The sequence below is a fragment of the Psychrobacter luti genome (assembly GCF_014192115.1).
GTDB classification, from domain to species: Bacteria; Pseudomonadota; Gammaproteobacteria; order Pseudomonadales; family Moraxellaceae; genus Psychrobacter; species Psychrobacter luti.
Genome location: NZ_JACHXL010000005.1, coordinates 115344 through 173014 on the forward strand (window position 1 = coordinate 115344; position 57671 = coordinate 173014).

43 protein-coding genes are annotated in these 57671 nt (G+C 42.9%); 19 read left to right on the plus strand and 24 right to left on the minus strand.

Translation table 11 applies throughout. From position 1 onward, the window contains the following. The first annotated feature begins 222 nt into the window (after window positions 1–222). The gene (locus FHS24_RS10305) at window positions 223–876 is read left to right on the plus strand and encodes a LysE family translocator (protein WP_183621053.1); all 654 of its coding nucleotides are present in this window, start codon (window positions 223–225) and stop codon (window positions 874–876) included. Between the two features lie 87 nt (window positions 877–963). On the opposite strand, the gene acnA is transcribed toward FHS24_RS10305, so the two are convergent. Both acnA and FHS24_RS10315 read right to left on the minus strand, forming a co-directional pair. Beyond that, a complete protein-coding gene (acnA, locus tag FHS24_RS10310; RefSeq protein WP_183621054.1) occupies window positions 964–3771 on the minus strand; it encodes an aconitate hydratase AcnA in 2808 nt (935 codons plus the stop codon). A gap of 409 nt (window positions 3772–4180) precedes the next feature. Continuing rightward, complete coding sequence (locus FHS24_RS10315) at window positions 4181–5230, minus strand: DUF3025 domain-containing protein (protein ID WP_183621055.1); 1050 nt, start codon at window positions 5228–5230, stop codon at window positions 4181–4183. A 113-nt stretch (window positions 5231–5343) separates the two neighbouring features. On the opposite strand from FHS24_RS10315, the gene FHS24_RS10320 reads away from it, so the two are divergent. Together FHS24_RS10320 and FHS24_RS10325 are read left to right on the plus strand one after the other, a co-directional pair. Beyond that, a complete protein-coding gene (locus FHS24_RS10320) occupies window positions 5344–6060 on the plus strand; it encodes a metal-dependent hydrolase (RefSeq protein WP_183621056.1) in 717 nt (238 codons plus the stop codon). A gap of 44 nt (window positions 6061–6104) precedes the next feature. Beyond that, window positions 6105–6656 carry a YchJ family protein gene (locus FHS24_RS10325; protein WP_183621057.1) on the plus strand — a complete coding sequence of 184 codons (552 nt, stop codon included), beginning with the start codon at window positions 6105–6107 and terminating at the stop codon, window positions 6654–6656. 34 nt (window positions 6657–6690) lie between these two features. Here FHS24_RS10325 and FHS24_RS10330 read toward each other — a convergent pair whose 3' ends face one another. From FHS24_RS10330 to FHS24_RS10340, 3 genes are read right to left on the minus strand one after another with little or no spacing between them, the layout of a single operon-like run. Next, a complete protein-coding gene (locus FHS24_RS10330) occupies window positions 6691–7587 on the minus strand; it encodes a class II glutamine amidotransferase (protein ID WP_183621058.1) in 897 nt (298 codons plus the stop codon). Then, a complete protein-coding gene (locus tag FHS24_RS10335; RefSeq protein ID WP_227671796.1) occupies window positions 7588–7899 on the minus strand; it encodes a hypothetical protein in 312 nt (103 codons plus the stop codon). Between the two features lie 48 nt (window positions 7900–7947). Continuing rightward, entirely contained in the window at window positions 7948–9114 is a 1167-nt protein-coding gene (locus FHS24_RS10340; protein WP_183621059.1) for a homoserine kinase, read from the minus strand. A gap of 181 nt (window positions 9115–9295) precedes the next feature. On the opposite strand from FHS24_RS10340, the gene hisF reads away from it, so the two are divergent. The 10 genes from hisF (at window position 9296) to FHS24_RS10390 (ending at window position 21402) form a co-directional block, all read left to right on the plus strand. Then, window positions 9296–10078 (plus strand): imidazole glycerol phosphate synthase subunit HisF, encoded by a 783-nt coding sequence (gene hisF / locus FHS24_RS10345; RefSeq protein WP_183621060.1) that lies wholly within the window; start codon window positions 9296–9298, stop codon window positions 10076–10078. A 193-nt stretch (window positions 10079–10271) separates the two neighbouring features. Beyond that, window positions 10272–10802 (plus strand): 6,7-dimethyl-8-ribityllumazine synthase, encoded by a 531-nt coding sequence (gene ribH, locus FHS24_RS10350; protein WP_183621061.1) that lies wholly within the window; start codon window positions 10272–10274, stop codon window positions 10800–10802. 347 nt (window positions 10803–11149) lie between these two features. Next, a complete protein-coding gene (nusB, locus tag FHS24_RS10355; RefSeq protein WP_183621062.1) occupies window positions 11150–12310 on the plus strand; it encodes a transcription antitermination factor NusB in 1161 nt (386 codons plus the stop codon). Between the two features lie 2 nt (window positions 12311–12312). Next, entirely contained in the window at window positions 12313–13338 is a 1026-nt protein-coding gene (gene thiL, locus FHS24_RS10360; protein WP_183621063.1) for a thiamine-phosphate kinase, read from the plus strand. 3 nt (window positions 13339–13341) lie between these two features. Continuing rightward, complete coding sequence (locus tag FHS24_RS10365) at window positions 13342–13932, plus strand: phosphatidylglycerophosphatase A family protein (protein WP_183621064.1); 591 nt, start codon at window positions 13342–13344, stop codon at window positions 13930–13932. 239 nt (window positions 13933–14171) lie between these two features. Beyond that, on the plus strand, window positions 14172–15554 hold the full coding sequence (gene glmU, locus FHS24_RS10370) for a bifunctional UDP-N-acetylglucosamine diphosphorylase/glucosamine-1-phosphate N-acetyltransferase GlmU (protein ID WP_183621065.1): 1383 nt from the start codon (window positions 14172–14174) through the stop codon (window positions 15552–15554). 224 nt (window positions 15555–15778) lie between these two features. Then, window positions 15779–17623 (plus strand): glutamine--fructose-6-phosphate transaminase (isomerizing), encoded by a 1845-nt coding sequence (gene glmS, locus FHS24_RS10375; RefSeq protein WP_183621066.1) that lies wholly within the window; start codon window positions 15779–15781, stop codon window positions 17621–17623. Between the two features lie 564 nt (window positions 17624–18187). Next, the gene (locus tag FHS24_RS10380) at window positions 18188–18775 is read left to right on the plus strand and encodes a hypothetical protein (RefSeq protein ID WP_183621067.1); all 588 of its coding nucleotides are present in this window, start codon (window positions 18188–18190) and stop codon (window positions 18773–18775) included. A 248-nt stretch (window positions 18776–19023) separates the two neighbouring features. After that, window positions 19024–19752 (plus strand): sulfite exporter TauE/SafE family protein, encoded by a 729-nt coding sequence (locus tag FHS24_RS10385; RefSeq protein WP_183621068.1) that lies wholly within the window; start codon window positions 19024–19026, stop codon window positions 19750–19752. 165 nt (window positions 19753–19917) lie between these two features. Beyond that, window positions 19918–21402 carry a PepSY-associated TM helix domain-containing protein gene (locus FHS24_RS10390; RefSeq protein ID WP_183621069.1) on the plus strand — a complete coding sequence of 495 codons (1485 nt, stop codon included), beginning with the start codon at window positions 19918–19920 and terminating at the stop codon, window positions 21400–21402. Between the two features lie 138 nt (window positions 21403–21540). Here FHS24_RS10390 and FHS24_RS10395 read toward each other — a convergent pair whose 3' ends face one another. The 5 genes from FHS24_RS10395 to FHS24_RS10415 all read right to left on the minus strand — a co-directional run bounded on the left by FHS24_RS10395 (window position 21541) and on the right by FHS24_RS10415 (window position 27653). Beyond that, complete coding sequence (locus FHS24_RS10395; RefSeq protein ID WP_183621070.1) at window positions 21541–22980, minus strand: hypothetical protein; 1440 nt, start codon at window positions 22978–22980, stop codon at window positions 21541–21543. Window positions 22981–23060: 80 nt separating this feature from the next. Further along, entirely contained in the window at window positions 23061–25403 is a 2343-nt protein-coding gene (locus FHS24_RS10400; RefSeq protein WP_183621071.1) for a TonB-dependent receptor, read from the minus strand. 254 nt (window positions 25404–25657) lie between these two features. Beyond that, a complete protein-coding gene (locus FHS24_RS10405) occupies window positions 25658–26074 on the minus strand; it encodes an ExbD/TolR family protein (protein WP_183621072.1) in 417 nt (138 codons plus the stop codon). Then, window positions 26064–26696, minus strand: a complete 633-nt coding sequence (locus tag FHS24_RS10410; protein WP_183621073.1) for a MotA/TolQ/ExbB proton channel family protein — start codon at window positions 26694–26696, stop codon at window positions 26064–26066. The genes FHS24_RS10405 and FHS24_RS10410 overlap by 11 nt, the downstream gene beginning before the upstream one ends. Window positions 26697–26819: 123 nt before the next feature. Beyond that, entirely contained in the window at window positions 26820–27653 is an 834-nt protein-coding gene (locus tag FHS24_RS10415) for an energy transducer TonB (RefSeq protein WP_183621074.1), read from the minus strand. Between the two features lie 626 nt (window positions 27654–28279). Between FHS24_RS10415 and FHS24_RS10420 the strand changes: the two genes are divergently transcribed. Then, complete coding sequence (locus FHS24_RS10420; protein ID WP_227671797.1) at window positions 28280–30955, plus strand: TonB-dependent receptor domain-containing protein; 2676 nt, start codon at window positions 28280–28282, stop codon at window positions 30953–30955. 158 nt (window positions 30956–31113) lie between these two features. Here FHS24_RS10420 and FHS24_RS10425 read toward each other — a convergent pair whose 3' ends face one another. From FHS24_RS10425 to FHS24_RS10460, 8 genes are all read right to left on the minus strand, one after another. After that, window positions 31114–31947, minus strand: a complete 834-nt coding sequence (locus FHS24_RS10425) for a sulfite exporter TauE/SafE family protein (protein WP_183621076.1) — start codon at window positions 31945–31947, stop codon at window positions 31114–31116. 259 nt (window positions 31948–32206) lie between these two features. Further along, window positions 32207–32710 carry a flavin reductase gene (locus FHS24_RS10430; RefSeq protein ID WP_183621101.1) on the minus strand — a complete coding sequence of 168 codons (504 nt, stop codon included), beginning with the start codon at window positions 32708–32710 and terminating at the stop codon, window positions 32207–32209. A 148-nt stretch (window positions 32711–32858) separates the two neighbouring features. Then, window positions 32859–33887, minus strand: coding sequence for a methionine synthase (locus FHS24_RS10435; protein WP_183621077.1), 1029 nt, complete (start codon window positions 33885–33887; stop codon window positions 32859–32861). Between the two features lie 55 nt (window positions 33888–33942). Further along, window positions 33943–34965, minus strand: coding sequence for a DUF1852 domain-containing protein (locus FHS24_RS10440; RefSeq protein ID WP_183621078.1), 1023 nt, complete (start codon window positions 34963–34965; stop codon window positions 33943–33945). A gap of 386 nt (window positions 34966–35351) precedes the next feature. Continuing rightward, window positions 35352–36242, minus strand: a complete 891-nt coding sequence (locus FHS24_RS10445; protein WP_183621079.1) for a DMT family transporter — start codon at window positions 36240–36242, stop codon at window positions 35352–35354. A 90-nt stretch (window positions 36243–36332) separates the two neighbouring features. Then, window positions 36333–37088, minus strand: a complete 756-nt coding sequence (locus FHS24_RS10450) for a helix-turn-helix transcriptional regulator (protein ID WP_183621080.1) — start codon at window positions 37086–37088, stop codon at window positions 36333–36335. Window positions 37089–37424: 336 nt separating this feature from the next. Continuing rightward, window positions 37425–40526, minus strand: a complete 3102-nt coding sequence (locus tag FHS24_RS10455; RefSeq protein WP_183621081.1) for an efflux RND transporter permease subunit — start codon at window positions 40524–40526, stop codon at window positions 37425–37427. Beyond that, a complete protein-coding gene (locus tag FHS24_RS10460; RefSeq protein WP_183621082.1) occupies window positions 40523–41881 on the minus strand; it encodes an efflux RND transporter periplasmic adaptor subunit in 1359 nt (452 codons plus the stop codon). Before FHS24_RS10460 ends, FHS24_RS10455 begins: the two co-directional genes overlap by 4 nt. 631 nt (window positions 41882–42512) lie before the next feature. On the opposite strand from FHS24_RS10460, the gene FHS24_RS10465 reads away from it, so the two are divergent. Next, entirely contained in the window at window positions 42513–42677 is a 165-nt protein-coding gene (locus FHS24_RS10465; protein WP_183621083.1) for a hypothetical protein, read from the plus strand. Between the two features lie 93 nt (window positions 42678–42770). Here the strand turns inward: FHS24_RS10465 and recG are convergent, their stop codons facing one another. Further along, complete coding sequence (gene recG / locus FHS24_RS10470; protein WP_183621084.1) at window positions 42771–45092, minus strand: ATP-dependent DNA helicase RecG; 2322 nt, start codon at window positions 45090–45092, stop codon at window positions 42771–42773. 268 nt (window positions 45093–45360) lie between these two features. On the opposite strand from recG, the gene FHS24_RS10475 reads away from it, so the two are divergent. Next, window positions 45361–46374 (plus strand): patatin-like phospholipase family protein, encoded by a 1014-nt coding sequence (locus FHS24_RS10475; protein WP_183621085.1) that lies wholly within the window; start codon window positions 45361–45363, stop codon window positions 46372–46374. 138 nt (window positions 46375–46512) lie between these two features. On the opposite strand, the gene FHS24_RS10480 is transcribed toward FHS24_RS10475, so the two are convergent. Further along, on the minus strand, window positions 46513–47100 hold the full coding sequence (locus FHS24_RS10480; RefSeq protein WP_183621086.1) for a hypothetical protein: 588 nt from the start codon (window positions 47098–47100) through the stop codon (window positions 46513–46515). 470 nt (window positions 47101–47570) lie between these two features. Here FHS24_RS10480 and argA point away from each other — a divergent pair, with 470 nt between their 5' ends. Further along, window positions 47571–48893: an amino-acid N-acetyltransferase gene (gene argA, locus FHS24_RS10485; RefSeq protein ID WP_183621087.1), complete on the plus strand. Its 1323-nt coding sequence runs from the start codon at window positions 47571–47573 to the stop codon at window positions 48891–48893. Window positions 48894–49049: 156 nt separating this feature from the next. Here the strand turns inward: argA and FHS24_RS10490 are convergent, their stop codons facing one another. After that, window positions 49050–49781 (minus strand): FKBP-type peptidyl-prolyl cis-trans isomerase, encoded by a 732-nt coding sequence (locus FHS24_RS10490; RefSeq protein WP_183621088.1) that lies wholly within the window; start codon window positions 49779–49781, stop codon window positions 49050–49052. 421 nt (window positions 49782–50202) lie between these two features. Here FHS24_RS10490 and FHS24_RS10495 point away from each other — a divergent pair, with 421 nt between their 5' ends. After that, window positions 50203–51975, plus strand: a complete 1773-nt coding sequence (locus tag FHS24_RS10495) for a mechanosensitive ion channel (RefSeq protein ID WP_183621089.1) — start codon at window positions 50203–50205, stop codon at window positions 51973–51975. A gap of 252 nt (window positions 51976–52227) precedes the next feature. Here the strand turns inward: FHS24_RS10495 and FHS24_RS10500 are convergent, their stop codons facing one another. Next, window positions 52228–53595 carry a hypothetical protein gene (locus FHS24_RS10500; RefSeq protein WP_183621090.1) on the minus strand — a complete coding sequence of 456 codons (1368 nt, stop codon included), beginning with the start codon at window positions 53593–53595 and terminating at the stop codon, window positions 52228–52230. A 261-nt stretch (window positions 53596–53856) separates the two neighbouring features. Here FHS24_RS10500 and budC point away from each other — a divergent pair, with 261 nt between their 5' ends. Further along, window positions 53857–54639, plus strand: a complete 783-nt coding sequence (budC, locus tag FHS24_RS10505; RefSeq protein ID WP_183621091.1) for a meso-2,3-butanediol dehydrogenase — start codon at window positions 53857–53859, stop codon at window positions 54637–54639. A 118-nt stretch (window positions 54640–54757) separates the two neighbouring features. Here the strand turns inward: budC and FHS24_RS10510 are convergent, their stop codons facing one another. Both FHS24_RS10510 and parE read right to left on the minus strand, forming a co-directional pair. After that, the gene (locus tag FHS24_RS10510) at window positions 54758–55453 is read right to left on the minus strand and encodes a lysophospholipid acyltransferase family protein (RefSeq protein ID WP_227671799.1); all 696 of its coding nucleotides are present in this window, start codon (window positions 55451–55453) and stop codon (window positions 54758–54760) included. A gap of 169 nt (window positions 55454–55622) precedes the next feature. Further along, window positions 55623–57509: a DNA topoisomerase IV subunit B gene (gene parE / locus FHS24_RS10515; protein WP_183621093.1), complete on the minus strand. Its 1887-nt coding sequence runs from the start codon at window positions 57507–57509 to the stop codon at window positions 55623–55625. Window positions 57510–57671 lie beyond the last annotated feature (162 nt).

Genomic DNA, 57671 nt, shown 5'->3' on the forward strand with positions numbered 1-57671 from the left:
TATTCGGCGTCACTTATTAGCACTTTTGCTTTGCATCAGATTAGACTAATAAGCGAACAATAGAAAGGCCCAGTCATCATACGGTGACTGGGCCTTTCTATGTCTGTTGTTTCTGCAAACAGCTATCAAAGCTGTATAATTTCTTAGTAATATTGAAGAATGCAATGTAATGGCACTCTATAAATTATAGATATTTTAAGCTATCACAAGGATGTATTGGCTATGTTCGGTATTGAGAATTATCTAGGGTTTGTCATGGCTGCTATTTTTTTAAACCTAACCCCTGGCACCGATAGCATGTACATCATCACTCGCAGCATGTCCCAAGGACAAACTGCAGGATTTTATTCGGTACTTGGTATCATCTCAGGCATTTTAGTTCATACTTTATTGGCTGCATTTGGATTGTCCGTACTATTAGCCAGTTCGCCACTTGCCTTTACGCTAGTGAAATATATTGGTGCGAGCTATTTATGCTATCTAGGTTCTAAGATGCTGACTAGTAAACAGACACCTTTACTTGCCAGTAATTTACCTAATGAGGAAAAAATAGCGTCTGCTCGGCCATTAGATAGATGGCAGATATATAAGCAAGGGGTTATCACTAATACCTTTAATCCAAAAGTTGCTCTATTTTTTCTCGCATTCTTCCCTCAGTTTATCGACCCCAGTTATGCCAATAGTATGCTGTCGCTTTTATTTCTTGGTCTGACCTTTGCTACAACGGGTTTTATATGGTGCACGTGTTTAGCTTTATTAGCCTCAAAATTCAGTGAAAACCTGCGTAAAAATCCTACTATAGAAGTGATTTTAAATAGAATAAGTGGTGTGATATTTATTGGCATGGGGGTCAAGCTTTTGACTGAGAAGGCTTAAGCCTTAAAACGATAAAAGCATGAGAAGCTCCCATAAAAAAGCCCAGTCATCACGACTGGGCTTTTTTATTTTAAATCTAATCAATTATTAAGCAGCGTTTTTACTTTCAGCTGCCAATTGACGTAGTACATAGTGCAATACACCGCCGTGACGCACGTATTCGCGCTCTTTTGGCGTTTGTAGCATAACATTGACATCAAAGCTCTCAGACGAACCATCTGCACGTGTAGCCGTAACCTTGGCGGTTTTGCTTTCGCCATTATCTAGACCCGTGATGCTAAGCACCTCAGAACCGTCTAGGTTATAAGTCGCAGCATTTTCACCATCTTTAAAGGTCAATGGCAAGACACCCATACCGACTAGGTTTGAGCGGTGAATCCGCTCAAATGAGCTGGTCAATACCGCTTTTACCCCGAGCAAAATCGTACCCTTCGCTGCCCAGTCACGGCTAGAGCCAGAGCCATATTCTGCACCGCCAAGGACTACTAGCGGACGCTTGTCTTCTTTATACTTCATCGCCGCATCATAGATAGCCATTTCTTTGCCATCTTGTAGCGTGGCGCTATCACCGTTAAAGTAATAGGTATAACCGCCCTCTTTGCCGCCCATCATAGTATTTTTAATACGGATATTGGCAAAGGTACCGCGAGTCATGACCGCATCATTACCACGGCGTGAACCATAGCTATTGAAGTCGGCTTCCATCACACCGCGCTCTTGCAGGTACTTACCTGCAGGAGAGTCTGCATCGATATTACCAGCAGGCGAGATATGGTCAGTGGTGATTGAATCACCGAACAGGCCTAGAATACGTGCGCCTTCGATATCAGGGATACCTTCTGGCTCCATGGTCATACCATCAAAGAACGGTGGGTTCTTAATGTAAGTAGACTCTTCGCTCCATGGATACAGCTGACTATCAGCTGAGCTAATGGCGTTCCATGCTGCACTACCATCAAACACTTCACCGTAGTTTTTGCGGAACATATCAGCGTCGATATTATTGGCAATCAGCTCATTAATCTCATCTGACGTCGGCCAGATATCTTTTAGGAATACATTATTACCGTCTAGGTCTTGTCCTAAAGGGTGGGTAGTCAAGTCAATATCAACCGTACCTGCCAGCGCATAAGCAACCACTAATGGCGGTGATGCCAAGTAACTGGCTTTTACATGTGAGTGAATTCGACCTTCAAAGTTACGGTTACCTGACAGTACGGCAGCGGCAACTAGATCGCCTTCTTCGATAGCCTCTTCAATCGCTCCTAATAGCGGACCTGAGTTACCGATACAAGTAGTACAGCCATAACCTACTAAATAGAAACCGATTTTCTCTAGCTCATCCATTAACTGAGATTTTTCAAGATAATCAGTCACTACTTTTGAACCTGGAGCAAGGGAGGTCTTGACCCATGGTTTAGCTGTCAGGCCTTTTGCCGCTGCTTTTTTCGCAACCAGACCTGCGCCAATCATGACTGCTGGGTTTGAGGTATTGGTACAAGAAGTAATCGCCGCGATAACGACAGAACCATCACGCAATCTATACTCTTCGTCTTCAATTTTTACCGTGCAATAAGTACTGCCTTCCGCGCAAAAAGGATTAGGTTTTGCCGCTAATGCTTTTGCTTGCTCTTGCTTACCGCCTTCTTCATCAAAGCGAACTTTGGCTTCAACTTCTTTCTTACGGTCTTTGGTCATCGCCGTCAAGGTTTCACCAAATTTTTCATGCATATCAGATAGGTTGATACGCTGCTGTGGCAAGTTAGGGCCGGCAAGTGCTGGCTGTACTGATGACAAATCCAACTCTAGCTTACTTGAGTAAGTCGCAGCTGGCGTGTCGGCATCGTGCCATAAGCCTTGCGCCTTGGCATACTTTTCAACCAATTCAATTTGCGCTTCCTCACGTCCAGATAGACGCAGATAATCAATCGCCATTTGGTCAATTGGGAAAATACCGCAAGTCGCACCATACTCTGGTGACATGTTGGCAATCGTTGCACGGTCAGCCAGTGGCATGCTGTGCAAGCCTTCGCCATAGAATTCGACGAATTTACCAACCACGCCATGCGCTCGTAGCATCTCAACCACACGCAATACCAAATCCGTTGCAGTAACGCCTTCGGTCAATTTACCCTTTAGCTCAAAGCCAACGACTTGTGGAATCAGCATCGATGATGGTTGACCAAGCATTGCTGCTTCTGCCTCAATACCGCCAACACCCCAACCAAGGACACCAATACCATTAATCATGGTAGTGTGACTGTCTGTACCAAACACCGTATCAGGATAAGCAGTCAACTCACCGTCGACATCAGCAGCCATTACCACACGGGCTAGATATTCAAGGTTAACCTGATGCACGATACCGGTTGCTGGTGGCACGACGACAAAGTTTTTAAAGGCATTTTTACCCCAATGCAAAAACTCATAACGTTCATTATTACGTTTAAATTCAATTTTTTCGTTTAAATCTAGCGCGTCTTCACGACCATAAGCATCGACCTGTACAGAATGGTCAACGACCAATTCACTTGGGATAAACGGGTTAATTTGCTCAGCATTACCACCAAGCTCAACCACTGCATCACGCATCGCTGCCAAATCTACTACTGATGGTACACCGGTGAAATCTTGTAGCACCACTCGTGCTGGCATAAAAGCAATTTCTTTTGACGCTTCTGCGCCTGCATCCCAATTGGCAACCGCTTCGATGTGATTTTTGCCGACAGATTGGCCATCATCTTCGTTACGTAATAGGTTTTCTAAGACGATTTTCATACAAAATGGCAGTTTGCTGATGTTCTCGTAAGTGTTGGTCAGCTTTGGCAGGCTGTAATAGGTATGTTCCTTACCCGCGACAGAAATGGTGTCTTTTACATTAAAAATATCACTCATGGTAGCTTCCTTATCGTTGTTATGGATCCTGAACATAAATGACTTTTGAACTAATATTACTATCAATCAATAAGTATCTATGCTGATAACTGGTGGCTAAATAGATGGTGTTTTAGTTGTTCTTAAATTAAATGGATTTGTTAAATTGAATGGCTATATTTAATTACTAACAATAGGAAAATGTTGAACAATAGCCAACTGTGCTGTTACTCTAACCAATTGCGTGTTAATGACGATTTTATTAATAAAGCGACATTAACAAAAGTTATAAGCATCTCTTTAGCGTTTAACAGTAACGTCCTTTTACCATAACAAATAACCCGTGCTTTGTTAACGTCTAGATGGTGTTGAATCGTGGCACAATCGTAAACGTAACAATGCTTTAGACGTTTAACAACAATGATTGCATTTATGCTTTATGACGACGACCGCTACGAAAGACTTGGCTGTCATCATAAAAGCTCGAATGGGCATTTTCTGACCAAAAGTGTGGCACACCCAAAATAGGCAATGGAGACAGTTTGCGCGGTGTTACATCCGGCTGTGATAATAGAGCGTCCATATAGTCAGTTACTTTCTGATCCAAGTGACCGATGCGCTCAGATAACGATAAGGCAAAAAAGTCTTGCATGACATTTATCACAATACTATGGGCACATAATGCTTTGCGCGGCTGAAGTAGCTTCTCTAACAGCGCATGACCAAAAATATAAACTGCAGCTTGCGAGTCGCTACTTAGCGCTTTCGGTTTATCCCACTTGTCACGTGGTGCAACTAAACTTCCTTGCCAATCAAAATCAATCAACGCCTCACCGATACTAGGCTCTGCTGTCACCAATATTGCGCCATTTTCATCAAACACCGTAATGGTATCGCGAACGCGTCCTCGACTGCTCCCAATACCTTGCTGCTCAATTTCAAGCATATGATAATAATTCAGCAAGGCTTTAGTCTTTGGAAAGGTCAGCCAAATACTACCGTTAAATAAGTCATGCAGATTATCACGCGTCGGAATATTACCGGTCGTACCGATAAAACTCTCGTACGCCTCGCCTGCTGGCAGCGCATCTTGTGAGACAAATTGTAAGGTTTTAGCTTGGTTGTCTAGTGCCGGTTTGGTTTGCGGCAGTGCCTGTTGTAAGGTGTCAGCCTGCTTCTGTAACCCTTTACTTAAAACCTTGGCGATAATATCAGGCGTATTCTCAATTATATCTGTCTGAGCAAGCTCATTTTTTAAGCCACTTAGCTTTGTGATGGCTTTACTTATATAGCCTAACTGATTTAAGTGACAGAGCCATGGCGCTTGCCAGTCAATAGCCGCAAAGCTGTCATCAAGCGTGCTAACACATGCAGGCCGGTTATTAATAGAAGATTCAACAGGTACATTAACAAGCACATCGAAAGAAGCGTCAGAAGAAGCAGTTGGATAAGGCTTGGCAGGTAAATCAGTGGCGGTCATATTGGTTATCTCTATTAGACGACTGGCTTGGCTATGGTATCATGGAGCGCTTTTTTACGGCTAGACAAGCGGCTCGAAATGATATTTCGCGCGCTACTTATTGATGAGTTTTTATGGCAAATTTTAAAACCCACTTAAATGTCGCGTTCATGGTCAGTGGTACGATGAGTCTAATGGTTTATAAAGCCGGATTGATTGATGATTCAGGGTTCTTAATGTGCGTGGCGCTCGGTACCATCGGGGGACTGTTGCCTGATTTGGATTCTGATAATTCAACGCCGATTAAGCTTGGGTTTAATATTACCTCGTTTATTTTTGCCTTTGGTTTGGTGATGCATTGGCGTAGTGAGCTGAGTTTACTGGCGCTGATAGCGTTATGGTTGGCCGGCTACGGCTTGATGCGTTATGTGGTGTTTTCGATTTTTACTAATATGACCGTGCATCGCGGTGTCATTCATTCGGTGCCCTATATGGCGATAATGGGGCTTGGAATGACCTATGTCAGCTACGATATTTTACACTTACCTTTGACGGCTAGCTGGTTTTACGGCTTGTTTTTATTTGGCGGCGCGATGGTACATTTGGCATTGGATGAGCTATATAGTGTGAATTTGTCCAATATGAAAATGAAGCGCTCATCGGGTACAGCGATGAAGTTCTATCAGCATAAAGACAAATGGTGGTATCTGTTACTGTACGTTATCCTTGCACTCTTGGTGTATTTTGCGCCGCCGTTTGATGAGTTTTGGCAACAGCTACGGGACCCCGCACCTTGGGCAAAGCTTAAACTCGGTCTATGGCCAGAATTGATAAAGAACTGGCTCAATTGAAACTTATAAATCGCTAATAATATAAATAACAACTTGAGTAAATAATGTCAATTTCCCTGCCAATCTGCCCTTGCCAAATCAATCCATCATCGGATGACATCAGCGCGCCGCTACTTTATCAAGATTGCTGTCAACCTTATCATGACGGGCTTTTAAATAACGAAGCTGATAAAATTGATGGTGCAAAGCCAGACTCTGCTGAACGATTGATGCGCACGCGTTATAGTGCCTTTGTCTTGGTCGTTCCAGAATATATCATCAAAACCACGTTACCCTCGCAGCAAAACTTACTAGATATTCAGGCAATTGAGAGTTGGGCAAAAGAGACGGATTGGGCAGGATTGGAAATCGTCGCGCACACGACGAAGCTGGGTAAGCACCATGCGCAAGTTGAATTTAAGGCTTACTTCAAGACGCCTGAAGGATTACAGGCGCATCATGAATTATCTGCTTTTGTAAAAACAAAAAACAAAGCTGATAATGATGCGAGTTGGTACTTTTTGGATCCGACCGTTTCTATGTCTGTCACACAGAAACAGCCGTGTATTTGTGGTTCGGGTGAGAAGTTTAAGCGCTGTTGTGGTGCTTATATCTAACTGATATTTAAACAATATTAACTATTTTCCAACTCTAAACACTCGCCCCAACAGCGCGTGCCACTGCAATACCTTCTTCAATCGTCAAAAACTTACGCTGACTTGGGCTGTCTTTATAAATGACATCCCCATCTTGGAATATTAAGCATTCATTGACCGCCAACTGCTGCCATTTTTCATTTTCAGTCAATGGCACAGTAACTAGAATCGTCACTTTATCCGTGTCGGTAGTCACATCGCTAAAGTTAATGGCTAAATCATCATCAGCCAGTTTTGCTTCACCAAATGGCGCTTGGCGCGTGAGATAAAACAATAAGCTGCCAGCATAAGCCAGCTGCCATTGACCATTCGATATCAGGCAATTAAACAAACCATTAGCAGATAAATAACGACATTGGGTGGTCAAAAAGTTAAACAGCGTCTGATCATCTGGGCGAGTTTTAAAGCTACTTTTTAGGCGATTAACGAGATAACAAAACGCCATTTCAGAATCAGTATTGCCGACTGGCTGGCAATGTGAGGCATTACCATTATCTTGCAAGCGTTGACAGCGTTTAATAAACTCGCTATTCATCTGCCCATTATGTGCAAATACCCACTGCTCGCCCCATACTTCACGGACGAATGGGTGGGTATTCGCCAAGCAGTTCTGCCCTTGGGTCGCCTTACGGATATGAGCGATAACATTCATGGCTTTAATCGGATAATTATTAACCAAATCGGCAACAGGCGATAAATGGCTTGGTTTATTATCATGGAACAGACGCAGGCCAGTCGAAGCATTACCCGAATCGCATTCGCTACGCTCAAAGAACGCAATACCAAAGCCATCTTCATGGCTATCAGTCATGCCGCCGCGACGACGAAAGCCTGCAAAGCTAAAACCGATATCGGTTGGGGTATTACAGTTCATCCCTAAGAGTTGACACATTTATACTTCACCGCCGTTGTTGTCGTCTTTTGCAGAATTTAAAGTAGAGATTGAGCCAGTTTCTGACACTTCATCAAACATCTCATAAGGCGTTGCCCCATCGGTGTCAATATTCGCCAAGATACGCTGCGCATGCGCCAAATCAGTATCCTGTATCCACAGCACAATCCCAGAATTCATACCGGGCATGGCACTCAGCGGTTGCAGAGACACCGTAATACCGTTATTACGCAGCAGATTGGCATGCAGCTCGCCTTGCATATTGGTATCGTAGCGTGCCAGTTTGTGCCAGTTATCAACTTGATCGGTCATGGGATTCGCCTTTATGGTTTTGATACAGGAATGGTCAAAAAAAACAATCTATGCCAATTGGTCGAGCGTATATTCTTTGATTACAAACTCAATGCTATTACTTAAACTATCACGTGCTTGTTCAGCTTGGCTAATATTGCTAAAAATACCAGCTATTGGCTTTTCGGTTTTATTATCAATAGCTAACAGCACAAGTACCGTATTTTGTGATTTTTCAACGTGTGACCAATGGTAAGCGGCTAGACGCTTCATCAAGTCAGGATTTTTGACCATGATGTTATCGCCAGTGCGACCTTCAGTACGGTTATAATGAATAACGTTTAAACGTAATAGCCAAAAAATCACCGCCGCTTTTGCGAGCATCACTGGTAAGGCGCGTTTTTCATCTTCGCCAAGTGAGCGTTTTGACTCATAGCCTTGCAAAAAAGCGGCCATTTTATTGCGGTCAAAATTCACCGACTCACCCTGCTCAGCATCGCCCCATGTGGTGCAAAAATCATTAATGGTAATGGCAATATCCATCACATAGTGTTCGACGCTGACTTCGGTAAAATCCAACAACCCTGTCAGACGCTCTTCGCCTTTCTGTAGATTCCATAAGGTATTATCAGCAAACATATCTAAATGACATAAGCCTTTTGGCAAAGTTGCAAGCGGTAAATCTGAGTAAGCGCGCCAAATGTCGCTCATCAATTTGGCTTCGTCACCGGGCATAAACTGCCTTTCACGGTCGCGTACTTCCGCCCATGGATATAAAGGTACGCCATATTCTTCCGCAGGCTGTAATGCTTGCAAAGTCTCATGTAGCATCGCTAAAGCGGCGCCAATCTCATGACACATTGCTTGCGTGGTTTGTTGTGGGTGCGACCCTGCTAGGCATGGCACTAACGTAATTGCTTTATTGTCGTAGTGAATGACATAGCATTTTTCTGCGCTATCAGCGCCTAAATCAAGCAATGCTAACGGCGCCGCTACCGGCAATTTACCATCCAATTGATTTAAGATGACCGCCATTTTTTCGATGTCTTCTGGTGGACGCTCTTCAAATAGAGTAAATACATAAGAGTGCGAGCCATCTACATCGTCAGTCGTCTGAATAAACCAGTTAGAGTTTTTGATACCTTGGGTAATCGGAATGGCACGCGCGAATGACACGCCAAAACTCTGGCAAAAGGTGGCAAACTGGTCATCGGTTAACTGGGTATAGACAGACATGACATCTCACTTATGGCAATGGAATAATAAGGTAAATAGGTACGGTAATGACAGTGATTGTACCGCGCATGAGCAAACTTTGGTTAAAAGCATAATAATCTTGTGAAAATCTGCCTGATATGGCGGTGATTTTGCTAGACTAGCGCTTAAAGAATGAATTGATTATAAGGTGAAAGACCCTATGTTAGCAAAGCGTATCATCCCTTGTTTGGATGTTGATAATGGACGCGTGGTCAAAGGCGTACAATTTGTCGATATCAAAGATGCCGGCGACCCTGTTGAAGTCGCTAAGCGCTATAACGAACAAGGCGCTGATGAGATTACTTTTTTAGACATTACGGCGACCAATGATGAGCGCGATACCACTTATCATACCGTTGAGCGTATGGCAGAAACTGTGTTTGTACCATTAACGGTTGGTGGCGGTGTGCGTAAGATTGCTGATATTCGTAACCTGCTCAATGCCGGTGCCGATAAAGTGGCGATTAACTCTGCGGCGGTATTTACCCCTGAGTTCGTCGGTGAAGCGGCGCAGAAATTTGGCAATCAATGTATCGTCGTTGCTATCGATGCCAAACGCGTTGCGGACATTGAAGTTGATGGCATCATCATGCCACGCTGGGAAATATTTACCCATGGCGGTCGTAAGCCAACAGGCATTGATGCGGTCGCTTGGGCGAGCAAAATGGCTGAGCTTGGCGCTGGTGAATTATTGGTAACTTCTATGGATGGTGATGGCACCAAAAAAGGCTATGATTTGGCCTTAATGAAGCAAATTACCAGCCGTGTGAATGTGCCCGTTATTGCTTCAGGTGGCGTTGGCAATCTGCAGCATTTAGCCGAAGGCGTATTAGAAGGCGGCGTCGATGCCGTGCTCGCTGCCAGTATTTTTCACTTTGGCGAATATACGGTGCAAGAAGCGAAAGAATATATGGCAGCACAAGGCATAGCAATGCGCTTATAACGCCTTTGTAAAATACAAATGCAACGGTAAAAAATGTTATCATAGCGCTAACTACTTATTATCATTTGATTTTCGTTCATTTAACGCCTTATTTAACGGATAATTAACCGGTTAGACAAACTATTTGAACCCAGCGTTATATATAGATTTCTATATTTTTATATTAAAAGCCCATTCAGCAAAGGATAATTTTATGTCGAATTTACAACAGCAGCGCAATGATGTGACCCATATCGATGGTAATTTACATCAAAATGAAGATGCGCGTATCGGTATCGTCGTTGGTCGTTTTAACGGTTTTGTCGTTGAGTCATTGGTAGATGGCGCAATTGATGCCCTACTACGTCATGGCGTTTTGGGTAGCAACATTACCGTGATTCGTGTACCGGGTGCATTTGAGTTGCCATTGGTTGCCCAGCGCGCTGCTGAGTCTGACCGCTTTGATGCTATCATTGCTTTAGGCGCGATTATCCGTGGTAGTACGCCGCATTTTGACTTTGTCGCCAGCGAATCAGCTAAAGGCTTAAGCAGTGTTGCTATCGACTATAATATTCCGGTAGCAAACGGTGTATTGACCACTGACAGCATCGAGCAAGCGATTGAGCGCTCTGGTACGAAAGCCGGTAATAAAGGCTCAGAAGCTGCGATGGTCGTGTTAGAGATGATTGCGGTACTATCACAGTTAGATATTGATGATGATTATGATAGTAGCGACAATGCTTAGATAATAGTGACAATGCTGAATAATGATGCTTAACAATGACGCTAATTAAACCGTCATTTTATAGATCATTTTTGATTATTTAATCAGCTTAATAGGCACTGTGGTTCTTTATAAGCTATGGTTTGTTATAAATAGCCATAGTGCCATTGCTACAAAGAACAATGCTCCACAGAACAATTTCACATAGAATGTTGCTAGAAAGAACATGGTAAATGGCGCTAGCAAGCGTCGATGTAACACTCGACTGTCATAGCTGTCAGCCGATTACTATTTAAAATATTCTATGCTATTGCTTATTCCATAATTGCTTATCACATATTTGTTTAAAACCTAGGTACAAACCCCTTATGACTGACCAACTCAAGCGCGCTATTAGCGCGGCGCAAACCGCACAACTCACTGATGGACAGGCTGAAGCGACACGTATCGCAAGCAGTAGTGCGGGCGATCAAACCTTCGATATGAGTGAAACAACTTATAAGACCAGCCACACCGCTGTGCGTAAGGCACGTCGCTTTGCGATGCAAGGTCTATACGAATGGCTCGTCACTGACCGCCGTTTTGATATCGATGGCAAGCTTGGCTGGAAAGCCAATGCCCCACACGATATCGCTGCTCGTACTCGTGCAACCAATGCCATGCATACCGTACATATCGGCTACTATCATGAAATGATGCGTGACATTCCAGAGCAGATTGACGCCCTTGATGCGCTAATCAGTCAACATCTTGATCGTGAAATCGATAAGCTTGATACCGTCGAGCACGCTATTTTATTAATTGGCGCGTATGAGCTACAAAACCGCTTAGAGATTCCGTATAAAGTGGTGCTTGATGAGGCAATGAAGTTGAATAATCATTTTGGCGCTACTGATGCGCATAAATTGATTAATGCTGTCCTTGATAAAATGGCGGTTGAATTGCGTGTGCTTGAAGTAGAAGCAGATAGCAAAGCCAATCTACGCACGTCACAAAAAGCGACTACTCAATCTAAGACTAAGCAGGCTGAAGCTCAATCTACTAATGTTGAAGAAGCTAATGAAACCACTGCTGAATCTGATCTCGACAGCACGTCAACTGCTTCAAACAAACCACGTATCAGCGCCAATAATGCCAGTGTTAAACGCAATAGCGCCAGTAAAGCATTAGCAAATATCATTGATTATAAGATAGGTAAGCAAAACGAAGCGGCAAAAGATGTCGTTGCTACCGACCCTATCGTTAATGAACAGCTTGGCGCTAAAAGCAATGCGGCTGATAATGTTACTAACGAAGACAGCAGCTTAGATAGTAGCGCAGATAGCGATGAAGACAGTAACGAGAACAATAGCACCGCCGATATTGCGCTACATGATTCTAATGTTGTTAGCACTGACTCAGAAGATGCTGCCGCAGATAGCAGCTCGTTAGATAATACTGAGCTAGACGATACTGAGCTAGATAATACTACGTCAGACAACTTAGATAACACTGTATCAGATGATACTGATGCAAAAAGTAAAGACTAATTATGAACGAGTTTGAGCTGATTGAGCGCATATTTTCGCAAATGCAAGCTGCGCCGTCATTGTCTAGCAATGTCGAAAAAGGCATTGGTGATGATGCCGCGGTAATGAGCTTGCCTGCAGGCGCGCGCTTGGTCAGCTGTATTGATACACTCGTTCAAGGTCGTCACTTTAGCGCTGATTGGGAGCAAGTAAATACACTGGCATTTGCCATCGGTTATAAAGCCGTCGCAGTAAATGTCTCAGATATTGCCGCCATGGGTGCGACCCCGCATAGTATTTTATTGGCATTAGCCTTACCTGAGCGTTTGGCAAATGAGCCATGGCTGACCGAATTTGCCAAAGGTTTATTTCATGCCTGCCAGCTATTCGGGGTTACACTTATTGGTGGTGATACCACGCGCAGTGATAGCTTGATACTCAGTGTCAGCGCGCAAGGATTGCTTGATACCAACACGCCAGCTGTATATCGCTCAGGCGCGCAAGTTGGTGATAAAATCTATGTCTCAGGGTCGCTTGGCGATGCCGCTTATGCGCTACAGCATCCTGATAATGCTGTCGGTATTGAGCTTGCACATCGGCTGCATATGCCAACCCCACGTATTGCCTTAGGTGCAGCACTCGCTAAACTTGGTGCAACTTCAATGATAGATATCTCTGATGGTCTGTATCAAGACCTTGGTCATATCTGCCAGCAAAGTAACGTTGGTATGCGCATTCATCTTGAGCAGCTGCCTACCAGTAAAGCATTGGGAAGCACTGAGTTAACTGGACGCTTATTATGTCAACTGGCGGGCGGTGATGATTATGAGCTGGCTTTTACCTTGCCTGCCCATATCGAGCCACCGATTGAGAATAGTAGCAATACGCCTGTAACCTGTATCGGTGAAGTAATAGCTGTAAACCACACAGATGTTGCTACAAATTTACGACTAGAGCTTTTTTATCAAGGACAGCCAGTCACAGCGGCCCATCCTGCCCCCTTTTCTACTTGGCCCAATCTGACGGGTTATCAACATTTTGCAGGTTAACCCATGATTGATCACAACCTATCTAAGCCTGATATCCGTAAAGCCAATGATTGCCCGCCTCTACCAGCCAATGCGAGTCTGCCTGACCGTTTTATTTATTGGCTTGGTATCGGCTTAGGCAGTGGTTTGCCTCGCCGTGCACCCGGCACTTGGGGCACGGTTGGAAGTCTAATCGTTGCAATGCCATTATTAAGCTTAGGTTTTGTACCATTTTTGGTTATTACCATTTTAGCTTGTTTGCTTGGTAATGCGATATGCGGTCGTACCTCAGAGCTGATGGGTGGCCATGATAACCCGCATATTGTTTGGGATGAATGGGCCGGTATGTGGCTTACCCTACTGCCGCTATCGTATATGGGTATTGCTGACGGTAGTTTTTGGCAAAATATCGCCCAACCCTCTTCTATTTTAGCGATTATTATTGCCTTTATATTATTCCGCTTTTTTGACATTATTAAGCCGCCACCGATTGGCTGGGCAGATAAAAAAGTCGCGGGCGGTCTAGGCATTATGCTCGATGACATTATCGCCGGTATCATGGCAGCAGCCGTTTGGGTCCTTATTTATACCACTCTTCTTCAATTAGCCCATTAGCCACGTTGTTATATCTTATAGCCTATTATCTTTGATAATCCATTATCTTTTATAGCCCATGGTCGTTTTTGACGTGCCCACTTTTTAGTGCTGCATTTTTGACGCTAGCCAACTGCTAAGGACTTTATAACCTAATTACAAGCAATAGAGGTTACAAAGATGTCACGACATAGCATTTTGGTTAAATGACGATTTACGTTATAATTCAGACTTATATTTTGTTACATTTGTAGGCTATTATGACATCTCCTCTTTCGGTAATTATCCTCGCTGCGGGCAAAGGCACGCGTATGCAATCGGCCAAGCCAAAAGTGCTGCAGACACTGGCTGGCAAGTCGTTACTGGGTCATGTCCTTGATACTTGTCATCAATTAACCGTTGATGACACCATCATCGTTCATGGTTTTGGTGGCGAGCAGGTCCAAGCAGATATTAGTGAGCAATATGCGCACCTGCCTATCACTTGGGTTGCCCAGACTGAGCAGTTAGGGACAGGACATGCGGTAAAAGTGACGCTGTCTGACTTACCCAAAGAAGGGCAAAGTCTGATTCTCTATGGTGATGTGCCATTGGTCAGCTGCCAGACGTTAACGGCATTAAAATCTGCCAATACTAACGGTATGTCGATGTTGACCTTGACGGTTGAAAACCCTTTTGGTCTCGGTCGTATCAAACGTGATGAAGACGGCAATATCGCAGCTATCGTCGAGCAAAAAGATGCCAGCGCCGATGAGCAAAAAATCCAAGAGATTAATAGCGGTATTTACTGCGTTGATAATGCGTTATTGCATAAATATCTGCCAAAACTGTCTAATGACAATGCGCAGCAAGAATACTATCTGACTGATATTGTTAAAATGGCGGTTGCTGAAGGCATTAATATCGTTGCGATTGAGCCTGAGCATACCTTTGAGATTGAAGGCGTCAATAACCGCCAACAACTTGCCAGCTTAGAGCGCACGTGGCAAGGCAAATTGGTTGCAGACCTGCAAGAAGCCGGTGTCCAGTTCGCCGACCCAAGTCGCGTCGACATTCGTGGTACTTTAACTCCCGGTCAAGATGTGTTCGTTGATGTTGGCGTGGTGTTCGAGGGCGATTGCGTCTTAGGTGATAACGTTTATATCGAAGCGGGCTGTGTGATCAAAAACGCCCGTATTGGTAATGCCTGTCATATCAAACCTTATTGCGTGATTGATCGTGCTGAGATTGGTGCAGGTGTTGATGTTGGTCCTTTTGCCCATCTGCGTCCTGAAACCGTATTATCTGACAATAGCAAGGTTGGTAATTTTGTTGAAATTAAAAAATCGATTATCGGTTATGGCAGCAAGGTTAATCACTTAAGCTACGTCGGCGATGCGACGGTCGGTACCGACGTCAATATCGGCGCGGGTGTTATTACCTGTAATTACGACGGCGTAAATAAATCGCAAACCATTATCGAAGATAACGCGTTTATTGGCTCTAATGCCAGTTTGGTCGCGCCAGTAACCATTGGTGATACCGCAACGGTTGCTGCAGGTTCAGTGATTACCAAAAACGTTGATAGTAAAGCATTAGCCTTTGGGCGCGCACGCCAAACCCAGAAAAATGACTTCCAGCGTCCGACTAAAAAAGAAAAATAGTGACAGTCAGTCAAATACGTTTTTAATAATATTAATTTAGATAATACTAAGCAGCATGACAATCTTTGTGATGCTGCTTCCTTATATTTATAGCGTCAGGATGTTAGCGCAAAAGCCTCGCACTGACCTAATATAAATTTCTATTATTTGATAACTGAACATAATCGCAAAACATCTAAGCATTGAACAATCAAAACATGAAACATCGAATTTAAGGAATAGTTATGTGTGGAATCGTTGGAGCAGTGGCTGAGCGTAATATCGCCAATATCTTACTTGAGGGTCTCAAACGCCTAGAATACCGTGGTTATGATTCCGCTGGTTTGGTTGTCATTCGTAATGGTGAGTTACATCGCGAGCGTCAAGTGGGTAAAGTGCAAGCGCTGGTCGATGCCGTCGCAGTCAATCCTGAATTTTTCGATGGTCATATTGGTATTGCCCACACACGTTGGGCGACTCATGGCGAACCTGCTCAGCGTAACGCTCATCCACACGTGTCAGGTAAAATCGCTGTCGTCCACAACGGTATCGTTGAAAACTATGCTGAGTTAAAAGAAGAGCTGATTGCTAAAGGCTATGAGTTTACCTCGCAAACCGATACCGAAGTCGTTGCCCACTTAATCAATGACATCTACAAAACAACGCCTGATTTACTAGAAGCGGTACGCGCCGTTACTCCTTTATTACATGGCGCTTTTGCCCTTGGTATTGTACATATCGACTGCCCAGAAGAGCTGATTACCGTCCGTTTAGGTTCGCCTCTAGTAATTGGCGTCGGTATCGGTGAGAACTTTATTGCCTCTGACCAATTGGCTCTATTACCGGTCACCAATCGCTTTATGTACCTAGAGGAAGGCGATATCGCCAAATTGACGCGCAGTCGCATTCAGGTTTATGCCGATGGTGTTGAAGTAAAACGTCAGATACATGAAATTGACGCCGCCCAGCATAATGCCGATAAAGGCGAGTTTAAGCATTATATGCTCAAAGAAATATATGAGCAGCCAGATGCTGTCAGAAGAACCGTTGAGATGGCAGTCGATAACGGTACAACCTCTAAATTACGCGACGACTTTTTACAGCGTCATGAAGCGCAATTAAAAGGTATTAAGCATGTTCAAGTTATCGCTTGTGGTACCAGTTATCACTCAGGTTTGGTGGCAAAATATTGGTTTGAGAGCCTGATTCGTGTGCCTTGTTCGGTCGAGGTTGCTAGTGAATTCCGCTATCGCAATCCGGTTGTCGTCGATAACACGTTAGTTATTTGTATTTCTCAATCTGGTGAAACGGCAGACACATTATCGGCGCTACGTGATATTCAAAAGCACACGCCAAAAGGTCTAGTCAGCTTAGCCTTATGTAATGTCCCGACATCGTCTTTGGTACGTGAGACGGATATCTTTTTACCAACGCTTGCAGGCCCCGAGATCGGCGTTGCTTCTACCAAAGCATTTACCACTCAGCTAGCCGCTTTGATGCTATTGGTCTTAAAAGTAGGTGTCGTGCAAGAGCGTATGACTGGCGACAACTTGACTACTCTGCTTGGTCAACTGCAACAATTACCCGGTCAACTCCATGCCAGCTTAAACCTTGATGTACCTATCAAAGTCATGAGTGAGCATTTTGAATATAAGAAAAGCTGCTTGTTTTTAGGTCGTGGTTTACAGTTCCCTATTGCCTTAGAAGGCGCTCTAAAGCTAAAAGAAATCTCTTATATTCATGCTGAAGGCTATGCAGCAGGCGAGCTAAAGCACGGACCATTGGCATTGGTCGATAAAGACATGCCTATCGTGGTGCTAGCGCCTAAAGATAGTATGTTTGATAAGCTGAAAGCCAACATGCAAGAGGTACATGCGCGTCATGGTGAGTTGTTTGTATTTGCCAGTGAAGAAAGCAAGATGGTTGCAGAAGATAGAATGCACGTGGTCTATGTGCCTGATGTGTGTGAAACGCTTGCCCCTATCGTCTACAGTGTACCGGTGCAGCTGTTGTCATATCATGTAGCGGTGATGCGTGGTACGGATGTAGACCAGCCGCGTAACCTCGCAAAATCAGTAACAGTCGAATAATATTTACTTTTTCGCTGACATTTTTGTAAGCGAGTAATAAAGATTCATACTGGATAATTAGCTATCATACTATTGACTTAACTATTAACCCTTGCTGTTGTTTAATACCACAGCAAGGATTTTTTATGCTCTCAAGAAAAACAAGAAAAATGGCTTAAAGAAGGTGGAGTTCGAGGTGAGTTCGCCGATTATAAGCCTTGGATAAAAATCTCTGACATCTCTTCATCAGGTCGCTCTCATAGAGTTTTCGGTCCTACTGGCATGCTTTCCCTTGCAGTCAAATCCATAGAAAAAAACTTGATAAACTAAGTTTATTAATAGGCGTTTATCATCATTAAGAATCGTAAAAGCTACAGTGCAACTTTTAAAGCAGAAGCTATTAAAAAGGTAGCAGATAATAATGATTATGCAACGCTTGTAAAGCCCTCAATCATTGTCATAGAATGTCACTCTTAATGATTCTATATATTTTGTTAGGTGTTTTTTCTATAATGTATCGATTATAAAGTCTTTATACATAAATATTACCCGCGTAAAAATGGCTGGTAATATGACGACCGTATCATGCTTACTAAGCGTCGCAAGCTTGTTCTAAGATACTCATCACCAGTGACTTTATGGTTCGGCATGCTGTTGTCATGTTTTGCTTGGATCATGCATGCCACCGTATTATTGACCCCTTTATGGAATGACAACGCTCATTTGGGTCAAGGCATCTGTGTAAAACTTGCACCAATTGTCTCGCTAGCTAGGCAGTATGAGCGGATACAGACTGATGTTGCTCAAACAGAACATAGCCTACCTGATGATAGTGCGGCTTATCATATACACCATCATAGCGCACCCAACTTTTTAAAATCCCCTGCAACCGCTAAGTCAGCAATCATTGCTGATGTAAAAGCCTCATCAAAACAATCGCTTAGCGATGCTAACATTGACAGTTCTGATCCAGATTCTATAAAACATATTAGCTGTGATCTTTGTATTTCTATGTCTGCGCTGCTTGTGCCAGAAGTTTTTGCACATACTGACTCAGCCTTGATTGAACTGCCAGCGGTATTAGAGCCTTTTTTATATCACTCAATAACCTACTATCCTAGTAATTTTCTACGACCCCTCGCACGCGCACCTCCACAAGCCATAGCCACATAACTACCTATAGTTCAATATTTTATAGAGCATTAATGACATGCTATCAATCACCGAGCTTATTTTATGCTCTGCTTGATATGCCAGTTCATGCGCGCTTATCTAAAATATCGTGCTCAAAGTACTCTCAATTTATGTCAGAAAATATTCAGTAAATACCTAATCTGGGCAGATAAATTGCTCGGACTGCACTGTGGTATATAAAACTGAAAGTCTGATCTTATTTACGCTATGTTTTAGGAGTCATTTTTATGACTATGGCATTGTTAATTGCAGCATTATTAATGGGTTTTTTCGGTTCACCGCATTGTTTGGGTATGTGTGGTGGTATTGTCGCAGCGTTTGGACTGTCTATGAAAGACATCAGCCCAGCGAAAAAGCGTGGTCTTATTGCCACCTATCATCTAGGACGATTACTCAGTTATGCGCTATTAGGATTAATTGCAGGTTTGATCGGCACCACCGTGTTAACACCGTTAATGGTAGGTAATAGCACACCTCGTATTCTACTTGGGTTAGTGTTGGTTTTTGTGGGATTGACGATGCTCGGTCTGCCTTTTTTAAACAAGCTTGAGCGATTTGGTATGCGATTCTGGCAAACCTTGGCACCGCTACGCACAAAAGTATTTCCTTTAAATACCATTCCCAAAGCATTAGCAGCGGGTTTGCTATGGGGCTTTTTACCCTGTGGTCTGGTATACGGTGCGTTACTGATTGCCGTTGTCGGTCATGATCCACTAACAGGTGCTGTTTTAATGTTCGCTTTTGGGCTTGGCACTGTACCCATGCTGGTTGCTACTCATGAGACCGTTAATTGGGTACGGCATCACATTGGGCGTTTGCACTTACGCCAATTAAATGGCGCAATTATGATGGTATCTGGACTGGCCGTTATCGCTGTGCCTATGGTCATGTCCAATATGCATGGACATATGAATCATGAACAAATGAATCATGAACAAATGAACCACGAGCAATAAAGGACACCTCTTAGATAGGTAGTTTGCAAAGAATTCAAAGCTTCTGTTCCTAATATAACTTCAACAGCGTGGCAGGTTGCAAAACGCAGTATTTTTAGTACGCCCGATGATGACCGTCGATTTGAGAACAGAGCTGTATGATTAATAACTATAGAGGATTTATTGATGAGTGGAAGTAACCAAAAGCCAAATACCAATCAGCATTATTTTACCGTATGGCGTTGGCATTTTTATTCAGGTATTTTTATAGCGCCTTTTTTGATTATTCTTGCTTGTAGCGCACTTGGCATGTTGCTTATGTCTAATACAACGGGCCGCGATAATGATCGTTTGACAGTCACACCGCAATCTACGGTACAGATTCCTGTCTCTACCCAAGCTAAAGTAGCGCTGAAAACGCTTCCTGATAGCACGCTAGTTAAATATATTGCGCCTCGTGAGTCAGATACAGTCGCTGTATTCCAAGTGAGATCAGAAAATCAAGACAACATGGTAGCGGTTAACCCATACACCGCTGATATCGTAAAAAATATACCGACCAGCGGTAATTTATATCATACGTTTGATGAGATTCATGGTGATTTACTACTAGGGACAGTGGGTGACTATATTCAAGAAACTACTGCGTCTCTAACCATTTTGATGATTTTGACAGGTTGGTATTTATGGTGGCACAAACGCAAATCTGTTAAAGCGATGTTAGTGCCTGACGATAGTACAAGCCTAAGACGAAAACGTTCATTTTTTCGTACTATTCACGCAACATTAGGGAGCTGGATATCTATTCTGCTATTATTTTTCTGTATATCAGGAATGGCATGGGCAGGTATTTGGGGCGAGAAAGTGGTGCAGTCGTGGAGTCAGTTTCCTGCGGGCAAATGGGGGGTGGCTCCTGTGCCTATTTCCGTTGATCCCAAGCAACCCCACTCTTCTATGGATATGAACGAGGCTAAACCCCATGTTCATGGTGCTCATAGTGAACCAACCCATGGCAGTGTATTGAATAGTGGTAAAACCAAAGAAGTGCCTTGGGTACTTGAGCTAACACCCATGCCTATATCAGGCACGACTAGAGGCAAAGAAGGCATCTCATCTACTATACCTATCAATGTAGATACGGTGAATCAGTATGCCCGTGAGATAGGGTTTGCAGGCCGTTATCATATGAATGTCCCGCAAGACGACGCAGGCGTTTGGACGCTCAGTCAAGACTCCATGAGCTATGATATGAATAGTCCAACGGCTGACCGAACGGTACATATTGACCGCTACTCTGGTAAGGTTTTGGTAGATATTCGCTTTGATGACTACAATGCTTTTGGCAAATTTATGGCAGCTGGTATCGCCATACATATGGGCACGCTTGGTTTATGGAGTGTCCTTGCCAATATTCTTTTTTGCCTAGCCGTTATTGGTATTTGTATTAGCGGTTATCTAATGTGGTGGCAACGTCGACCTAGTACTCAAGAAGTCGCCGGTCTCAATCCACCAGCGCGCGGCATTAAGAGGTCTATACCAGTCTGGTTTATGATGGTATTGCTGGTGGTTGCCATCATTTTTCCAACAGCAATCATCGCCATAGTCAGCATATTTCTATTAGATTTTTTGATTATTTCACGGTTTTCTATTTTGCAGAAGCTGTTGAAATAAGCCTTTATTGAAACTAAAAACCACGACAAGTGCTATTAGTTCGAATATAGCGTTTGTTCTGCTAAAAAATAAACCCTATGAGTTAATTGTAGCTCATAGGGTTCATTTTAAAAGATTTAGGTCTTTAAAAAGCACAAGTTATGAGTCGTGATGATGCTCATCGTCGTGTGCAGTTTTCACACCGAACCAAGCTAGCTGCGATGGTGCAAAGGTCAATTTCAGCTTCGATTCGATTTTTTTAGTATCTGGATTAATTTTGACAATTTGTTTATTCTCGCTGTCCAGCACATAAACCATCTCGGTATTTGGATTAACGATCAAAGATGGCCCACCATGACTATAATTTTTGATCCCATTTGGAATAATATCCAATGCAGCTACTTGTTTATAGTTCTGTGTCACATCTAGCAGATGCAATGTCCCTGCATCGTCAAGTAGCATTAAATGTTCGCCATGTGCATCAAAATCATAGCTGACAACTCGGCGATTATTATTGGTCGTCCAAACAATAGGATCAATATTTTTGCTAATAGGATCAATACGGTACGGTTGACCACAGGCAGTGCCAACTAAATAGTTATGATGATAGTTGGTGACAAACGATCCAATTCGAGTAGGGCTATTGCTACCGTCTTCATTTTTACATTGGCTATTGGTCAAGCTGACAGGATAAGTAATTTTCTCAGCGCTGAACACATCACCAGCTTGCTTCACGCTCAAAATGCCGTCACTACAAGCGAAAACACTATAGTCGGTGACACTTCCACTTCCATGAAGACCCTGACATTTAGTATCGAACGTCTGGTTTAAATGATAATGGTCATTGTGCTGCTCAAAGACACTAATTGTATCAGCGAGTGGACTACCCACAGTATCATAGCGTCCCGTGCTAATAATATAATTCCCGCGAGGTTCTGCAGTACCATGCATGTTGGTATTTAATTTTTGATAAAGAAGTTTACCATTTGTAATGTCTGTATCTGTCACTAGTGCAAATCCAGCCGCCTGTGTGGGATTCTCTATTAGATTACCTGTCGCACCCAAACCATCAAAAAACAATCCTGCTTGCTCACCATACGTTTGATAATGTACCGGACGAGCATAGTTTAACTGTAGTGGCATTTTCGTGACATCCCGAGCATAAGGATGATCATGATCACCATGATTTTCAATTTCTAGCCCACTATGATAGAAATTCACCCCTTGATTGATACGGTCGAATACTAGTACGTAATTACCATTTGGACTGGTTCGTAGGGCATCAGCTTGACCTGTTAAGTCGAAATTTTGAATCACTTTGTTTTGAGCAAGACTATATACATAAGCTTTATTAGTCTCTTTTTCAGTAATCAGTATCCGTCCTTGACTCAGCTCAGCGCTTACATCTGACTCTTCGTCATGTTCATGTTCATGTTCATGTTCATGTTCATGTTCATGTTCATGATCGTGTTCGTGTTCTGGTTGCGTTGTTGGTGTTTTGCGATCATCATCTGCGCCACAACCACTAAGCGCTACAACTGTCAACAAAGTAGATAAAGCTAGCGCAATAGATTTACTTAGTGGGTGAACTTGAATCATAAAGGTACTCCATTCATGGGTATTATTTTCACTACTTACTGCTAAAAAGTTGGAAAAGCCAACACTTAAATAACTGATGGTTAAAAACGATAGGTTATCCCAGCATTTAATGAACGCTCTGGCCTAGGTACATGTTCAACTAGATAAGAGGCATGGTTGTATGCCAACTCGTTTAGCAGGTTATTAACTTCTAGGAAAGCGGTATAGTCATAAGCGTTAGGGCTATGATAAACAAGCTTCGCGTCAATCATGTTATAACTGGGCGTGTTGGTTTCAAAATCAGCAATGTGGTCTTGCTCAAAGCGATGGTATCCGGAAAGTACCAAATCGAACTGACCAAATTGAGTCGTGATATCACCACCAATTCGAGGTGCCACTAACCTTGGGGCATATTTACTTGTGAGATTATTACTATCTAGCGTTATCAATGCGATATCAGCAAAGCTGCCGATACTGATGCTATTATTGAGGTGGTAGCGAGATTGAATTTCACCACCATAATGTTTCGCGTCGTTTTGAACGTAATCAACCAATCTAAAACCTGCGGACTCTCCTTCTGTAACGAGATCTTGTGTTTTAGCGTAGATATAATTTTTGCTGTCATTATAAAAAGCAGACACACTGGTCTCAAAGCTATCGCCATTGTCAAAGCGTAATGTAAGTTCTACACCATTGGTGGCCTCTTTATTTAATTGGTCATTACCGCGCTCCCAAGTATTGGTTGCGAGATGGGCGCCATTAGAGAACAACTCTTGTGAGGAAGGTAGTCTTTCAGAGTGACTGACTCTTGCAGACAGTTGTGTATTAGGCGTAAGGTATTTACCCCCTTCTAAGCTGACAGAAGTACCAGTATGTGCTTTGTCGATGTTGTTTTCGGTATCGGTCAGGTTTTGAAAATCTTGACGACCTCCAAATTCGATGTACCAAGGACTTTTACCTTGTTTGCTTACGATGGCGTTAGTGCTAGTACTCTTATCAGTAAAGTCCTCACTATCACCGTGATTGTGCCCCGCATGTTTATCAGATGATGAAAACGTACTGTCGGCAAACTTATCTACATTTTTTATTTTTGCACCAAAATAGTTCGGTGTGAGTCGCTCAATAAAAAATATACCTACTTGAGTACGATCCGTTTTCGGAAGATAACCTTCTAGTCCCACCGCTGAAAACTCACTATTGGTGTAATCTAATCCAACCACCCCTTTCATAAAACCTAAATTGCCCGTTTTATAAGTCGCATGGGTTGCTTGGGTACGGGCATTAATGGCACTGTTTTTGAAAGTAGTGCCAGCCACACCTTCATCTATCTCATCATGGCGATAATCCGTATAACTAACCTTCGCATTGATGCTATCAACCCCTGTCATAGGTATTTGCCGCTCAGCATAGAGCTGATAGACGTTTGAAGTTAAATCAACATAAGGCGCTTCGCCATGATCGTGGTCATGGTCGTGCCCACCTGCGCAGCTGAGTTTATTAGGATTGTTATTGTCAGGCGAGCACTCGCTATGGACATGGAATGGCAGACCATATTCTGAGGACTGACGTTGATACGAACCGCCGATATACCCTAAATCAGTCACATAAGACAACCCGATACTGCCATTATCTTGGGTATACCAACTGTTACTAATCTCATCCGTGTCCCAATGTGGTACTTGAATATTGCCTTTGTCCGTTTTTTGATAACGCCCACTCCAAAGCCAGTTATCACCAATATTGCCATTAAGTTCCGCATAACCAAGATACCCATCGGTGGCTTGTTGACCGATTAAAGAAACTTTACCGTTCAGGTTTTTCTTTGACGATTGGTTTGGAATGGTGTCATCGACGATATTGACCACTCCGCCTATAGCACCGCCACCGTATATCAATGCTGAAGTGCCTTTAATAACCTCAATTTGTCTCGCACCCAATACGGGTACTGATATTTGATGGTCTGGGGAAATCTGTGAGGCATCCTGAACAGTCAGACCATTTTGCATGACTTGAACACGGGGTGCGCTCTGTCCTCGAATAATCGGGCGACTTGCGCCTTGTCCAAAACTGTCAGTAGAAACACCTATCTCATTTTCTAATGCATCACCAAGGGTGCTATTCACTTGAGAATCTAGAGTATCGCCAGTAATAATACTGGTTGCTGTTGCCATCTCATTTGTCTGAGGTAGTAAAGGATTGGAGGTGACAACAATAGTATCTAAAGTGGTTGAAGGTATCGCCATATCGGATACCCCATTATCAGTAGAGGTAGTAAGCTCAATGTCTGCTGACTGAGTTTCTTCTGCCATGACTGGTAAGCTTGCCATGCCTAGAGCAGCAGTCACTGAGAATATAACCGTTGCCTGTTTAATATTGATATTAAAGGAAGATATAGGAGCGTAATAAGGCTCTTTTAACTTATTGATATTAAAAGCTTGAGACATGAGAGTACCAAAATTAAAGGTTATGAGTGTAAATCAGTATCGGAATTTTCATTATGTTATAACATAACATTACGTAAGTACATATATAAATACATATTTTGGAAGTAATCTTTATACTTTAATAAGATAAAAACTCTTTGATGCCTTCAACTTAATATTAGGATTAATCGTAATCAGCTATGCTGAAGAAACCGTAAAGAGATATTTGGTAAATCAAATAATCTATAAGAATATTTATATCACGAACATAACAATCAATCCGTTACAAAAGCAATATTCGCTAGTTTTGCCTCACTTGCGGCCGCTAACACTTGAGCCACAGTATCGTACCTGCTTTCTTTATCTACTCGCAAACGAACAGTAGGGGCTGGAGTATCAGGCATAGCTAATACGTGACTTACCTCATGAAATCTTTTTTCTAACTCTGCCATACTAATTGGTTGGTCATCCCAGAAAATTCCTGCATCTTTATCAATACTGACTTGAATAACTTTAGGAGGTACTTCGCTCATTTTTGCTGAAGTTTTGGGTAATTGTAGAGGGATGGCAGGATTTAGCACGGTTGCTGTCACTAAAAATATAATCATCAATACCAACATAATATCAATCAGCGGAATGAGGTTCATCTCATTCATGCTCACCATGTCATCATCACCTAACTTAAATGCCATAGCTGCCTTCCTTAATCTTTGGGCTCGCTGAATTTGTATTGCCCTCTTTATTTTTATTTTGCGGGCTTATTCTAGCTGTTGCCTGAGCTTGAGAATCTGCCTGCTCCTTAATATTTGCTAGCACGCCGTAAGCAGTATCATTGGCTAGGTACATCACATTGCGATTAATGCGAGTGGCAATGTTGTAAAAGATAACAGCAGGTATTGCCACCGCCAAACCTAGCCCTGTCATGATTAAAGCCTCGCCCACTGGTCCTGCCACTTGCGCTAGCCCTGCCTGCCCAGCTTGAGCAATACCATGCAAAGCATGAAAGATGCCCCACACTGTACCAAACAAGCCAATAAATGGGGCGATAGAAGCCGTTGTACCCATGATGGTAAGCCCCTTTTCGCTACGGTGTCGGATACGTCCGATGTTTTGTAGCAAACGTTGTTCAACCGACTCCCTATCCATTAGCGTTATATTGTTTTTGACCAAGTCATGCGCTTGCGTTTTTAGATGCAGGCTATCAATGAAGCGTAAAATCCCTGCTATCCAAGTAACAATAGATAAGCCTAATAAAATAAAAAACAGTGTTTTAGAAATGGTATCGGTATATTGCCAGTATTCAAAAAAATCCATAAATAGCCCTTAAGACAAGGTGTTGGTAATGATTAAATCTATGATGAGTGAAGTAGCATTGATAAAAGCTGCTAGGTAAAAAATGTTTAGTAAAAACGGTTGATGTTTTTATTACAAACCCATCTAACGCGGTGCGACATAAGTTATTGGTAAGGTAACCATACCTACCACTGCCACGTCGTTTTGTTTAAAAGGATGGAATCTGCCTTGTTTGGCTTGTCGTATCGCGGCTTGATCGATAGCAGCATTGCCAGAAGACAAGGCAATGCTCACACTATCAATATCCCCTTGTCTGTTTACTTGAAGGCGCAACTGTACGGTAAACGTCTCACCTGAATGCGCTCGGCGTGCCGCTCTTTCGGGAAAATTAAACGTTGGCATGCTTTCCCAGCTTGCTTGACTTGCCGAAAAATTAACCGGCTGATTGCTGGCAGCTTCTCTGGCCTGACGCTCCACATCCTCTCTGGCTTTGCTCTGTACTTTAGCCTGACGTTCTGCATCCTCTTTCGCTTTGCGCTGTGCTTCAGCTTGACGCTCGGTTTGTTTTTTCGCTGCGAGTTGCTCGCTTTCCCATTGTTGTCGATCAGTCTCTTCAGAACTAATAACAGGCTCAGACTTAACAACAGGTTCAGACTTAACAACAGGTTCAGAACTAATAACAGGCTCAGACTTAACAACAGGTTCAGACTTAACAACAGGTTCAGACTTAACAACAGGTTCAGACTTAACAACAGGTTCAGACTTAACAACAGGTTCAGACTTAATAACTGGCTCAGAAAGTGTTTCCACAATCTTAATCTCAATAGGTGGCGTGTCTTTTGGTTGTTTAACCACAGATTTGGGCATCTCAGAATGAACAACACTCCAGCCAGTAGCAGCATGAAATGCTAGTACGACCACTAAGGTAGCGACATTAAGTGGCTTAAGCATTTTTTTATTATTATCGCTGTTTCTCATAACAACCTATTATTTATAAAAAATATTGAATGGAATTTAAGCGCTGTCTCTTGTCTAACTTACGATTACTTATGCTTTGCCATAGCATTTTACCTTAATGTTATAATATAACATATCAATATATAAAATAGTCGCTAAAAGATGGTTGCTAGAAAAAGTGATCTAGCTCGAGAGCATCGGCCTAAAAGTCAAATTAGGTAAACAACCCCTACTGTCATTTACGATATGGGACATGAAAATCACTAGCGGCAAAGAAGCAAATACAACGTCTGATAAATTTCTCTTGTAATTTAAATGATATGTTATATTATAACATTCCGAAGTAAATTGAAATCATATCTTTAATTTACAACTAGCTTTATGAATAACTGATTTGACGTATCTAGCGCTTAAGCCCCGAGGCATAAGCGGTCGAAGTTACTTATTGAATCTTTATGAAGATAAGAAGGGCCAACAAGATAAATAAGTGTCGACCGCTGATAAGGGGGAATTTACGCAACCTCAGTTAACACCTATAAATTTTCATCATTAATTTCAGGCACATTATGAAAAGAAAACCGCTAGTTATTGCTGTTTATGCGCTTATGATTACTTACGCAAATCACGCTTATGCTGACAGCAGGCATATGAGTGAGATAAAAAACGACCATCTTTCTAAAGTATCTCCTTCAACCACATTGGATACCATAGTCGTCGAAGCCCAATCCATCAGCCCTTCTGCTTTGGCTTTTGGCAATACTCAAAAAGCCAGCGATGTGGTGATTAATCGCGAACAATTAAGTCTACGCTCAGCGACTTTGGGCAATGCTTTGTCTGAAGAGCTTGGTGTCCATAGCAATCCATTTGGCGGTGGCTCATCAGCGCCTATCATCCGTGGACAAGATGGGGTACGGATTAAAGTTCTACAAAATGGTACCGATGTGGTGGACGTCTCCAACATGTCACCAGATCACGTCATTGCTACCGATACCTTACTTGCCGAACGCGTCGAGCTAGTGCGCGGGCCTTCTACCTTGCTATACGGCACAGCGTCATCAGCTGGAGTGGTGAATGTGGTGGACAAACGAATCCCAGATAAGATGCCGCGTGGCAATTTTAATGACAAGGTAGAGGGTGAAGCGCTGCTTCGTTACAACACCAATAACCAAGAAAAACTGGCAACAGCAGGTGCTACCTTTGGATTAACCGATCATATTGCACTGCGTGTAGAGGGGCTGAGCCGACATGCTGGTAACTACGAAGTACCTGAATTTAAGTCAGATGTAACGCTTGATTATTTACCAGATTCTTATAACAAGTCAAAAGTAGGTACGATCGGGTTATCTTGGATTGATGATATGGGTTATATCGGCGCCTCTTATAGTCGCCGTGAAGATGTATACGGCATCCCTGGCCACAATCATAATTATGACAGCTGTGATGGTCACTTTATTAACTGGCTTGGTTCAGCAGAAACTGGCTTTCATGGTCGCTACTACCTTAATGCCTATCCGCACTTGATGGATGACAATGACATTATTGATTTTCCGCACTTTGATGGCTGTCATGTGGGTGGGCATGCAGATGATCACGGGCATGAACACAATCATGACCAGCCTCTTGGCTTTGAGCATAATCATAATCACAAAGGCCCTTGGGTAGATATGACCTCAGATCGCTATGATGTGCGTGGTGAGCTACGTGAGCCGCTTAAAGGCATTGATAAGGTTAAGCTTAGCCTCACTTATGCCGACTATTATCACGACGAGAAAGATCCTGGTAACCCTGATCGTACCACTGGCATAGGAGAAGGGTTAGATCTTAGATTGGATAAAGGGCACGCTGCAGCGATTTTTAACAACAAGGGCTTTAATAGCCGATTGGAAACGTATCATACGCCCGTTAATGGATTTAGCGGTATGCTTGGCATGCAGTATCAAAAGCAGGAGATGAGTGCAGAAGTACCTTATCTACCCAGTTGGGGTGATACATCTAAAGCTGATCCTCGGTATTTACTTGTTCCTCATACCAATAAGAATCTAAGCGTGTTTGGGTTAGAGCAATATGAGATTGGGGACTTCACCTTCGAGGCAGCAGCTCGCTGGGAAAAACAAAAAACACCGGTTGAATACGACCAAGACTTATTGAATAGAAAACTTGAATGGCTAAACTCTGGCTTTCCTTCTCTAGATTCCAATAAAGTTGAGCATCCAGATCTCAGCCCTTACGAAGAAGATGCCACCTCTTATGCGGGTAGCATTATTTGGGACTTTGATCCGGAGTACCGCCTATCATTTACCGCGTCACACAATGAGCGCCTACCTGCCCCGATGGAGCTATATTATAACGGTAAGCATTTGGCGACCAACTCGTTTGAATATGGTAATAAAGACCTTAAAAAAGAACGATCAAATAACATTGAGCTAGGTATCTCCCACTTTGGGGAGGACTGGGAATATAACTTAAGTGGCTATTACAATGACTTTGATAACTACATCTTCAATGAGAACATTACCAAGTTTGGCGACTTATATATGCGCCGCTATAATCAGACAACAGCGAACTTTTATGGTTTAGAAGGCGATATTAGCTATCAGGTGACACCCAATCAGAAGCTGACGGTATTTGGTGATTTTGTGCGGGGTAAAATTGGCTCACTAGCGCCTGTTGTAGGGAAATCCTTGTATGGTGAAAGCTCTGAAGTCTTGGGTCTAAAGCCTAGCTGCGAGGGTTTAAGCGGTGAGCAGATTGCCGGTCAATTATCAGATTGTGTGTTGTTGTCTAACGAGCAAGCCAATCCTATCTTAGAAATTGATGAGTCCTGTAGCCTTAATGACTTAGCTGAGGCGCTCGAATACTGTGTGTTGAGCTATCCTGAAAAACTGGGAACAGATGTACTAGAGCGCCCCGGTACCAATGCACCACGTGTGCCACCTGCCCGCCTAGGTTTTCGTTATAACAACTATTTAACGGATAAGCTTTCGGTCAATATGGATTATAGCCATGTGTTTGAGCAAAACAAGGTGACTACCTCAACCATTGCTATCAAACCGCTTGAATATGATGAAGATGGCACTAAACGCCAATATGATAATAACTCACTGTTGATTCAGCCTAGACTGATCACAGAAAATAAAACGGAGGGCTACAATTTGTTAAATCTTGGCGCAGACTATGAAAGTGCTTACGGCAATTTTGACTATACCTTATCGCTACGTGCAAATAACTTACTGGATGAGAAAATCTATATTCACAACTCTTTCTTACCCTATGTGCCACAAATGGGGCGCAACTTTACCCTAGGGTTGAATGTGAAATTCTAATTTAGTGGTCTTCTAAAAAGTATGCTCGCAATACAAATCCAGAAGACGTTATTACTCTCTGACAACTGCGGTGACGAGCAAGTAATAACGTCTTATCGCTTTGATTTCTTTTGTGCCCCTGCTATTGTTAATTCAATACTAGCAGGGGCCTTTTATGCTCAAATGAACCCTTTAAAAAGAAAATAACATCCCACCACAGTTAATAATACTGCAAAACACTTCTTTAAGAGTTGCGGTGATAATATATGAGCAACTTTTGCGCCTATTTTTGCGGTAAAAAAGCTCATGATGCTAATCCCTAAAAAAGCATAAATGTGCACAAAACCAATGGTATTAGGCACATCAACTTGCTGCTGCATCCCAAAAATCATAAACCCTAACGCACCAGCAATGGCAATCGGCAATCCACACGCCGCTGAGGTGCCAACAGCTTTTTGCATGACCACACCATAACGCGTGAGATAAGGGACGGTTAAGCTGCCACCACCGATACCAAAAATGGCAGAAGCGACACCGATAACCCCGCCTGCCGCTAGTTGTTTAGGTTTTGAAGGCAATTCTGAATTAGCATCGTTGGCACCACTAGCACTGCTAACATTAGCAGCGACCTGCTTTTTACCACCAAAAAACATCTTATAAGCGACCCACAGCAAAAATACGCCAACAATAAGCTGAAGGTATAGCCCAGATATTTGCCCTGCTATCCCCGCGCCCAAAAAACAGCCAATCGCTAAGCCTGGTGCCAGATTTTTAAAGACAGGCCACATGACCGCGCCCTTTTTATTGTGCGCCATGAGCGAGCTGATAGAGGTGACAATGATGGTCGCCAGCGACGTACCTAACGCTAAATGCATGATGCTGTCAGGATTGTAATCCATTTGGGTAAAGACGATAAATAATAGTGGTACGATAATCGTGCCGCCGCCCACCCCAAACAGCCCCGCAGCAAATCCTGCTAGAGCGCCTATTGTTAAGAAAATTATTAGTTCCACAGGATAGCTACTTCTCGGTTAAATGATAGTTTTATAGTCGATACTGAATAAAATGGATACATCATCTGACAGCGTGAAACTGGTACAAATTTTTCTAGCTTGCTATGCCTATGCCTATGCCTATGCCTATGCCTATGCCTATGCCTATGCCTATGCCGACAGAGGCTACAAAAAATTCATTCCACTATCACTGTATCTTCTTAGTATTGAGCTGACTATAGTTAGATAACAATTAGGTAGTAAATGTGAGAAAGTCAGCTTAAACGGTTTCTACTTGGCCCACTTGATGGTAAGCGCGGTTGAAATATACCAAACTTTCATCAGCCCCGTCTCGTTGTTCAGAGCGTTTGATGGCGACAACTCGGCACATAAAAACACTGTGCGTGCCGACTTGCTGAATATCCTCAATCTCACAGTCGAAACTGACCAATGCATCCTCTAATACAGGAGCTCCTGTGACTAAATCAGTCCAAGAGCCTTGTTGAAACCGCTCTTCTGAGCATAATTTAGACGCAAAGGCATTAGATACTGGCTCATGCTGTGCGCCCAACACATTGACACTTAAGGTTTTATTTTCAAGAAAATGGACATGCGAGCGAGATGTTTGATTCATACAGACAAGCAATGTTGGCGGTGTATCGGTCACGCTACATACCGCCGATGCGGTAAACCCATGGGCACCTGAGCTACCTTTGGTGGTGACCACATTGACGGCGGTCGTCAATAAAGACATAGCATCTCTAAAGTCGGTTGCTTCAATCACATCTTTACTCATTGCTGCAATCCTAAATTTTAAATCGGTAAGTACATTGATAACTGAGGTCACTCATGATTTTAAACAAGCTTGTATAGACGGAGTTAAAAATCCAAGCTATAAAAGCTAAATTTTTCATAAGCTTAGCTGTTAAATTCTAAGCCGTCAGCTCTTGACGTACGATTGCCGCGCCTGCGCTTAGAGCATTCAATTTACCGCGGGCAACTTGGCGCGATAGCGGTGCCATGCCACAGTTGGTCGAAGGATACAGCTTGTCCGCATCAACGAATTGTAGTGCCTTGCGTAGTGTATCCGCAACCTCTTCAGGCGTCTCAATATTATTGGTTGCCACATCAATGGCACCAATCATCACTTTTTTACCGCGAATCAATTCAATCAAGTCCATCGGTACATGTGAGTTTTGACACTCTAAAGAGACAATATCGATATTAGACTGCTGCAATTTAGGGAATGCTTGCTCATATTGACGCCACTCCGAACCCAGTGTCTTTTTCCAATCAGTATTGGCTTTGATGCCGTAGCCGTAGCAGATATGTACTGCTGTTTCACATTTTAAACCTTCTATAGCACGCTCTAACGTAGCAATACCCCAGTCGTTGACGTCATCAAAAAACACATTAAATGCTGGTTCATCAAACTGGATGATATCGACACCCGCCGCTTCTAATTCTCTGGCTTCTTGATTCAAGATTTTAGCAAATTCCCACGCCAATTTTTCACGGCTTTTATAATGACCATCATATAATGTATCAATCATGGTCATAGGACCGGGCAGCGCCCATTTGATTGGCTGATCGGTTTGCTGACGTAAAAACTTCGCATCTTCCACAAATACAGGTTTTTGACGGCTTACGCTACCCACGACTGACGGCACACTCGCATCATAGCGATTACGAATGCGAACGGTCTCACGCTTTTCAAAATCGACACCATCAAGATGTTCAATAAAGGTGGTGACAAAATGCTGACGGGTCTGCTCGCCATCACTGACAATATCAATGCCTGCATGTCTCTGTTCTTGCAATGTTAAACGTAGCGAATCTTGTTTGGCTTCTATAAGCTGCTCACCTTCTAATGCCCAAGGTGACCAAATTTTCTCAGGTTCTGCCAACCAAGAGGGTTTCGGTAAGCTGCCCGCTGTTGACGTCGGTAATAATAATTCCATGTTAATTACTCTTTTTTATTGTCTAATCTTCTATATGTCGGTTAGTAAGGCTCTGTTAGGCAGCGCGTTTTTTAACCGCTTCTTTTTGAACGGTATCGCTTGTCACAACATAGTTTGCCGCCCACTCATTAAGAATTGCTAGATAGGGCTTGATAAACTCGTCTTCCGTAAATTTGCCTTGCGTCACTGCCATCTGGCTACGCTCTTCGCGGTCATAGACAATTTGAGTCAGTGAGTAATCTTGGTATTTCAAACTAGGTTGATACACTTGAGCAGCCGTCGAGTTGGCGTTGTAAATTTCAGGGCGATAAATTTTTTGGAAGGTCTCCATAGTACTGATGGCACTGATCAGCTCAAGGTCGGTGTAATCACGTAGCAAGTCACCGGCGAAGTAAAATGCTAAAGGCGCCACACTACCTGATGGCATAAAGTAGCGCACCGTTAAGCCCATTTTATGGAAATAGTCATCGGTCAACGAATATTCATCTTGTTTATATTCAAACCCTAATACAGGATGCTGATTGCCGGTACGCTGATAGACTTTACTGCTCGATACACTCAGACAAATCACAGGTTGTTTATTAAAGCTGGCTTGGTAAACCTCTGAGTTCAATAAATGTTGAAACAGTTTGCCATGCAAATCACCAAAATCTGCTGGTGGTGGCGACGCTGGATTGTTATCGAAGTGTTCTGGCAGTACGATGCTAAAGTCATAATCGCGCACATAAGATGAGAAACTATTGCCAATCATACCGTCAATACGCTTGTTTTCTTTATGGTCGATAATCGTTGTTTTTAGCGTTTCAATGACTGGAAATGTATTGCCATTACCTTCGATATCTAAGTCTGCAGAAATGATATCAACTTCAACGGAATAACGGTCGGCGGTTGGATTATCCCAATGCGCGAGATCATTAAAACGGTTATTTATCATAGTCAGCGTTTTGCGTAAGTTCTCTTGACGACTCTCCCCACGCGCCAAATTCGCAAAGTTAGTCGTCAGACGTGTGCTGTCTGCAGGCTGATAGTTTTCATCAAAACGAATGCTCGAGATTGAATATGTAAATTGCTTACTCATGATAATCCACTACCTTAATCTACTCTCATTAATTGAGATAAAACCAAATTTCTGTATGAGATGAATCATACCTAAACCATTACATGAATAAAAACGATACTATTTAAACATAAGATGAATATAATTCATGTTGGTAAGATTAGATTATGGAGAAGGATTGGATAGCGGGGATTTTGGCGGATTGCTAGACGGAATATAAAGCCTGTAAAAGATTTACATTCATAAATTATAAATACTTAGCTGTACGCTATGTATGTCAAAGCACTAATCTACTGAAACAGTGACAGTGTATTTGGTTGTCGAAATGAAGTGATATTTCTGAGGATAAATTCAGTTATTTTTAATTTAAAAAACCATACTTACCTACTCCAAAAGCATTTGCTATCTTAAGAAGACTTTTGAGTCTGATAAATGAACAAGCTTACGCAGACCAAAATAGCACCGAAAATAGTTAATGCGCTCAAAGTGCTATCAAAAACCAGACTCTCTAATATCATCGTTAATAAAGGCAACAAGAAGAATAAGGTGCTTACTTTATCTGCGGCGCTATATTCGAGCATAAGTATCAATAATAAATATGCCCCTACAGAAACCACTGCGCCCATCCATACCAATGATAGTAAAGAAGAAGCATTGACCTCAAAGGATAATCCTTTATAAATAACCACTACTAAGAATATAAAAAATGAAAATATAGTCTGAATCAATAACGTTAAAATAGGCGGCGTTTTAACCTTAGCTTGAGCAATAGTACCAAACGTGATGGATAGTAATGCCAGTACGGAAAGTAGCATACCTAAAGCATTTATTTTATTAATACTATGATAGCCCAATGTTGATAACACCAAGCCTGAAAAACAAATCGCTAGTAGTATTAAGTTTTTAACGCTAATCGTATTTGCACTTAGTAGCGACGTTATAATTGGCTGTATACCAAGCACTAGTATAATAATGCCAAGGGATAGTCCTGTGTTAATAGCTGAAAAATAAAACGTTAAATAGAGTACTTGTAGCAATAGACCTGAAAATATAATGCCTCTGAGCTGGTCTTTCTTAAGCTCAGTGATAGTTATTTTTTTATGGGCAGATTTTAGATAGATGGCTAGTAGCAGTGATAAAGCGATTGCTGATCTTAAAAATAAAAAGCTCCAAGAGTCGGTATATTGCAAACCAACCTTTGCACAGATAGCACCACCACTCCATATTGCCAAAAATCCTATAGGTGCAGCAAAATTTACAATATCCTGCTTCGATTGATTGTGAAAATTCAATTTCATATCTTTACCTAGCGTGCATTCGAATGATGCCGCTATGATAATAAAATTGATGCTGCAGGGTTTGTGGGAATAGATTGAAATATATGCTGATTAGCTTATTCTTGTGTGCTTCATATTCTGATTATTACAACGCAGCCTGTATGGCGTCTGGTGATAGACGCTAGAAAAACGACGTATAAAGGCAGAAACATTATCATAACCGCACTTCTCAGCCACAATCGCAATAGGTGTGTCAGTATTTAGGATGAGGCCAAGCGCAGATTTCATACGAAGGTTGGTAATATAAGCGTAGGGCATACAACCAAGATGCTCTTTGAATAACACCTTGAACTGACTTTCGCTCAGACAGGCAATGTCAGCAAGTGACTTTATCGTGTGATTGGTGGCGATATCATTCTTAATAGTGTGAACAACTGCAGTCAATCGAGTATCCAGTCTTTTACTCATCTGCATATTTCCAAGAAGCTCTTTTAATAACTCAAACATTATCCCTTTTATCTGTTGGTTGTAAGCAGAGGTCAATTGCTTTTCAACAAAAGAGATATATAACAAGGTTTTTTCGTCCATTGAAAAATGTGCTTCATTTAATGTCGACCCTAAAAAGCCTATATCCTCTATATTTATTACTAAAAAACGAAAGTCCTCTCTCGCCTGAAATTGATGTTGAACACCTTTTTTGATAACCAATACTTCTCCATAAGAAACATTAATAGTTTGATTGCTAATGACCATTCTAATGTTACCCATCAATGGTATAAGAATTTGATGGTAATCATGAGTATGACCTTCAAGCTGGCTGTCGTAAGTCCTAATAAATAAATGATTTATTGGCTCAATATTTTTCATGAGGTCTATTCACTGTTTGAAATATTGGTAGGTAACAGGACTTTAGGAGAGTGTAGCAAAAAAACTATCTTAGCGATTAATGACTTGGAGGCTTTGAATGCTAGTCTTCTTTTAAGATACTTCAATTTTAAGATAACCCAACGAAACCAGTTATTTTTACCTTTAATACCATTAATAGACACTTCAAATAGACTGCATGAATGAAACCATTTAAATTTGAATAGTTGATTAAAAATATTTAAATTCTGCCGATAGCAAACAACTGATTAGCCACTAAATAAATTAGGTCAACCACTTCCCGTGAGATTGACCTAGAAACTACTTTAGTAATACTGACTATTTCTCGACAACTATACTTTCCTTCTCTTTACCATGCGGTATCAACCATTTACCAAACCAGCCTGACAAATCGTCCATTAAGGTGTAAACCACGGGAATAACCACGAGGCTTAATAAGGTTGAAGTGACCAAACCACCCAAAACCGCTGCTGCCATGGGACGACGGAAGGTAGGATCGACATCACCCCAACCAAATACCAATGGCAGCATACCTGCACCCATCGCAATAGTGGTCATAATAATCGGCCGCGCACGCTTACGACAAGAGTCGATAATGGCATCAAAACGCGCCAAACCTCGACGCTGGGCAATCAATGCATAATCGACCAGCAAGATAGAGTTTTTGGTCGCGATACCCATTAGCATAATAAAACCAATCATCGATGGCATCGACAGACTGCTATTGGTAATCACCAAGCCCACAAAAGCACCACCGATTGACAGCGGTAATGCCATCAAAATGGTAAAGGGCTGCAATATACGGCCAAATAATAAAATAAGCACGCCTAAAATACAGACCACGCCGACCGACATTGCAATCACAAAGCCGCTAAATAGCTCGGCCATGTTTTCTGCTTGTCCTTGGTCAATAATGGTAATAGACGCTGGCAACTGCTGCATACTGGGTATACTCTTAACCGCTTGTACTAAGTCGCCAAGCTCACCATTGGCAGGCTGAACGGTGATACTAATCGCCCGCTCACGATCGAGGCGGCTGATTTGCGCAGGCCCAGTACCAAAATCTAATGACGCTACTTCACCCACACGCACGCCTTGTCCAGCTGCTGGTAAGGCACTCGGCACATATAAACCTTCTAACTGACTGACCTTTTGCTTAGCAATATCAGGTAAACGCACCACTATCGGTATCTGCCGCGTATCCAAATTAAGCTTAGATAAACGCTGCTCATAATCTCCAACGGTAGCCACACGTAAGGTGGTCGCAATATCTTGCGTAGTCACGCCTTTGTCAGCCATCGCTAATCTGTTTGGTGTCACTGTCAGCTCTTGGCGTGGCAGACTGCGATCACTGGTGACAGCGCCGGCACTTGGTAACGCCCGAATCTCTGCCATCATTTTCTGGACTGTCTGCTCAAGCAGGCGCGGATCAGTACTGGTTAGAGAAAAATTATAACCAGTTTCACCGCCACTTGATAAACCAACGGTAAAGCGTGCACCCGGCACCTCTGCCAACATGCTGCTTATCTGACGTTCAATCTCTTGCTTAGAACCGCGCTCTGCTCGTGGCGCAAGTACAATATCCAAACCCGCGATATTTTCAGCTTTACCGCCTGAGCTGGCTTCCATTGCAGCTTGCGCTTCCCCTACCGAGGTAAAAATATGGGTTACTTCAGGCATGGCCAAAATACGCTCACTGGCCATTGCAGAAACTCGCTCGGTATCTTCGAGCGATACATCGGGGGTCAGCTCAATCTCAACCCGCGTCTGGTCGATATCATTATCAGGAATAAAAGAGGTTGGTAGTAATTTCACTAAGGCCAACGATGCCACAAATAATATTAACGTCGCCCCCATCGTGATCCAGCGATGATGCAGCGTCCATGACACCACTTTTAGATACCAATCCATCAGCGCGCTTTGTTTTTCAACGTGTTTTTTTTCTGGGCGTAATATATAAGCAGCCATCATCGGTGTGATAAGACGCGCGACCATTAACGACGCAAATATGGATAAGGCGGCGGTCCAACCAAATTGTCGGAAAAATTGCCCAACAATCCCGCCCATAAAGGCAGTCGGTAAAAACACCGCAATTAGGGTAAAAGTGGTCGCGACGACTGCTAAGCCAATCTCGTCAGCGGCTTCCATCGCCGCTTCATAAGGCGTCTTTCCCATACGCAAATGGCGTATGATATTTTCGACTTCTACAATCGCATCATCGACCAGAACGCCAATGACCAATGAGAGTGCTAATAAGGAGATAATATTAAGACTAAAGCCAAATAAGTACATACCTAAAAAAGTAGGAATGACAGATAACGGCAACGCAACAGCCGCTACAAAGGTGGCACGGATATTGCGCAAAAATAAGAACACCACTACTACAGCTAGCAAACCACCTTCTATCAGCATGCGTAAGGAAGCTTGATAGTCTTCGGCGATGGGTGTGGCTCTATCGTAGACTTTTTCAATATCGATATTGCCAACGTCGTCTGACAGCTTAGCAAGCTCGGCATCAACCAACTCCATAACCTCAACTTCACTGGCACCGCGCGAACGTGTGATATTAAATGCCACCACGGTTTCGCCATCGAGCTTGGCAATCGAGCTTGGGTCAGCAGCGCCATCGGTGATTTGCGCCATACGTCCAAGCGCTTGCGTACCGCCTGTCGGCACAGCGACTTGCAAATTGTTTAAATCACTGGCGCGCTCAACCGCCCCAAGTACACGGATGGTCTGGGTGGTTTTGCCGACCTCTGCCTCACCGCCTGAGCTGTCTTGCTGAATACCGGTGATTTGATTGGATAACTGAGTGATAGAAAGCTTAAGACCACTTAAGGTAATAGGGTCAGCAGCAACCGTAATCTCTCTCTGCAAGCCACCGATACGGCTGACGGTACTGACACCCGGTATGTCGGATAGACGCTTGGTCACCGTATCATCAACGAACCAAGACAAGTCTTCCACATTCATATTTTCAGAGGCAACAGAATAGGTAACGACGGGAAACCCTGACGTTGAGACTTTGGTAATAATGGGATCATTAGCAGCGGCTGGTAAATCACCACGTACCTCACCGACAGCCGAACGCACATCGTCAACTGCTTCTTGAATGTCTTTTTCTAAGACAAACTCAGTGACCATAGTCGCAGCGCCTGTCTGTAGGGTGGTGCGAATATGTTTAACGCCCTCAATACTGGTGAGCTTATTTTCCACCTTCTTTGCAATATCGTTTTCGAGCTGCGATGGCGCAGCACCCGGTAATGTGACCGTAACTACCACTGCTGGCAGGTCAATATCAGGAAACTGCTGCACCTTCATTTGCATAAAGCCGTAGATGCCGCCTAATGTTAGCAGCACAAACAGCAAGATGGCGACTAAAGGATTTTTAATCGAGTAAGCGGATACATTTAAACTCATGAGCGCGCCTGCATGGTTGTGCCAGTAGTGGCGGCGGTTGCCGTTTTACTAGCTTGGCTGCCCGATTTATCATTGGTTGTATTCATGCCATCAACGATACGTACTAAGTCGCCATCGTTTAAGAAGCTGCCGCCTTGCTTCACAAGTCGGCTTTCTGCCGGCAGTGGCTCTGTCAGCGCCACATTATCACCAAAGCGCTCACCCAAGGTCACGCGTTGCTGTTTGATACGGCCGACATTTTTACCGTCTTGGCTGCTGACATTGGTCACTAGCATCACATAATCATAGCCATCATTGCTGATGATAGCGCTATTAGGCACGGTTTGAGCACTGGTACTGCCCAATAAAAATTCGCCCGTTTGGTACATGCCCGCTCGTACTTTTGAGTTAGCAGCGAGGCTGGCATAAATAGTGATTTGACGGTTATCATCGGCAGTTGGTGCAATGCGGCTGACTTGCCCCATGACAGCATCGCCGCCTGGCAAGCTGACACGTACTGGCGTGCCGACATTAACTTCACCGAGGAGTTTCGGATCGATATCCGCGCGCCATTCCAAAACGCCGCCTTTAATAATGGTAAATAATGGCTCACCGCCAGCAACCATACCAACTTCGGCCATTTTCTCACTGATAATACCGCTGACCGGTGCGACCACGTTGGCATTATTGACACTTAAGCGCTGGGTGCTCAGTCGCGCTTTAGACGCTTGTAGTGACGCCTGTGCTTGCAGTTTAGAGGTGCGATAACGATCCGCTTCTTGTCTACTAATGGCATCTATCTCAATCAGCGGCAGTACGCGGGCAGCATCGGCAGTCGCATTGGCAAGCGTTGCTTCAGCTTCAGCAACATCGGCCTCAGCTTGCAAAACTTGCTGCTCCATGGCATCGGTATCAAATATCGCTAGTACTTGCCCCGCTTTGACGCGATCGCCCTCTTGTACTAATACACGTTCGATAGCAACACCGTTTACTTTGGCACTGACATTAGCAACATCTTTAGCGTTGATGGTGCCATCGGCACTGAGCGTGTTGCCAATACTATCTTGGCTTGGTGACACCGTTTCTACCGAAAGCACCGCTTGTGCGCTGCTGGTAACATTTGGATTTGCGCTATCGTTTTGCACGGTGTTAGCAGTTGGCGGCTCATTGCTCACCGTTTTATCCCCGCCCCAGTACTTACCAATCAAAACCCCAATAACGAGCATAATGGCCAATACTGGCAACAACCACAACGGGAATTTTGACGATGGTTTTGGCGCTCGCGCGTCAGCTTGACGGTATGGTGGTAGCTCCGCTTTGCTAATCGTATCAGCATCGACTACTGGCCTGTCATTAGGGTCTTGAAGGTCACTCATAAACGGTCTCTATAAATAAGAGCAATAATGAATATCTAGCTACTACTCACCATTTACTATTATGAAAATAGCTAATGATAAGGTTAAAAACTAGGCTGAAAATAGTGATAGATTTTGGACATTGTAGCTTATCTCATCAGCGCGTCAATAAGTACAGATATCTTTCGAGTCTATATTTTTATGCCAAGACTATAAAGTAAGCTACTGAATCTAATTGAAAAATTACTACTGACTACTATGGATATCACTCTTATATGCCATCTTCGGTAAGTTTGAGACGACCAACTTGCTTAGCGCTAAACATACTTTACTTTATTACCGCTTCGAGCCAACTGTGATTCTGCCTATTACAATAGCATCAATAAAAAGTATCGATGAAAGTTATCGATACTTTTAAAGCAATAAAATCAACTATAAAGTATATTTAGAAAAACTTACACGCTAGCTACAGTTTAATATTGCGTTATTTTTGCAACCTGCTAATATCATTAATGTACTCATTAAAACCATTATACTGTCATGGTGATATAATCAATTAGTAGAACAGTTTAGTCTTAGGCTGCTTTGACTTTGTAATGATGCTAAGACAACTGATAAACAGTAGTTCGAATCACAAACCAAGGAGTCAATTATGGCTAATAAAGAGAAAGTAAAAGATCTCAAAAAAGAGATCAAAGATACTAGAGCGAAGATTGAGAAGCAAAAGAAAAAGCTTAAAGATCTTAAAAAAGATGTAAAAAGGGCAAAAAAAGAAAAGCCTGAGAAAAAAGATAAGAATGAAAAGAAAGATAAATAATTTTTCTTTTGAACGTTTCTTTAAGAATATTATCTTTTAGACACGAAAGAGGATAGCACTAGCTATCCTCTTTTTTATTTACTAAAACCTCTGCTAAGCATTGGTATAGCGACTAGCCTCTGGCATCCAGCGGTGGATAAGTTGACTGACATCAGCTTTACGTGTTGGGTTGGCAATAAGCTGTTTAGCTAAGCGCTGCGCAATAGCAAACAGCTGCTCATCGCGGATAAGGTCGGCCAAATAATAACCGACGTTACCAGTTTGACGTTTACCTAACAGCTCGCCAGGTCCACGCAGCTCTAAATCTTTTTGCGCAATGACAAAACCATCGGTACTTTCGCGCAGGACATTTAAGCGCTCAGTGCCTGTCTCCGACAACGGCTTTTGATACAGTAATACACAATAGCTTTTGGTCGAACCACGACCTACACGTCCGCGCAACTGATGTAGTTGCGACAATCCCAAACGTTCGGCATTTTCGATGACCATAAGTGAAGCATTAGGTACATCAACGCCAACCTCAATGACCGTGGTGGCAATTAACAAGTCAAGGTTACCGGCTTTAAACTCTTGCATGATGGCTTGTTTATCAGCAGATTTCATTTTGCCATGCACCAAGCCAATGCGAATATCCAAGCGCTCATTTAAATCTTCATAAGTCGCTTCTGCCGCTTGTGCATCAAGGACGCTTGACTCTTCCACCAATGAGCAGACCCAATACGCTTGCCTACCTGCCTCACAATTCACCGCAATACGCTCAATAACTTCATCTCGGCGGTTACGGTCAATGGTCACCGTAGTAATTGGCGTACGTCCAGGTGGTAACTCATCAATGATAGAAGTATCCATATCACCATAAACGCTCATCGCGAGCGTACGCGGAATCGGGGTTGCGGTCATAATCAGCTGATGCGGCGTGCTATTCGCCACGCCCTTATTGGTCAAGGCCATGCGCTGCTCAACACCAAAGCGATGCTGTTCATCAATAATAACCAATCCCAATTTGGCAAACTGTACCTGCTCCTGAAATAGTGCATGAGTGCCAACCACCACTTGCACGCTGTTCTCACTTACTGCCTCTAACGCTTCGCGGCGCTGCTTCGCCGTTTGCTTACCAGCGAGCCAGCCAACGCCGACGCCTAGCGGTTCAAACCAGTTTTTAAAATTCACCAAATGCTGTTCTGCTAAGATTTCTGTTGGTGCCATTACCGCTACTTGCCAGCCACTATCGAGTGCATAGCCTGCTGCGCCTGCTGCGACCAAAGTTTTACCTGCGCCAACATCACCTTGTACCAGTCGTAGCATCGGAATAGAGGTCGCCATATCAGCCGTGATATCTTTCATTACTCGTTGCTGCGCGCCGGTTAAGTCAAATGGTAGCGCACCAAATAGTTTATCGGCAAGCGGGCTTTGGCTGGCGCATTTGGGTGCTTTATACTGATGTAATTGCTGACGGCGATATAATAGACTTAGCTGATGCGCGGTTAATTCTTCAATGATTAAACGCTGACAGGCAGCATGAGTGCGAGCACTTAGTTGCGCCAGCAGCTGATATTGTAGCTCTGCGTCGGTATAGGTCGGCGGCGTATGCAGCAATACCAAGGCTTCAAATATGGTTAAATTATAAACGTTATTATGAGTCGTGCTTACAGTCTCTGACTTAACTTCATTATTTACACTATTACTAATCGAATTGTCAGGTACACTACGCGCAAGGGTTGAAAATATATCATCTGGAAAATCAGTTTCTACAATTGCTAATTTCGCAGGCTCAAAAGGCGCTAACGGTAAATCAGCCACCACGTCAAAGTCGGCTGGGGTGAACAAGGTCATCGGTAAACCTTGAGTACGAACCGTTTGCAGCGCAAGCTTGATTAGCGTGCGCAGCTTATTTTGATGCAAGCCTTTAACGCTAGGATAAATCGGCTGTAATCCCGTATTAACGATGGCTTCATTGCTGTTAATGATTTGATATTCAGGGTGATGTATTTGCTTACCGTAACGACTCACCTTTACTTCACCAAATAATTGCAGCTGCGTGCCAAGACTCATCGTTTGCGCAAGACCTTGATACACCTTAAAAAAACGCAGCGAAATGGTGCCAGTATCATCATCGACCACCACCGTCATGCCACTGCGCTTGGTATCAACATGCACCACTCGCCCTGTAATCAAGGCAGCTTGCCCATGCGCCACATCAGCTATCGATACCAGTCGGCTACGATCTTCGTAATCACGCGGCAGATGCAGTAGCAAATCAAAAATACGCACAATACCCAATTGGGCTAATTGCTCGGCCACTTTTGGTCCCACACCCGCCAGCGCCGTCACCGGCATATCGAGCGCCGAAACGGGCATATCAGATCTTATATGGTCTGATGAATTCACTGTCGTGTGCTTAACCGATATGGGCATCAATTATCCTAATGATATAAAGGTAAATACTATCTAATTAACTGTCTTATTTTAAAGTCTAGGTTTTAAAGTTTATGCCGTCTTATAAAAGCTATAATCATGAATATGCTATAAAACACTCAGTTATAATGATTATAACTGACAAGCGACTTGCTTATGCTAAGCTATTTAGCGATACGGCGTCTAGCTGATTTCTGAGTAAGCTATTGATGAATGGCTTATCGTATAACCATTTATTCCTCTATGACGATTTTTGCTAAGGTTTTTTATGTTTTTACCTGCTAACTATTACCCCTATCGTCATTTATCACGATTACTGCGATTCAGTATGCTTGGCATATTGGGATTGTCTATTAGTGCTTGTCAGAGTATGACGCCAGTTGCTGAAACCGTCACGCCTATAAACACTCAACCAAAAGTCGCCCTAGTCTTAGGCGGCGGCGGTGCTAAAGGTTTTGCCCATATTGGGGTGATTAAAGCGTTAGAAGAAAGTGGCATCACGCCGACGCTAGTAGTCGGCACCAGTGTCGGTAGCTTGGTTGGCAGCTTATATGCCAGTGGTTATAACGCCAAACAGCTTGAACAATTAGCGTTAAATACTTCTGATAGTGAATTGACTGATTTCACCTTATCTAACCAAGGTTTCATTGAAGGTATTAAGCTTAAAAACTTTATCAATGCCAAAGTAAGCGGACGCTCTATAGAGGATTTTCCTATCAGCTTTGCCGCAGTTGCTACCGAAAAACACACGCTCAAAAAGGCAGTTTTTAGCAGTGGCGATGCTGGACTTGCGGTACAAGCCTCCTGTAGTGTGCCCAATATTTTTATTGCGCCGCGCATTCCTGAACAAGTCGGTAAGAAATATATCGATGGTGGTGTGGTCAGCTTAGTACCGGTTGATACAGCGCGTGATTTGGGTGCCGATATCATCATCGCTGTTGATGTGACGACTGCCAATGTTAATACTTCCACTAGCAATAAAAAACTGACCATCAACTCATTAACCAGCTTTTGGGGCTTTCTTGAGAGCAGCGTTATCGCAAATGCCGCCGCAAATGGCACTGATTCCAGTCAAGCAATTAGCAGTCGTGCTGCATCGATGCGCCTTGAGCGTGATCGCGCTGATATTATCATCACACCAAGTGTTGGTCATATCAGCTCAATCGATACCAGCCAGCGCAGCACTTTGATGACGGCTGGCGCACAAGCTACCACTCCGCAAATTGCTGCTATTAAACAACTTATTAAAGAAAAGTCGCAGAGTAAATATGCAATGCTTTAATTTAAAAATCAAACGAAGATAACAAAAGCCACTTTACTGAATCCAAAGCTCGAAAAACGGCAACAAAAAAAAGCACCGCAGTATTCACTGTGGTGCTTTTTGATGCAGCAAGTATTAAATAAATATTAAAAAAGGAGTTTATTTAACACGTGCACGATATTTAACCACGACGGTATCATTCAGACCAACGCCTTCTAAATCCCAACGTACCGCTTTATAGAACTTTAATGGGATTTCTTGCAGTTGATTGTCAACCTTACCACGTAACGGCATACGGGCAAAGTTACTACCATCGGCACTACCATATGGGAAATCAGGAGATACTGCCCGTAGCAATTCCACTTGCTCAGGAATACTCATGGTAACCGTCATTTTACGGACGCGATCGGCATTGGTATTGGTAAAGTAGCCTTGATACTCTAAGACATTACCTGATTGTAAACGCGTATTGGCATTAACTGGTACTAGCAGTTCCTGACCATTTGCATCGACACTAATGAGTGACGCGGTAATTTTGCTATTAACCGCTTGCGCATTTGAGCTACTGCCTTGGTTGGCATTTGCTTGCACTGCCACTGAGTTATCAACGGCTTGTTCTGGCGTTGGCAACATCGCTGACGCCTGCGTCACTGCCATCACGCCAACGAGCGTACCGGCGACAACATGAAATAAGCGGTGTCCGCTCCACGCACTGAATGGGTTTGCAAAATGGTTACTTTTCTTCATGACATTCATTATCCCTAGTTAATGTATCGATAAAACAATCTTGTAATAAAAATTCGCTAATACAACAATGTGTAGATAAACCCATATAGTTATAAGACGCGTCAACAAAACAACGCTGCTATGCAAGCATCGGATTGCGCGCATTATTACTTTATTGCTTAAGCCTCATCATATATCGTCGTCGTTATTAATGTTAAATTTTTGCCATTACTATTTTTAGCTATGGTTATTTTTATCAATTATCTGCGTAAGCTATCGCTAAAGCAATAGCGCTTAGCATAACAAAAAGCGTTTGGCGGTACACTAATCCCGTGTTGAGGTTGTGTATATCATCTATTTACTACCAAGACTTCTTAATACGACTGAAATAAAAGATAGCTCATAACGGCGTTTTTTGCTATGGTAATTCATTAGTGACAGGCTTTTACTGTCACGCTCCTTTTCTTATTCTAACGACTATTGCTCCCATTATGACTACTAGCGCCATGCCACAGATTAACCCTGAATACGTTCACTGGTTCCGTAACTCTGCCCCTTACATTAATACCCATCGCGGTAAGACTTTCGTGATTATGTTTGGCGGTGAAGCGGTCAATCATCCAAATTTCAGTACCTTGATTCATGACTTTGCTTTATTGCATAGCTTGGGTATCAAGCTGGTATTGGTACACGGGGCGCGACCGCAAATTGAAAAAAACCTCAAAGACGCAGACATTGCCTCACCATTGCATCAAGACATCCGCGTGACCCCGCGCGTCGCCATGCCATCTATTTTACAAGCGGTTGGTGCCATTCGTTTGCAAATCGAAGCCCAACTATCGATGGGCTTGGCAAACTCACCCATGTACGGCTCACGTATTGATGCGGTCTCGGGTAATTTTGTCACCGCCCGTCCTTATGGTATTCGTGATGGCGTTGATTATCAGATGACCGGTGAAGTACGCTCAATCGATGTTGAAGCTATTAAAAACAATCTCTTACATGACCATATCGTGATTTTAGGGTCTATGGGTTATTCAGCAACTGGTGAAGTCTTTAACCTACTGGCTGAAGATGTTGCCCTTAGTGCCGCTGTGGCGCTTGGTGCCGATAAGCTGATATTCTTGGGTGAAGAAGCCGGTATCAATCATGATAACCGCTTGCTGCGTGAGATGATTCCGAATGAAGTCGACCGCTTCTTACGAGATCGTGATTTAAACTGTGAGATTAATTACTTTTTAAGCTGCGCCAGTAATGCGTGCCGCCAAGGGGTTCATCGCACCCATATTATCTCTTATGCTAAAAATGGCGCGCTACTCGAAGAGCTATTTACCCGTGATGGTTCTGGTACTTTGATTAGCCATGACCCGTATGAAGAGATTCGCCGTGCCAATATCGATGATGTGGTCGGGCTGATCGAACTATTATCACCGCTAGAAGAGCAAGGTATCTTGGTGAGCCGCTCACGCGAGCGCTTGGAGCAAGAGATTGATCACTATAGCGTCATTGAGCGTGACGGCATGATTTTAGGCTGTGCTGCGCTTTATCCATTGGATGCAGATTCGGCAGAAGTCGCTTGTGTGGCGGTACATCCCGAATACCGTAGTGGCAGCCGCGGTGCTGACTTGCTAGCATTTTTAGAACAGCAAGCACGCAGTCATGGTCTACATAAGTTATTCGTTCTGACCACTCGTACCGCGCATTGGTTTGTCGAACAAGGTTTTGCGGAAGTTGAAGCAAGCGCCCTACCGGAAGATCGCCGTGAGAAATATAATAACGGTCGTAACTCTAAAGTGTTCCAAAAAACCCTATAAGCACTGAGTCAATTAGTTAGTTAGCTTTTCATTAATCAATCGATAAACGACTAACTTAACTGCTTCTCAATAAAAAGCCCTCATAATGTATGAGGGCTTTTTATTTTTTATAAGCGCTTTTTTATAGCTACTATGAGTTAAAATTCTAATAACGCATTATTTTACTTTTAATAGCTCAACAGTAAAGATAAGCGTGCTGTTTGGCTCGATACCTGCATTACCCGCTTCGCCATAAGCGATATCAGATGGGATGTAGAACTCGTATTTACCACCCTCTTTCATCAACTGTAGACCTTCAGTCCAACCAGCAATAACTTGGTTTAGTGGGAATTCAATTGGCTCACCGCGCTCGTAAGAGCTGTCAAATACCGTACCGTCAATCAATTTACCTTCGTAGTTTACTTCAACCACGTCTGTCGCTTTTGGTGATTTACCAGTACCTGCGGTCACTACTTTATATTGTAAACCAGAAGCAGTGGTTTTCACGCCAGCTTTCTTGCCGTTTTCTGCTAAGAATGCAGCACCTTTGGTTTTATTTTCGCCTGCTTTGGTTTCCATATCTTTAACAAACTTCTCTTCTTGCTCTTTTTGATAGGTCATTAATACTTCTTGCATCTGTTCTTGCGTCAATGCTGACTCTTTACCTTCGTAGCCGTCACGGAAGCCTTTTTCAAAAGTATCAAGATTCAGATCGCCAACCGCTTCTTTATTACCTTCTGCCATCATATAACCCAAACTGTAACCCACTTTTTCATTGGCTGGGCTTTTTTCAGTTACTGAAACGCTTTTACTGGCAGTTTCTTTATTACCATTGCTGGCGTTACAGCCGGTGACTAATAACATTGCACTAGCAAGGGCACTAATGCTTAAGGTAGTAATTTTTTTCATAGAATACTCTCAAATTATAAGGATAGTGGCGAGATGTCACATTCTTCTATCATAACAAATCTTAGTTTTAGGAGCTATGATTCCCGTGAAATTATCGGTCAAATGTACAGTCTATGTTAATATTTGCCGCAAAAATAACAACTTATCACACAACTATAGTAAGTAGTTAAGCTTTCTATCTTTAAATCCCTCATTACATCAGCTAAGCTAAATTGGTTAAGGTATGAAGTAACAGAACGTAGTTTTTGTTAACAATTGACATAAAGTGTCGATTGTTCTCTGTTTAGAACCGCTTTTAAATAACTTAAATTAAAAATACTAATAATTAGGTATGTGTTTCCTGCAAATAATCCTGCTTATGCTTCTATTTAATAGCAGGAATTATTTAACAGCTGATACATGAACATTCAAGGAGGACAGGATGAATCCAATGTATACATCGTTCAACGGTTATCTGGGTGGCCCTATCGGCTCCATCATCGGCGCTATTCTAATTTTCATCATTGGTTGGCTCGTGGCACTGGGTATTGCAGCCCTTGTACGCGGTGTGTTATCGAAGATCAATATCAACCAGCGTATGAATTCTTCTACAGGTAAAAGCTACGATTTAGAGGGTATTCTCTCAAAAATCGTTTTTTGGTTTATCTTTATCATCGCCATCGCTGGCGCGTTAAGTCAATTAAATCTAAACTCTATTTCAACGCCATTTGCTAATATGGTCAATCAAGTCTTGACCTTTATACCGAATCTCATTGCTGCGATTGCTGTTGGTGTGATTGGTTGGGTTCTAGCGACTGTTGCTCGTACAGCGATTAATGCGGCATTATCAAAAACCTCGATGGATGAACGTCTAAGCGCTAAAGCTGGCGTAAAACCATTAAGTAGCACCATTGCGGATATGGTTTACTGGTTTATCCTATTGATTGTATTGACCATGGTACTTGGTCAGTTAGAGCTTGATGGATTATTTGCACCATTGACCAATATGGTCGATAAAATCTTCAGCTTTATTCCTAATATCCTCATCGCTGGTGTGGTCTTTGTGGTGGGTTATATCATCGCCAAAGTCGTACGCGGCATTGTGACCAATTTGGTTTCTACTTTCGATGTACAGAAGCTTGCGACCAAAGCAGGCCTAAGCGAACAAAACAGCTTGCCTAATATCGCAGGTTCACTAGCATTTTTAGTGATTATCATTCCAACGATTATTGCAGCTTTAAATGCCTTAAAAATCGATGTGATTGCTCGTCCTGCGACCAACATGCTTAATAAGATCATGGAAGCATTGCCAAATATCTTTATGGCAGCGGCGATTTTAATCGTCACCTTCTATGTGGTACGTATGGTTGCCAACATCATCAAAGGTCTACTTGAAAACACCCAAGTCAACCAGTTGCCTGCGAAAGTTGGTTTAGAGCAGACAATGGGCGATAAGAAAATCTCTGATCTAGTTGGTTATGCGATTATCTTCTTTGCGATGTTGTTTGCTGCTATCGCTGCCGCTGATTTACTAGGTTTTGAGCCTATCTCGGCCATCATTACCATGTTTATCGCGTTCGGTGCCAATATCATCCTCGGCGCGGTCATTTTGTTTATTGGCTTTTGGCTTGCCAACATCATCGCTGGTGTCGTTGAGCGCTCTGAGCAAGGTTCACAGTTCTTAGCAAACATCGTACGTGTATTGATCATGGGCTTAGTACTTGCCATGGGTCTAAAAGCGATGGGTATTGCTGACTCTATCGTTAACCTCGCATTTGGTCTAACCTTAGGTGCGGTTGCTGTAGCATTTGCTCTATCGTTTGGTCTTGGTGGTCAAGAAGCGGCAGCTCGCTTCCTACGCAAGATGCAGGATAAAATGGATAGAGAACGTGATGAAGCAAAAGCAAAATCTGCTTTGACCCCTAACTCGTCAACTCAAGATAAGTTTGCTGCGTCAGTTCGCGAGAATACGCCAAGTGCAGCGAGCAACCCGACGCCTGCATCAACCGTATCTACTACTCCTGCTGTCACCAGTACGCCAAATAACTTAAGCTCAAATACTGGTACGCCTAGCAACTTAGGCACAAGTAATGACTTAGATTCAAGAAGCGATTTGGGTTCTGAACCGGTTGATATTAACCACATTGAAACTGATGATAGTACTACCAACAATAATGGTTTCCCATTTACTAACGATAGTGATAATTTGAAATAACTTATAATTTAGTAATGGATAATCGTTAATTCAAATAAAAAAGACAGCCTAGGCTGTCTTTTTTTTATTCGTGCTTCTTCTATTTAAATTTCTCATTGCACGCTGAAATAACAATCTTTAAGCCTACTTCTACTATAGTAGAATTTCTTTGAAATCGATACAGTGCGACTGGAATGAATTTTTCGTAGCCTCTGTGATAACAACAAGCAAGGAAAATTTATACCAGTCGTAAACAGCTATAACGTATCGTTTTTATTTTTGGCTTTGCTGCTGTAAGCGCTGAAGTTGCTTGCTTAGTTGACGCTCACGCTGGCTCATGGCATCGACCGGCTGTATCCATAAGTCAATATCTATAAAACTATCTTCTGCCTCTGTGATAAAGTCTATGCCAAGCACAATAACGTGGTGCAGCTCGGCTATTGGTAAACGTGTGGCAACATCCAAAGCGATTTTCGCTAAGTTCGATTGAATAGCCTTTTTACTATGCTGTCCTTCTACATCCTGTCCATAAAATATCAGCACATAATGCCTACCTAAACACTCATAGGAATGTTGATGGACGACATAGCCTCGTTGTTGCAGACTTTGCTGCTGCTTTGGATGCCGATATAAAGTACGAATCAACTCATGGCGCGAAAACAATGATTCATCTAGTATTTGCTGCTGCCATTGAGAAAACTCTGCGTGTTGCTGCTGTTTTTCTGCTTCTGTAAATGGCTTATTACCCTGCTGCTCGCTGCTTTTCTTAGTGCTAAAATTTTCATCGACCATAGTTATCATTTGGCTGCTAAGTTGTGACCATAAAATAGCCGCTTGCTGCATGTGCTGCTGATACATCTGGCTAGTTGCACTATGATTTTTTTGTGCAAGCGCCATAGCAATCAGAGCGGCATTGGGCTCATCCTGCATACCATATTTAATCAGCGCATTGTCTATGGCGATAGCTTGGGTAAATAGCGCAGAACTGTTTAAAAATTTATTAATCAATACCTCTTCAGAATCAAAGCTTGGTACATGGCTAATAGCACTCTGTTGCAGCTGCTCTAAGCGATATCTTAAAAATCGCCACAATTCACATGGCGTATGAAGCGCAGTGAGTATCGATTGCCAGTCGTGCCAGCCAAATATTTGTAGCAGCTGCCCGTTATCACTCATATCTATGATTAAATCTTCCATAAAATAACGGGCAGGAAAATTATGTTTTAAGTGCTTATACTTGCCGTGCTGATGGTCTTTGTCTACAAAGTTGTTTGCTTTATCGATATCACTTTTAAATTGAATATCAAGAACCAACACTTCTATTGCGTGCGCCATATTGGCTTTTTTCTTACATAAATCACCTTTATGCCATGCTAATATTGATTTAATAGCTGTCTTGCGCACGCTTTCGATATCAGCGGCAGCCATACCCTCAGGCAAATAAACCCTCAGTTCTGACAACTGCAATTTACCTGATGGTAAGTGGTAAGCAAGTTTTTGAGCTTGATATTGGATTTTATGTGTCGCTTCAAGTGCTTGTATAGAAGGCAATAGCATCTCTAACTTATCAGTCTGCACATAGCAGGCTAGCTCATTGTCAAGATAAGGCTTATTAGCAATCACAGTAGTCGAATTTGACACAATCCCACCCTCTTAATATTAAATGTATATGCTGGCGTATGACTTGCAACGAATACTAAGCATACTAGCGTGATAATCCTTGCCATTACTTTTAGCAAAAGATCAAACAACATAAGCGCAATTATACACAGTCGCTTTCGTAGCAGTGAGTTGTTATGATGGCATAAAAGCAATCAAAGTTGCGCAGGCTTATCAGGCATCCTAGCGCAGGCTTAACAACTTCCCTATATAATCATCATATGATAACAAGGACTGAACATCATGAAACGCTTTAAAGAAAAAACTGTTATCGTCACCGGTGCGGGCTCAGGTATTGGCCGTGCGACGGCCATTCGCTTTGCAAACGAAGGCGCTAACGTTGTTTTAGTCGGACGTACCGCTGCTACCTTACAGGAAACTGCTGAAGCGTTTCCGCAGGACCGGACTTGGATTCATACCGATAATTTTTTGACCGTTGTTTGTGACATCAGCGTAGAAGCTCAAGTACAAGAAATGATGAAAAGAGTCATCGACAAGTTTGAGAGAATCGACGTTTTGGTAAATAATGCCGGTAAAGCCATGCAAGGCAAAATCACTGAGCTATCTTCTGAAGATTGGGAGTCGGCTATCGATGTAAATTTAAATGGCACGTTTTATGTCTGTCAGGCTGCAATGCCACATCTGATTGCCACCAAAGGCAATATCATCAATGTCTCGTCGCTCTCTGGCGTCGGTGGTGACTGGAATATGGCCGCTTATAATGCCGCCAAAACCGGTATTAGCAATTTAACGCGCACCTTAGCCTTAGATCACGGCGCCGATGGTGTGCGCGTCAACGCCGTCAATCCAAGCGTTACTAAAACCGATATGACCAGCGCCATTCAAGATGATAGCAGCAAAACCGATAAGTTTTTAGACCGCTGCCCACTTGGCCGTCTTGCATCTCCAGAGGACGTTGCCGCTGTCATTACTTTTTTAGCGAGCGATGACGCGTCTATGATTACTGGTGTGAACTTGCCAGTTGATGGCGGTATCAGCGCGTCAAATGGTCAGCCGCATTTCTAAGCAGTCATTCATTCAATTTAGTTCAAATTTTATCTATTTAAGATTAAAAAGAAGCCCCTGATATTTTACTATCAGGGGCTTCTTCACTATAAAAACTTAACAATAAAGAAGTTAAGTTTTAATCAATCTGTTTATTAATATCCTGTAAAGGCTGCGATAAACGTTCAGGATGTCTTGGCATTACGCCTTGATATTGGGCATAGATTTTTGGCAAATCAGCGTCGATATCACCGCTAGGATAAACCAACGACATAAAACGTATCTCTTTGGTTTTATAATCCATCGCGACGGGCAAAATCGGCACACCAGCACCTACTGCCAAATAATAAAAACCTGATTTCCAGCTTTCGGTATATTGTCGCGTACCTTCTGGCGCTAAACCCAAGAACAGTGGCTTACCTGTTTTGAATTTATCGATACTCGCTTGCAACACCGAGCCTTTATTCCCACGATCAATGGGAATGACCCCTATCCAATTTAATAGCTGAGCAAATAATGGCACTTTAAACAGCGTATGCTTGCCCATAATACTGATTTTTAAATCTAGGGCAAATAAGCTTGGTATCGCATAAATACCATCGACGTTAGAAGTGTGCGGCAGCGCTAAAACCACAGCCTGCGGAATATTTGGAATCTCACCAACCGTACGCCAACCAGCAGCTTTTAATAACGCTGATGCGATAATTGGCGCAGCTTTATTACCACGTCTTGGGACCAAATTTCCCAAATGCTTCCTGTTTAATGTCGGGAATACTTTCGAGCGCGTAGGCTTAGAAGCAGTTGATTTAGAACGGTTAAATAGCTTTGATGTCATAACGGCACCATGTAATAAAAGATAGCTACATAATAACATTAAGCTTGTACCACTTAGCTAAATTTTGCAGGCTTTTATTACATGATAGCTTACTCAATTATTTACATATATAACTATATATAAATAAAGCCTGTAAAAATAACACCAGTACGACTTCTCTCCTACCGCCTTAGGAGATATCAGCCAAATTGCCTTTATTTTCAAGCCAAGACTTGCGATCTGCTGCACGTTTTTTGGCTAATAGCATATCCATCACACTGTTTGTGAGCACCATATCATCCATATCTAGCTGAACTAAGCGTCGAGTGTCTCGATTCATGGTTGTCTCACGCAATTGCTCTGCACTCATTTCACCCAAGCCTTTAAAGCGCGTGATTTGGGCTTTCTTATTGCCTGGCACATTGGACAAAATATGCGCAAGCTCTGGTTCATCAAGCGCATAATGCACCTCTTTACCGACATCAACACGGTATAAAGGCGGCATCGCTACAAATAAATGACCGGCATCTACCAAGGCAGGAAAATGCTTGACGAATAATGCGCAAATCAATGTGGCAATATGCAGACCATCAGAGTCCGCATCTGCCAAGATACATACCTTATCATAGCGCAGCTCAGACAAATCATCCGACGCTGGATCAACACCGATAGCGATGGCAATATCATGAATCTCTTGACTTGATAGCACCGTATCTGATGATACTTCCCACGTATTTAGAATCTTACCGCGCAGTGGCAATATCGCCTGATAATGACGATCACGCGCTTGCTTGGCACTACCACCCGCAGAATCACCCTCTACTAAAAACAGCTCTGCGCCATCACGCAAATCGCCGCGACAATCTGCCAACTTACCTGGCAATGCTGGACCTTGAGTAATTTTCTTACGGGCGACTTTTTTCGCAGATTTTAATCGACGACCCGCTTTATTAATCGCCAGCTCGGCAATTTGGGTACCCATATCGGCATGCTGATTTAGCCATAAGCTAAAGGCGTCTTTTGCCAATGTCTGCACCGCACCAGCCGCTTCGCGGCTTGATAAGCGCTCTTTGGTTTGACCGGAAAACTGTGGCTCAGAAAACTTAAGCGACAAGATATAGTTCACCCCGTCCCACACATCTTCTGCAGTCAGCTTGACACTACGTGGCAGTAAATTATGAATATCACAAAACTCGCGTAAGGCTTCCAAGATACCGGTACGTAGACCGTTAACGTGCGTACCGCCTTGAGCAGTCGGGATAAGGTTTACATAGCTTTCCTGCACAGGCGTACCGCCATCTGGCAACCAAGACAATACAAAAGTAATGCCCGCACGTTCACCTGCTTTCGCATTGTAATTATAATAAAACGGTGCTTCAGGTAAAGTCTCTAAACCATCTAGCTGCTCATTTAGATACTCAACCACCCCATCAGTAAACTGCCAAACGACTTTTTCATTATTAATATCATCAACGAACTCAATCGTTAGACCAGCTGCTAGCACAGCTTTGGCTTTTAGATTATGTTTAAGCTGTTTGACGTTAAATTTAGGTGTATCAAAGAAGCTGCCATCGGCCCAAAAATGTACTTTGGTACCACGCTTACGTTTATTTGAGCTGACGGTTTCGGTTAAAGGGGTGACTGCTGCGCCATTCTCGAACGCCATCTCAAACTGTGTGCTATCACGCCATACCGTCACTTCAACTCGCGTGGATAGCGCATTGACGACGGATATACCCACCCCGTGTAAACCGCCCGAAACTTCATAATTAGACGTTGAGAATTTACCACCAGCATGCAGACGGGTTAAAATCAGCTCAATACCAGTTTGATTAAATTCGGGATGAATATCGGTTGGCATGCCACGGCCATCATCTTCAACTGATAATGATCCATCGCTATGCAATTGCACTTTGATAACCTTGGCATAACCCGCCAATGCTTCATCGACTGAGTTATCGATGACTTCTTGCGCCAAATGATTGGGACGGGTGGTATCGGTATACATACCTGGGCGACGACGTACGGGTTCAAGCCCTTCTAAAACTTCTAACGATTGCGCATTATATTGACTCACAAATGCATCCTTAACTATTCATGTGCGATTAATTCTATTCAACCATTATAACGAAAAATAGCGACGGTAACGCTAATAGTCAGTCGCTCACGTCAGATAATGTCGTCTATTTAAATTGCTTAATATATTAGGTTCTCTACGAGCCTGTATGTCATTTTTATT

Coding starts and splice junctions, on each gene's coding strand:
- FHS24_RS10305 (WP_183621053.1), top strand. CDS start 223: ATGTTCGGTATTGAGAATTATCTAGGGTTTGTCATGGCTGCTATTTTT.
- acnA (WP_183621054.1), bottom strand. CDS start 3,771: ATGAGTGATATTTTTAATGTAAAAGACACCATTTCTGTCGCGGGTAAG.
- FHS24_RS10315 (WP_183621055.1), bottom strand. CDS start 5,230: ATGACCGCCACTGATTTACCTGCCAAGCCTTATCCAACTGCTTCTTCT.
- FHS24_RS10320 (WP_183621056.1), top strand. CDS start 5,344: ATGGCAAATTTTAAAACCCACTTAAATGTCGCGTTCATGGTCAGTGGT.
- FHS24_RS10325 (WP_183621057.1), top strand. CDS start 6,105: ATGTCAATTTCCCTGCCAATCTGCCCTTGCCAAATCAATCCATCATCG.
- FHS24_RS10330 (WP_183621058.1), bottom strand. CDS start 7,587: ATGTGTCAACTCTTAGGGATGAACTGTAATACCCCAACCGATATCGGT.
- FHS24_RS10335 (WP_227671796.1), bottom strand. CDS start 7,899: ATGACCGATCAAGTTGATAACTGGCACAAACTGGCACGCTACGATACC.
- FHS24_RS10340 (WP_183621059.1), bottom strand. CDS start 9,114: ATGTCTGTCTATACCCAGTTAACCGATGACCAGTTTGCCACCTTTTGC.
- hisF (WP_183621060.1), top strand. CDS start 9,296: ATGTTAGCAAAGCGTATCATCCCTTGTTTGGATGTTGATAATGGACGC.
- ribH (WP_183621061.1), top strand. CDS start 10,272: ATGTCGAATTTACAACAGCAGCGCAATGATGTGACCCATATCGATGGT.
- nusB (WP_183621062.1), top strand. CDS start 11,150: ATGACTGACCAACTCAAGCGCGCTATTAGCGCGGCGCAAACCGCACAA.
- thiL (WP_183621063.1), top strand. CDS start 12,313: ATGAACGAGTTTGAGCTGATTGAGCGCATATTTTCGCAAATGCAAGCT.
- FHS24_RS10365 (WP_183621064.1), top strand. CDS start 13,342: ATGATTGATCACAACCTATCTAAGCCTGATATCCGTAAAGCCAATGAT.
- glmU (WP_183621065.1), top strand. CDS start 14,172: ATGACATCTCCTCTTTCGGTAATTATCCTCGCTGCGGGCAAAGGCACG.
- glmS (WP_183621066.1), top strand. CDS start 15,779: ATGTGTGGAATCGTTGGAGCAGTGGCTGAGCGTAATATCGCCAATATC.
- FHS24_RS10380 (WP_183621067.1), top strand. CDS start 18,188: ATGCTTACTAAGCGTCGCAAGCTTGTTCTAAGATACTCATCACCAGTG.
- FHS24_RS10385 (WP_183621068.1), top strand. CDS start 19,024: ATGACTATGGCATTGTTAATTGCAGCATTATTAATGGGTTTTTTCGGT.
- FHS24_RS10390 (WP_183621069.1), top strand. CDS start 19,918: ATGAGTGGAAGTAACCAAAAGCCAAATACCAATCAGCATTATTTTACC.
- FHS24_RS10395 (WP_183621070.1), bottom strand. CDS start 22,980: ATGATTCAAGTTCACCCACTAAGTAAATCTATTGCGCTAGCTTTATCT.
- FHS24_RS10400 (WP_183621071.1), bottom strand. CDS start 25,403: ATGTCTCAAGCTTTTAATATCAATAAGTTAAAAGAGCCTTATTACGCT.
- FHS24_RS10405 (WP_183621072.1), bottom strand. CDS start 26,074: ATGGCATTTAAGTTAGGTGATGATGACATGGTGAGCATGAATGAGATG.
- FHS24_RS10410 (WP_183621073.1), bottom strand. CDS start 26,696: ATGGATTTTTTTGAATACTGGCAATATACCGATACCATTTCTAAAACA.
- FHS24_RS10415 (WP_183621074.1), bottom strand. CDS start 27,653: ATGAGAAACAGCGATAATAATAAAAAAATGCTTAAGCCACTTAATGTC.
- FHS24_RS10420 (WP_227671797.1), top strand. CDS start 28,280: ATGAGTGAGATAAAAAACGACCATCTTTCTAAAGTATCTCCTTCAACC.
- FHS24_RS10435 (WP_183621077.1), bottom strand. CDS start 33,887: ATGGAATTATTATTACCGACGTCAACAGCGGGCAGCTTACCGAAACCC.
- FHS24_RS10440 (WP_183621078.1), bottom strand. CDS start 34,965: ATGAGTAAGCAATTTACATATTCAATCTCGAGCATTCGTTTTGATGAA.
- FHS24_RS10445 (WP_183621079.1), bottom strand. CDS start 36,242: ATGAAATTGAATTTTCACAATCAATCGAAGCAGGATATTGTAAATTTT.
- FHS24_RS10450 (WP_183621080.1), bottom strand. CDS start 37,088: ATGAAAAATATTGAGCCAATAAATCATTTATTTATTAGGACTTACGAC.
- FHS24_RS10455 (WP_183621081.1), bottom strand. CDS start 40,526: ATGAGTTTAAATGTATCCGCTTACTCGATTAAAAATCCTTTAGTCGCC.
- FHS24_RS10460 (WP_183621082.1), bottom strand. CDS start 41,881: ATGAGTGACCTTCAAGACCCTAATGACAGGCCAGTAGTCGATGCTGAT.
- FHS24_RS10465 (WP_183621083.1), top strand. CDS start 42,513: ATGGCTAATAAAGAGAAAGTAAAAGATCTCAAAAAAGAGATCAAAGAT.
- recG (WP_183621084.1), bottom strand. CDS start 45,092: ATGCCCATATCGGTTAAGCACACGACAGTGAATTCATCAGACCATATA.
- FHS24_RS10475 (WP_183621085.1), top strand. CDS start 45,361: ATGTTTTTACCTGCTAACTATTACCCCTATCGTCATTTATCACGATTA.
- FHS24_RS10480 (WP_183621086.1), bottom strand. CDS start 47,100: ATGAAGAAAAGTAACCATTTTGCAAACCCATTCAGTGCGTGGAGCGGA.
- argA (WP_183621087.1), top strand. CDS start 47,571: ATGACTACTAGCGCCATGCCACAGATTAACCCTGAATACGTTCACTGG.
- FHS24_RS10490 (WP_183621088.1), bottom strand. CDS start 49,781: ATGAAAAAAATTACTACCTTAAGCATTAGTGCCCTTGCTAGTGCAATG.
- FHS24_RS10495 (WP_183621089.1), top strand. CDS start 50,203: ATGAATCCAATGTATACATCGTTCAACGGTTATCTGGGTGGCCCTATC.
- budC (WP_183621091.1), top strand. CDS start 53,857: ATGAAACGCTTTAAAGAAAAAACTGTTATCGTCACCGGTGCGGGCTCA.
- FHS24_RS10510 (WP_227671799.1), bottom strand. CDS start 55,453: ATGACATCAAAGCTATTTAACCGTTCTAAATCAACTGCTTCTAAGCCT.